The organism is Citrobacter tructae (genome assembly GCF_004684345.1).
GTDB lineage: Bacteria > Pseudomonadota > Gammaproteobacteria > Enterobacterales > Enterobacteriaceae > Citrobacter > Citrobacter tructae.
Window position 1 is genome coordinate 2,005,521 of sequence record NZ_CP038469.1, and the last position, 57,671, is coordinate 2,063,191.

The 57,671-nt window shown below is 52.3% G+C and carries 46 protein-coding genes and 1 pseudogene (2 of these 47 cut by a window edge); 21 read left to right on the top strand and 26 right to left on the bottom strand.

What is annotated here, in order from left to right; genetic code table 11:
* Window positions 1-359, bottom strand: the beginning of a protein-coding gene (ahpF, locus tag E4Z61_RS10550) for an alkyl hydroperoxide reductase subunit F (RefSeq protein ID WP_135322717.1). Its footprint begins 1,207 nt before the window's first position; only the first 359 of its 1,566 coding nucleotides appear in the window; it begins with the start codon at window positions 357-359; the stop codon falls past the left edge of the window.
* Between the two features lie 154 nt (window positions 360-513).
* The gene (gene ahpC / locus E4Z61_RS10555) at window positions 514-1,077 is read right to left on the bottom strand and encodes an alkyl hydroperoxide reductase subunit C (RefSeq protein WP_004859485.1); all 564 of its coding nucleotides are present in this window, start codon (window positions 1,075-1,077) and stop codon (window positions 514-516) included.
* A gap of 370 nt (window positions 1,078-1,447) precedes the next feature.
* Here ahpC and dsbG point away from each other — a divergent pair, with 370 nt between their 5' ends.
* The 4 genes from dsbG to E4Z61_RS10575 all read left to right on the top strand — a co-directional run bounded on the left by dsbG (window position 1,448) and on the right by E4Z61_RS10575 (window position 5,290).
* Complete coding sequence (gene dsbG / locus E4Z61_RS10560) at window positions 1,448-2,194, top strand: thiol:disulfide interchange protein DsbG (RefSeq protein ID WP_135322718.1); 747 nt, start codon at window positions 1,448-1,450, stop codon at window positions 2,192-2,194.
* Between the two features lie 204 nt (window positions 2,195-2,398).
* Window positions 2,399-3,301 carry a DNA-binding transcriptional repressor CitR gene (gene citR, locus E4Z61_RS10565; RefSeq protein WP_135322719.1) on the top strand — a complete coding sequence of 301 codons (903 nt, stop codon included), beginning with the start codon at window positions 2,399-2,401 and terminating at the stop codon, window positions 3,299-3,301.
* Window positions 3,302-3,464: 163 nt separating this feature from the next.
* Window positions 3,465-4,688 (top strand): phosphoadenosine phosphosulfate reductase, encoded by a 1,224-nt coding sequence (locus E4Z61_RS10570; protein WP_135322720.1) that lies wholly within the window; start codon window positions 3,465-3,467, stop codon window positions 4,686-4,688.
* Window positions 4,673-5,290 (top strand): IbrB-like domain-containing protein, encoded by a 618-nt coding sequence (locus E4Z61_RS10575; protein WP_135322721.1) that lies wholly within the window; start codon window positions 4,673-4,675, stop codon window positions 5,288-5,290. The genes E4Z61_RS10570 and E4Z61_RS10575 overlap by 16 nt, the downstream gene beginning before the upstream one ends.
* On the opposite strand, the gene E4Z61_RS10580 is transcribed toward E4Z61_RS10575, so the two are convergent.
* Window positions 5,291-6,451, bottom strand: a complete 1,161-nt coding sequence (locus E4Z61_RS10580) for a pyridoxal phosphate-dependent aminotransferase (protein ID WP_135322722.1) — start codon at window positions 6,449-6,451, stop codon at window positions 5,291-5,293.
* 132 nt (window positions 6,452-6,583) lie between these two features.
* On the opposite strand from E4Z61_RS10580, the gene E4Z61_RS10585 reads away from it, so the two are divergent.
* Window positions 6,584-7,672, top strand: coding sequence for an oxidoreductase (locus E4Z61_RS10585; RefSeq protein ID WP_135322723.1), 1,089 nt, complete (start codon window positions 6,584-6,586; stop codon window positions 7,670-7,672).
* Here E4Z61_RS10585 and E4Z61_RS10590 read toward each other — a convergent pair whose 3' ends face one another.
* From E4Z61_RS10590 to entC, 7 genes are all read right to left on the bottom strand, one after another.
* Window positions 7,673-7,870, bottom strand: coding sequence for a YbdD/YjiX family protein (locus tag E4Z61_RS10590; RefSeq protein WP_135322724.1), 198 nt, complete (start codon window positions 7,868-7,870; stop codon window positions 7,673-7,675).
* Window positions 7,871-7,933: 63 nt separating this feature from the next.
* On the bottom strand, window positions 7,934-10,039 hold the full coding sequence (cstA, locus tag E4Z61_RS10595; RefSeq protein WP_135322725.1) for a pyruvate/proton symporter CstA: 2,106 nt from the start codon (window positions 10,037-10,039) through the stop codon (window positions 7,934-7,936).
* 184 nt (window positions 10,040-10,223) lie between these two features.
* Window positions 10,224-10,637 carry a proofreading thioesterase EntH gene (gene entH, locus E4Z61_RS10600; RefSeq protein ID WP_135322726.1) on the bottom strand — a complete coding sequence of 138 codons (414 nt, stop codon included), beginning with the start codon at window positions 10,635-10,637 and terminating at the stop codon, window positions 10,224-10,226.
* Window positions 10,638-10,639: 2 nt separating this feature from the next.
* Entirely contained in the window at window positions 10,640-11,395 is a 756-nt protein-coding gene (gene entA / locus E4Z61_RS10605; RefSeq protein ID WP_135322727.1) for a 2,3-dihydro-2,3-dihydroxybenzoate dehydrogenase EntA, read from the bottom strand.
* On the bottom strand, window positions 11,395-12,252 hold the full coding sequence (locus E4Z61_RS10610; protein ID WP_135322728.1) for an isochorismatase: 858 nt from the start codon (window positions 12,250-12,252) through the stop codon (window positions 11,395-11,397). Before E4Z61_RS10610 ends, entA begins: the two co-directional genes overlap by 1 nt.
* 13 nt (window positions 12,253-12,265) lie before the next feature.
* Window positions 12,266-13,876 (bottom strand): (2,3-dihydroxybenzoyl)adenylate synthase EntE, encoded by a 1,611-nt coding sequence (gene entE, locus E4Z61_RS10615; protein ID WP_135322729.1) that lies wholly within the window; start codon window positions 13,874-13,876, stop codon window positions 12,266-12,268.
* A gap of 9 nt (window positions 13,877-13,885) precedes the next feature.
* Complete coding sequence (entC, locus tag E4Z61_RS10620) at window positions 13,886-15,061, bottom strand: isochorismate synthase EntC (RefSeq protein WP_135322730.1); 1,176 nt, start codon at window positions 15,059-15,061, stop codon at window positions 13,886-13,888.
* Between the two features lie 187 nt (window positions 15,062-15,248).
* Here entC and fepB point away from each other — a divergent pair, with 187 nt between their 5' ends.
* Window positions 15,249-16,205, top strand: a complete 957-nt coding sequence (gene fepB, locus E4Z61_RS10625) for a Fe2+-enterobactin ABC transporter substrate-binding protein (RefSeq protein WP_135322731.1) — start codon at window positions 15,249-15,251, stop codon at window positions 16,203-16,205.
* Window positions 16,206-16,249: 44 nt separating this feature from the next.
* Here the strand turns inward: fepB and entS are convergent, their stop codons facing one another.
* Window positions 16,250-17,488: an enterobactin transporter EntS gene (entS, locus tag E4Z61_RS10630; protein ID WP_135322732.1), complete on the bottom strand. Its 1,239-nt coding sequence runs from the start codon at window positions 17,486-17,488 to the stop codon at window positions 16,250-16,252.
* A 110-nt stretch (window positions 17,489-17,598) separates the two neighbouring features.
* On the opposite strand from entS, the gene fepD reads away from it, so the two are divergent.
* Genes fepD through fepC form a run of 3 tightly spaced genes read left to right on the top strand, consistent with a single transcriptional unit; the run spans window position 17,599 to window position 20,389 of the window.
* Window positions 17,599-18,606, top strand: a complete 1,008-nt coding sequence (fepD, locus tag E4Z61_RS10635; protein ID WP_135322733.1) for a Fe(3+)-siderophore ABC transporter permease — start codon at window positions 17,599-17,601, stop codon at window positions 18,604-18,606.
* A complete protein-coding gene (fepG, locus tag E4Z61_RS10640; protein WP_167817547.1) occupies window positions 18,603-19,595 on the top strand; it encodes an iron-enterobactin ABC transporter permease in 993 nt (330 codons plus the stop codon). Before fepD ends, fepG begins: the two co-directional genes overlap by 4 nt.
* Complete coding sequence (fepC, locus tag E4Z61_RS10645; protein WP_135322734.1) at window positions 19,592-20,389, top strand: iron-enterobactin ABC transporter ATP-binding protein; 798 nt, start codon at window positions 19,592-19,594, stop codon at window positions 20,387-20,389. The genes fepG and fepC overlap by 4 nt, the downstream gene beginning before the upstream one ends.
* 45 nt (window positions 20,390-20,434) lie before the next feature.
* Here the strand turns inward: fepC and wzz(fepE) are convergent, their stop codons facing one another.
* The 4 genes from wzz(fepE) to fes form a co-directional block, all read right to left on the bottom strand.
* Window positions 20,435-21,568 (bottom strand): LPS O-antigen length regulator Wzz(fepE), encoded by a 1,134-nt coding sequence (gene wzz(fepE), locus E4Z61_RS10650; protein ID WP_135322735.1) that lies wholly within the window; start codon window positions 21,566-21,568, stop codon window positions 20,435-20,437.
* Window positions 21,569-21,796: 228 nt separating this feature from the next.
* Window positions 21,797-25,687 carry an enterobactin non-ribosomal peptide synthetase EntF gene (gene entF / locus E4Z61_RS10655; protein ID WP_135322736.1) on the bottom strand — a complete coding sequence of 1,297 codons (3,891 nt, stop codon included), beginning with the start codon at window positions 25,685-25,687 and terminating at the stop codon, window positions 21,797-21,799.
* On the bottom strand, window positions 25,684-25,902 hold the full coding sequence (locus E4Z61_RS10660; RefSeq protein ID WP_135322737.1) for an MbtH family protein: 219 nt from the start codon (window positions 25,900-25,902) through the stop codon (window positions 25,684-25,686). Before E4Z61_RS10660 ends, entF begins: the two co-directional genes overlap by 4 nt.
* A gap of 30 nt (window positions 25,903-25,932) precedes the next feature.
* The gene (gene fes, locus E4Z61_RS10665) at window positions 25,933-27,144 is read right to left on the bottom strand and encodes an enterochelin esterase (RefSeq protein ID WP_167817548.1); all 1,212 of its coding nucleotides are present in this window, start codon (window positions 27,142-27,144) and stop codon (window positions 25,933-25,935) included.
* A 258-nt stretch (window positions 27,145-27,402) separates the two neighbouring features.
* Between fes and E4Z61_RS10670 the strand changes: the two genes are divergently transcribed.
* Window positions 27,403-29,676, top strand: coding sequence for a TonB-dependent siderophore receptor (locus E4Z61_RS10670; RefSeq protein WP_135322739.1), 2,274 nt, complete (start codon window positions 27,403-27,405; stop codon window positions 29,674-29,676).
* Window positions 29,677-29,725: 49 nt separating this feature from the next.
* Complete coding sequence (entD, locus tag E4Z61_RS10675) at window positions 29,726-30,379, top strand: enterobactin synthase subunit EntD (RefSeq protein ID WP_135322740.1); 654 nt, start codon at window positions 29,726-29,728, stop codon at window positions 30,377-30,379.
* On the opposite strand, the gene E4Z61_RS10680 is transcribed toward entD, so the two are convergent.
* Window positions 30,354-31,073: a GNAT family N-acetyltransferase gene (locus E4Z61_RS10680; RefSeq protein ID WP_135322741.1), complete on the bottom strand. Its 720-nt coding sequence runs from the start codon at window positions 31,071-31,073 to the stop codon at window positions 30,354-30,356. The two genes, entD and E4Z61_RS10680, sit on opposite strands and share 26 nt — an antisense overlap.
* Before the next feature lie 142 nt (window positions 31,074-31,215).
* Here E4Z61_RS10680 and E4Z61_RS10685 point away from each other — a divergent pair, with 142 nt between their 5' ends.
* Window positions 31,216-32,334, top strand: coding sequence for a YbdK family carboxylate-amine ligase (locus E4Z61_RS10685; protein ID WP_135322742.1), 1,119 nt, complete (start codon window positions 31,216-31,218; stop codon window positions 32,332-32,334).
* Window positions 32,335-32,401: 67 nt separating this feature from the next.
* A complete protein-coding gene (locus E4Z61_RS10690; protein WP_135322743.1) occupies window positions 32,402-32,650 on the top strand; it encodes a DUF1158 domain-containing protein in 249 nt (82 codons plus the stop codon).
* A gap of 21 nt (window positions 32,651-32,671) precedes the next feature.
* On the opposite strand, the gene E4Z61_RS10695 is transcribed toward E4Z61_RS10690, so the two are convergent.
* On the bottom strand, window positions 32,672-33,013 hold the full coding sequence (locus E4Z61_RS10695; protein WP_135322744.1) for a RamA family antibiotic efflux transcriptional regulator: 342 nt from the start codon (window positions 33,011-33,013) through the stop codon (window positions 32,672-32,674).
* A gap of 16 nt (window positions 33,014-33,029) precedes the next feature.
* Complete coding sequence (locus E4Z61_RS10700; RefSeq protein ID WP_135322745.1) at window positions 33,030-34,142, bottom strand: MBL fold metallo-hydrolase; 1,113 nt, start codon at window positions 34,140-34,142, stop codon at window positions 33,030-33,032.
* Window positions 34,143-34,332: 190 nt separating this feature from the next.
* Here E4Z61_RS10700 and E4Z61_RS10705 point away from each other — a divergent pair, with 190 nt between their 5' ends.
* The 3 genes from E4Z61_RS10705 to nfsB all read left to right on the top strand — a co-directional run bounded on the left by E4Z61_RS10705 (window position 34,333) and on the right by nfsB (window position 36,055).
* Complete coding sequence (locus E4Z61_RS10705) at window positions 34,333-34,914, top strand: TetR/AcrR family transcriptional regulator (protein ID WP_135322746.1); 582 nt, start codon at window positions 34,333-34,335, stop codon at window positions 34,912-34,914.
* The gene (locus E4Z61_RS10710) at window positions 34,914-35,282 is read left to right on the top strand and encodes an MmcQ/YjbR family DNA-binding protein (protein ID WP_135322747.1); all 369 of its coding nucleotides are present in this window, start codon (window positions 34,914-34,916) and stop codon (window positions 35,280-35,282) included. The genes E4Z61_RS10705 and E4Z61_RS10710 overlap by 1 nt, the downstream gene beginning before the upstream one ends.
* Window positions 35,283-35,401: 119 nt before the next feature.
* The gene (gene nfsB / locus E4Z61_RS10715) at window positions 35,402-36,055 is read left to right on the top strand and encodes an oxygen-insensitive NAD(P)H nitroreductase (RefSeq protein ID WP_135322748.1); all 654 of its coding nucleotides are present in this window, start codon (window positions 35,402-35,404) and stop codon (window positions 36,053-36,055) included.
* A gap of 40 nt (window positions 36,056-36,095) precedes the next feature.
* On the opposite strand, the gene E4Z61_RS10720 is transcribed toward nfsB, so the two are convergent.
* Complete coding sequence (locus E4Z61_RS10720; RefSeq protein ID WP_135322749.1) at window positions 36,096-36,962, bottom strand: helix-turn-helix transcriptional regulator; 867 nt, start codon at window positions 36,960-36,962, stop codon at window positions 36,096-36,098.
* Window positions 36,963-37,069: 107 nt separating this feature from the next.
* Here E4Z61_RS10720 and E4Z61_RS10725 point away from each other — a divergent pair, with 107 nt between their 5' ends.
* Together E4Z61_RS10725 and E4Z61_RS10730 are read left to right on the top strand one after the other, a co-directional pair.
* Window positions 37,070-38,506, top strand: coding sequence for an MFS transporter (locus E4Z61_RS10725; RefSeq protein WP_135322750.1), 1,437 nt, complete (start codon window positions 37,070-37,072; stop codon window positions 38,504-38,506).
* A 73-nt stretch (window positions 38,507-38,579) separates the two neighbouring features.
* A complete protein-coding gene (locus E4Z61_RS10730) occupies window positions 38,580-39,824 on the top strand; it encodes a mechanosensitive ion channel family protein (RefSeq protein ID WP_135322751.1) in 1,245 nt (414 codons plus the stop codon).
* Between the two features lie 52 nt (window positions 39,825-39,876).
* On the opposite strand, the gene pheP is transcribed toward E4Z61_RS10730, so the two are convergent.
* Together pheP and E4Z61_RS10740 are read right to left on the bottom strand one after the other, a co-directional pair.
* Window positions 39,877-41,271 (bottom strand): phenylalanine transporter, encoded by a 1,395-nt coding sequence (gene pheP, locus E4Z61_RS10735; protein ID WP_135322752.1) that lies wholly within the window; start codon window positions 41,269-41,271, stop codon window positions 39,877-39,879.
* A gap of 146 nt (window positions 41,272-41,417) precedes the next feature.
* Window positions 41,418-42,065: pseudogene (locus E4Z61_RS10740) on the bottom strand (YncE family protein); the annotation flags it as partial.
* A gap of 322 nt (window positions 42,066-42,387) precedes the next feature.
* On the opposite strand from E4Z61_RS10740, the gene E4Z61_RS10745 reads away from it, so the two are divergent.
* From E4Z61_RS10745 to E4Z61_RS10755, 3 genes are all read left to right on the top strand, one after another.
* Entirely contained in the window at window positions 42,388-43,563 is a 1,176-nt protein-coding gene (locus E4Z61_RS10745; RefSeq protein ID WP_135322753.1) for a coiled-coil domain-containing protein, read from the top strand.
* A gap of 614 nt (window positions 43,564-44,177) precedes the next feature.
* Complete coding sequence (locus E4Z61_RS10750; protein ID WP_135322754.1) at window positions 44,178-44,756, top strand: helix-turn-helix transcriptional regulator; 579 nt, start codon at window positions 44,178-44,180, stop codon at window positions 44,754-44,756.
* A gap of 196 nt (window positions 44,757-44,952) precedes the next feature.
* On the top strand, window positions 44,953-54,291 hold the full coding sequence (locus E4Z61_RS10755; protein ID WP_135322755.1) for an autotransporter outer membrane beta-barrel domain-containing protein: 9,339 nt from the start codon (window positions 44,953-44,955) through the stop codon (window positions 54,289-54,291).
* 109 nt (window positions 54,292-54,400) lie between these two features.
* Here E4Z61_RS10755 and E4Z61_RS10760 read toward each other — a convergent pair whose 3' ends face one another.
* From E4Z61_RS10760 to rclB, 5 genes are all read right to left on the bottom strand, one after another.
* A complete protein-coding gene (locus tag E4Z61_RS10760) occupies window positions 54,401-55,168 on the bottom strand; it encodes a putative bifunctional diguanylate cyclase/phosphodiesterase (RefSeq protein WP_135322756.1) in 768 nt (255 codons plus the stop codon).
* Between the two features lie 94 nt (window positions 55,169-55,262).
* The gene (locus tag E4Z61_RS10765) at window positions 55,263-55,844 is read right to left on the bottom strand and encodes a helix-turn-helix transcriptional regulator (RefSeq protein WP_205746890.1); all 582 of its coding nucleotides are present in this window, start codon (window positions 55,842-55,844) and stop codon (window positions 55,263-55,265) included.
* 21 nt (window positions 55,845-55,865) lie between these two features.
* Window positions 55,866-56,555 (bottom strand): PilZ domain-containing protein, encoded by a 690-nt coding sequence (locus E4Z61_RS10770; RefSeq protein ID WP_135322757.1) that lies wholly within the window; start codon window positions 56,553-56,555, stop codon window positions 55,866-55,868.
* 390 nt (window positions 56,556-56,945) lie between these two features.
* Window positions 56,946-57,506 carry a reactive chlorine resistance membrane protein RclC gene (rclC, locus tag E4Z61_RS10775; protein WP_135322758.1) on the bottom strand — a complete coding sequence of 187 codons (561 nt, stop codon included), beginning with the start codon at window positions 57,504-57,506 and terminating at the stop codon, window positions 56,946-56,948.
* Window positions 57,507-57,517: 11 nt separating this feature from the next.
* Window positions 57,518-57,671: the 3' portion of a reactive chlorine resistance periplasmic protein RclB gene (gene rclB / locus E4Z61_RS10780; protein ID WP_420808714.1), read on the bottom strand. It continues 83 nt past the right edge of the window; the window shows 154 of its 237 coding nt (coding positions 84-237); the start codon falls outside the window, past its right edge; its stop codon occupies window positions 57,518-57,520.

Sequence of the window (57,671 nt, forward strand, 5' to 3'; positions counted from 1 at the left end):
TCAAAATCACCGTCGAGATCGCGGATCTGCTCCAGTAACGCCTGCGCCTCTTTTGACGGATGACCGCCGGTCCACAGCAGCGCCAGCACCAAAGAGGTAAACTCGTGGCCCAGCGGGGAGCCTGCAAAACGCGGCCCCTGGTGAGAACCGGGGTTAGTAATCAGGAACGATGGCTTACGTACTGCCAGGGTGTTGTCTTCTTTAAAGGTCACTTTTTCTGACAGTTCAGCAATTTCAGTCAGCAGTTCCTTGATTTCTGCCGATTTAGCGCTGTTATCCAGCGTAGCAATCAGCTCAACAGGTTTGGTCAGTTTCTCAAGGTAAGCCCTGAGCTGGGTTTTCATATTTGTGTCGAGCATTGTTCTTCCCTCTCTGAAAACATCATCATGCAAGCCGACTTAGCTGGACTGCATTAATGCAACTTGCGTCATGGTGCTGGAATGAAACAGGCGCAAATTTGCGCCTGTGGAATGCCGGATGCAGTGCGTTTATCCGGCCTACAAATTATGCGACTTAAATCTTACCAACCAGGTCCAGAGATGGAGCTAATGTGGCTTCGCCTTCTTTCCATTTCGCCGGGCAAACTTCGCCTGGGTGAGAAGCAACGTACTGTGCAGCTTTAATTTTACGCAGCAGGTCAGATGCATCACGGCCGATACCTTCAGCGGTAACTTCGATTGCCTGGATGATACCCTGCGGGTCAACAACGAAGGTTGCGCGGTCAGCCAGACCTTCATCTTCACGCATGTTGTCGAAGTTACGGGTCAGGGCGCCAGTCGGGTCGCCGATCATCGCATATTTGATTTTCGCGATGGTGTCAGAGCTGCTGTGCCATGCTTTGTGCGTAAAGTGGGTATCGGTAGACACGGAATAAACGTCTACGCCCAGTTTCTGCAGTTCTTCGTAGTGGTCAGCCACATCGCCCAGTTCGGTCGGGCATACGAAAGTAAAGTCAGCCGGGTAGAAGAAGAACACGCTCCAGCGACCTTCAGTATCTTTCTCGGTGACTTCGATGAACTCACCGTTTTTGAACGCCTGGTTTTTGAAAGGTTTAATTTTGGTATTAATCAAAGACATCTGTACTTCCTCCGTGTTTTCGTTGAGGGATAAGTTAACGAAAATCGTTTATCAGGGCTAATCCGTTTCCTTTATCAAATCAATAAGCGTTAACTAACAACCGACTCAACAAATGGTGTTAAACCGTAGCCAAAAGTAAAAAGGCCCCCTTTGCAGGGAGCCCATTACCTGAGTTACCCGCGGATAACTTCAGTGCCAGCAGACTGGCTAAGTGTTGCGCTCTACATTACCTTAACAAAGGTTGTAACAGCGATTGGGATTACATCACCCAACTCAAGAAAGGGCAATCGACGGACTGTCGGTCTTACCTATGTCTGTGATAGGTTTTGCAATTCAGCCCCCTTTCCTTTTGATTTTATAAGGAAAATCAATGTTAAAGCGTACATTACTGTTAGCCCTGTTACCTGCGGCCGTACACGCCGAAGACCTCCCGGACGCCGTTAAAGCGATTGAGAAACAGGGCATTACTATCCTGAAGCCGTTTGACGCACCGGGTGGAATGAAAGGCTACCTGGGAAAATACCAGGATATGGGAGTGACTATCTATGTCACGCCTGACGGAAAGCATGCCATTTCCGGCTATATGTACAATGAGAAAGGCGAAAACCTCAGTAATGCGCTGATAGAAAAAGAAATCTATGCGCCTGCAGGGCGCGAGATGTGGCAACGCATGGAAAAAGCACCGTGGATTCTGGACGGTAAAAAAGACGCTCCCGTAATTGTCTACGTGTTTGCCGATCCCTTCTGCCCGTATTGCAAACAATTTTGGCAACAGGCGCGCCCCTGGGTTGATTCAGGCAAAGTACAGTTACGTACGCTATTGGTTGGCGTGATCAAACCTGAAAGTCCAGCAACTGCCGCGGCAATTCTCGCCGCAAAAGACCCGGCCAAAACCTGGCATGACTACGAGGCATCCGCTGGAAAATTAGCACTGCAAATGCCAACGACTCCCCCTGTTGAGCAACTAAAACAATTGAATATAAACCAAAAATTGATGGACGATTTAGGGGCCAACGTGACGCCTGCTATTTATTACATGAGCGAGGACAATACGCTGCAACAGGAAGTGGGATTGCCGGAGAAGGATAAACTAAACATTATCATGGGCAATAAATAAAGGTAATAAAATGAGTGATTGTTATCGTTCTCATTACAATCACTCATCATCATTTAATTTTATCGTAAAAATAACGCTGGATGTGCTACTTTAGTTTTAGTTAATTATTAATTAAGCACGTAAACATAAATTTTTAGAATGATTAACATTTAAAATATTGCTAAATCTAATTTTTCAAAACCTAACCATTACACGAAGGTATGTATGGCAAACCTCTATGATCTCAAAAAATTTGATCTCAACCTGCTGGTCATTTTTGAATGTATTTATCAACATTTGAGCATTAGCAAGGCAGCCGAAACGCTGTTCATTACGCCATCCGCGGTCAGCCAGTCGCTACAGAGATTACGCACTCAGTTTAATGATCCCCTGTTTATTCGTTCCGGCAAAGGAATTACCCCTACCGTGACAGGGATAAATCTTCATCACCATCTCGAAAACAATCTCAATAGTCTGGAGCAAACAATCAGCATAATGCACAGCTCTAACCTGAAGAAGAAATTTATCATTTACAGCCCGCAAATTATAATTGCAACAGGTGTGTTGGCCCTTATTCATTATCTCAGAGATGATTCCAATATCGAAATAGAGCACCATGACATATTAATGTCGGCACAAACTGCCGAAGATTTACTGGCATATCGTAAAGCTGATTTGATTATTACACTGTCGCCAATTAATAACCGGTCAGTTATATGCACACCTTTCAAATCCTGTGACAGCGTATTGGTTTGCAGTAGCACGCATCCCAGAATCAATGAATCCAGCTCTCTTGAACAAATACTGGAAGAGCAGTTCACATATTATCTCTCTGAAGATCCTGGAATTAAAGCATTCCAGTCAAAAGCGAATTCTTTCCTGACCAATCGTCGCATTGGGTTCTATAGCGACTCGCTGGTATCTATTGCCAATATTATTGCCAATACGGATATTATTGGTCTGATCCCAGTAGATGTTTATCACTTTTACTCTCCCCTCCTTAAGCTTAAAAAAATAAATATTGATGTTAATTTACCATCAATACAGCTTTTCTTAATGTATAACCGGGCTTCTCTCAGCAATAATGGATTCGCTGAATTCATCGAAAAAATCACACGTAGTGATTAATAAATTCATGACATGACATATCACTAATTAATTTTTAGTATATAAAGCAAAAAATAATAATTTAAATGAATGCATATTGCATGCTAAGCATGCTGTAAGCTAGCGTATTTTATTACAACCATTTATTATGACTTTAAATAATGAATTTTAATATGGATTTGATATGTCTGTTTATAAGATCCCTCTGAATCAAAATGTTCTGGAAGCCGCACAGGAACGTATCACCTGGACGCTTGAGACGCTACCTCGTGTGTGTGTCTCCTTCTCAGGCGGTAAAGATTCAGGGCTAATGCTGCATCTGACGGCCACGATAGCCCGCCAGCTACATAAAAAAATTCACGTTTTATTTATAGACTGGGAAGCTCAATTTTCCTGCACTATCGACTATGTACAGGCATTACGAAATGATTATTCCGATGTCATTGAGCAGTTTTATTGGGTTGCATTACCTCTCACTACGCAAAATTCACTCTCACAATTTCAACCTGAATGGCAATGCTGGGAACCGAATACACAATGGGTTCGCCAACCACCAGAGGATGCGATTACCGACCCCGATTTTTTTCATTTCTATCAACCAGGAATGACCTTCGAACAATTCGTTCGCGAGTTCGCTGATTGGTTTTCAGAAAAACGCCCCGCCGCGATGTTGGTCGGGATCCGCGCCGATGAGTCATATAATCGTTTTGTGGCTATTGCCAACTCGCATAAGCAACGCTTTTCCGATGATAAACCCTGGACTACCGCCGCGCCCGGAGGACACACCTGGTATATTTATCCAATATACGACTGGAAAACAGCCGATATATGGACATGGTTCGCTAAAACAAAAATGCAGTGCAACCCCTTGTATAATCTGATGTATCAGGCAGGTGTCCCAACACGGTATATGCGCATTTGCGAACCTTTCGGCCCAGAACAGCGCCAGGGTCTCTGGCTGTACCACGTTATTGAGCCGCAGCGATGGGCGGCAATGTGTGCCCGCGCGAGCGGCGTTAAAAGCGGAGGGATTTATGCCGGTCATGACAACCATTTTTATGGTCATCGGAAAATATTAAAACCTGAACATTTGAGCTGGCAAGATTATTCCATGTTGCTATTAAACAGCATGCCAGAACAGACCGCAGAGCACTATCGCAACAAAATCGCCGTCTATATACAGTGGTATAAGAAAAAAGGAATGGTTGACATTCCACAAAATCAGGAGGGTGATATTGGGTCCAAAGATATTCCCTCATGGCGGCGGATCTGCAAAGTACTGCTAAATAATGATTACTGGTGTCGGGCACTTTCATTCAGCCCAACAAAATCGACAAATTACCAACGTTATAACGAGCGCATGAAAACAAAACGCCAGGAATGGGGAATCTTATGCAACAGCGACTAACTCAGGAACTCACCGGTTTTCTTTCTGGTCTCTCAGAAGAAGAACGAATTGAAGCTATCAATGAATTTAGGATTGCAATACACAGTGTCAGCCCTTTTCGTGAAGAACCAGTAGATTGTGTTTTATGGGTCAAAAATGAGCATATCTCACCGAATGATTACAACCCTAATAACGTCGCCCCTCCAGAAAAAAAGCTGTTGCTAAAGTCTATCGAAGCGGATGGATTCACACAGCCTATTGTTGTGGTTCATTCAACAGAAGAACAGTATGAAATCATTGATGGTTTTCACCGACATGAATTAGGCAAAAGTAAATCCTCGCTGAAATCGCGGCTTAAAGGTTATCTGCCTATCACCTGTTTACAGCGCGAACGCCACGAACGCATGGCCGCGACAATTCGTCACAACCGTGCTCGCGGGCGTCATCAAATCCGCGCGATGTCTGAAATCGTCCGCGAACTGTCACAATTAGGCTGGAGCGATGAAAAAATAGGTAAAGATCTCGGGATGGATAGCGACGAGGTTTTACGTTTGAAGCAAATCAACGGCCTGCAAGAATTGTTTGCCGACCGTCGATTTTCCAAAGCCTGGACAGTGAAATAGCTACAGTGCAGCCAGACGCTCTGCCGCTGCCAACAGCGTCGATTCTTGCTTGGCAAAACACAGGCGAATCAGTTTGTGTGGGAAAGGATCGGCGCAAAAAACAGACAGTGGGATCGCCGCAACGCCGACCGCTTTGGTCAGCCACTGACAAAATGCCACATCGTCAAGATGGGATACTGCGCTGTAATCGATCAACAGAAAATACGTCCCTTCGCAGGGCAGGATTTCCAGCCGACTATCGCGTAGTGCGTTCACCAGCACGTCTCGCTTTTTCTGATAAAACGCGGGCAGGTCGCGGTAGTGCGTCGGGTCAGCCCGCAGCATATCCGCCAGTGCCAGTTGTGCCGGCGTATTGACCGAGAAAGTCAAATACTGATGCACTTTGCGTAACTCTGCGCTAATGGATTTTGGCGCAACACAGTACCCCACCTTCCAGCCAGTCATATGGTAAGTCTTACCGAACGATGAGACGGCAACCGCACGCTCCCGCAATTGAGGATGCGCCAGTACGCTGGCATGTCCGTGGGCGGCAAAGCAAATATGCTCATAGACTTCATCGCTAACGACAAAGATTTCTCGTGTTTTAATGGCCTGCCACAGCGCAGCAAAATCCGCTTTTTGCCAGACAGTGGCAGAGGGATTGTGCGGTGTGTTGAGGATCACCAGTCGGGTACGCTCACTCAGCAACGCGGTAAATTCCTGCCAGTCCACGCGAAAAGACGGCGGTTGCAACGCAATACGTTTCACGATACCGCCAGATAGCGCCACCGCGGGTGCATAACTGTCGTAGCTCGGGTCAAAACAGATAACCTCATCGCCGGGGCGCACTAAGGCCGTAATAGCCGCGTACAGCGCTTCTGTCGCCCCCGCTGTCACTGTAATGTCACTATCAGCGTCCGGTTTGTAGCCGTATAACTCGGCGGTTTTGTCAGCGATAGCTTCACGCAGCGACTGCACGCCCGTCATTGGCGCATATTGGTTCGCGCCTTGCGCCACATGATACGCCAGGCGCTCTTGCAGATAGTGTGGGCCGTCAAAATCAGGAAATCCCTGAGACAGGTTAATCGCCTGATGTTCCTGCGCAAGGGCACTCATTTGCGAGAATATTGTGGTACCCAAATTGGGGAGTTTGCTCTGCACAATCAGCGAGTTATTACTCATTATTGTTATCCTGACGTGTGATGTTGTGGTTGAAGCCACTATAACACGATGTTAGTATTTGGCAATCAAGACGTTCAGACGTCTATATAAAAATAACCTGCGTGGACAGGACAGCCAAAAGGACAACACAACATGAGTCATAGCGAAATTCGCGTCGTCACAGGCCCGGCCAACTATTTTTCCTACACCGGTAGCCTGTCCAGAGTGCATGATTTTTTCACCCCCGACCAGCTGTCGCGCGCCGTCTGGGTGTATGGCGAGCGCGCCATCGTCGCAGCACGACCTTTTCTGCCGGATGCATTTAATCTTGCCGGAGCGACACATCTGCTGTTTACCGGTCATTGCAGCGAAACTGACGTTCGCCAACTGGCCAACGATGCCGGAGATAACCGCAGCATGGTGATTGGCGTGGGCGGCGGCGCATTGCTCGATACCGCCAAAGCGCTGGCCCGTCGTCTCGGTTTACCTTTCGTGGCGATCCCAACCATTGCCGCAACCTGCGCGGCCTGGACGCCGCTCTCCGTGTGGTACAACGATGCGGGTCAGGCACTGCACTTCGACATTTTCGATGATGCTAACTTTCTGGTGCTGGTGGATCCGCAGATAATACTCAATGCACCGGAGGAATATTTACTGGCAGGGATCGGCGACACACTGGCGAAGTGGTACGAAGCGGTCGTTCTGGCACCACAGCCCGAAACGTTGCCGCTGACCGTACGTCTGGGGATCAACGGCGCGCTGGCAATCCGCGACGTGCTGCTCAGCAGCAGCGAACAAGCGCTGGACGATAAAAAACAGGGGAAACTCACTCAGGCTTTTTGCGATGTGGTGGATGCGATTATTGCTGGAGGCGGCATGGTCGGCGGTCTGGGCGAGCGTTACACTCGCGTGGCGGCGGCGCATTCGGTGCATAACGGCCTGACGGTACTTCCGCAGACCGAGAAATTTTTACACGGCACCAAAGTGGCCTACGGCATCCTGGTGCAAAGCGCGCTGCTGGGGCAAGATGATGTGCTGGCTCAGCTCACGTCGGCTTACCAACGTTTCAATCTCCCCACCCGTCTGGCCCAGTTAGACGTGGATATTGATAATCGCGCTGAGATCGATAAGGTCATCGCGCATACCCTGCGCCCAGTAGAATCTATTCACGCGCTGTCGGTGGCGTTAACGCCGGAAACGCTGCGCAAGGCTTTTGAGAAGGTAGAGGCATTTACGCTTTAATCAACAGCACTTCGCGCCGCCTTTGCCCCCATAGCGTGCATCTTGTCGCTCACGGAAGAATTCTTCGTAAGTCATTGGCGTCTGGTCCGGGTGTGTGATGCGCATATGCTCAACATAGTTGTCATAATCTGGCACGCCAATCATCAGGCGGGCGGTTTGGCCTAAATATTTCCCGGCTTTTGCGAGTGTTTCAAACATAGTCATTCCCTGCAATACAAACGCCCTCCCCATTCAGGAGAGGGCTTGTGGATTAAGAGAATATTAGTGCGCGCCTTTCGCCTGCGCCACAATCTCTTCAACATTCTCTGGCATTGGCTCGTACGGCGTTTCTTTCGAGGTCGGTTTGTCCTCTTTCAGCGCCGCCAGCGCCGTTTTAATAGAGAACAGACCCAGTACCACCACGACAACCATGAAGAAGACAGTCAGCCCGGCGTCAAGACGGTTGTTAAATACCAGTTGCGTGAGCTGTGACTGAGTATATTGCGCCGGAATGTTACCGCTGTCGATCATCGCCTGGAACTTGTTAGCGATAGCCAGGAAGCCGATTTTTGTATCCGGGCTAAACGCTTTTTGCCAGCCGGCGGTCAGGGTACAAATCAGCAGCCAGGACGTTGGAACCAGCGCCACCCATGCGTAGCGCTGACGTTTCATCTTGAACAACACCACCGCACACAGCATCAGCGCCATACCGGCCAGCATCTGATTGGCAATACCAAACAGCGGCCACAGAGTGTTGATACCGCCTAATGGGTCAACCACGCCCTGATGCAGGAAGTAGCCCCAGGCCAGCACACACAGCGCCGTCGCCAGCAGGTTAGCCGGCAGCGAGTCGGTTCGTTTAAGCCCTGGGCTGATAACGCCCAGCAGGTCCTGCAGCATAAAGCGCGCAGCACGCGTACCGGCATCGACCGCAGTCAGAATAAACAGTGCTTCGAACAGAATGGCGAAGTGATACCAGAACGAGACATCCATCATGCCGCCCAGCGCACCGTGCAGAATGTAGGCCATCCCCACCGCCAACGTAGGCGCACCGCCCGCACGGGAAATGATAGATTGCTCACCCACTTCATTGGCGATTTGATGCAGAGTATCCGGGGTAATTGCAAAGCCCCAGCTACTGACCACCTGCGCCGCAGAAGCTACCACATCAACCGTACCCGCAGGTGCCAGCACCGCCATCGGGCTGTTCATCGCGAAGTACACGCCCGGATCGATGATACACGCGGAGACCAGCGCCATAATGGCAACAAAGGACTCCATCAGCATCCCGCCGTAGCCGATAAAACAAGCCTGTCCTTCATTCGCCAGCATCTTCGGCGTGGTGCCGGAAGCAATCAGCGCATGGAAGCCAGAAACCGCCCCGCAGGCAATGGTAATAAACAGGAACGGGAACAGGTTACCCGTCCAAACCGGACCGGTACCGTCAACGAACTTGGTTAACGCAGGCATGGTCAGCGTTGGGCGCATGATCAGAATACCCACTGCCAGACCAACAATAGTCCCAATTTTCAGGAAGGTAGAGAGGTAGTCGCGCGGTGCCAGCAGCAGCCATACCGGCAGCACCGCAGCCACAAAACCATAACCCACCAGCATCCAGGTTAGCTGTACGCCAGTAAAGTCAAAATACGGTGCCCAAGTTGGGCTCTCAGCCACCCAGCCGCCGGAAATAATGGCAAACACCAGGAACACCAGGCCGATAATCGACACTTCGCCAATACGACCCGGGCGCAGATAGCGCAGATAAACGCCCATAAAGATCGCCAGCGGGATGGTAAACGCCACGGTGTAGGTTCCCCACGGGCTGTGAGTCAGCGCTTTCACGACGATCATCGCCAGCACCGCCAGGATAATCACCATAATCATAAAGCAGGCCACCAGCGCAATCACGCCCGCCGTTGGACCCATCTCTTCTTTCACCAGTTCGCCAAGGGAACGACCATCGCGACGGGTGGATACAAATAGCACCATAAAGTCCTGCACTGCACCCGCCAGCACCACCCCAGCCAGCAGCCAGATCATGCCCGGCAGGTAGCCCATTTGCGCTGCCAGCACCGGCCCGACTAACGGCCCCGCCCCTGCGATCGCCGCAAAATGGTGGCCAAACAAGACTTTTTTATCGGTAGGAACGTAATCCAGACCGTCGTTATGCCGCACCGCTGGCGTCATACGCGTTGGGTCCAGCGCCAGCACATTTTTCGCGATGTACAGGCCATAAAAACGGTAGGCAATAAGATAGACACAGACCGACGCCACCACAATCCACAGCGCGTTGATCTGTTCACCACGGTTTAACGCAATATATCCCAGGGCAAATGCTCCGATAACGGAGAGCAATGTCCAGAGGAGGTATTTCCCTGAATTATTCATAGTTGTTGTCCGTTTGCGTGATCCAGAAAGATGTTACATTTTGTTTCTATAACACCTTTTCTGAATTTAACAACCTGACAACCACATAAACCCGAGACACCACTGACTATTTACATTGCAGTGTTAACTAGATCACTTCATTTACCTGTTAACCCTGCAATTTCATTTTACGTTGTCGACAATGTCACCCCATCACCGCCGTGCCTAAACGGCAGGTACAGCAGCGACGTCCCTGCTCATCAAAGATGACGATTTCCCAGCTCTGATTCTGACGTCCGAGATGCAGCGGCTGACACACTCCGCGCACTTTTCCCTGCGATACCGCACGATGGTGCGTGGCATTGAGTTCCGTACCGACCACACATTGTCCGTCGCGGGTCATCAGGTAGCCCGCCATCGATCCCAGCGTTTCAGCCAGCGCCGCCGACGCGCCGCCGTGCAGCAGGCCAAACGGCTGATGGGTGCGGCTGTCCACCGGCATTTCGGCTTCCAGCACGTCATCGCCCAGACGGGTATAGACAATAGCCAAATGCGCCACCAGCGTGTTCTGGCTGGTCGCATTGAGTTCATCGAGCGTGAGGTGTCGTTTCCAGATCATCGTTACGCTCCCAGCGTCGAGCCGCCGTCCACCACGATATCCTGCAAGGTGATATGGCTGGCCAGATCGGAGGCGAGGAATAAAATAGTGTTGGCGATTTCCTGCGGACGGGCGATTTTTCCCAGCGGAATGCCGAGCTTAAATTGCTCGCCAAACCCGCGAATACGCTGCTGTTCCGCATCGTCATTGACCCACAGCGTGCGCTGCATATCGGTGTCGGTCGAGCCCGGCGAAACCACATTACAGCGCACACCGCTAGCCGACAGCTCCAGACCGACGGTCAATGCCAGGCTTTTCAGTGCGGCTTTTGACGCGCCATAAGCGCTCATGCCGATGCGTGGCGTATGTGCCGCATCCGATGCAACGGTGACAATCGCCCCACCCTGCTGACGGCGAAACTGTGCCATGGTGTGCTGAAACAGGTTGAACGCGCCGCCAACGTTGACGGCGAAGGTTTGCTGCCAGTCCTCAACGCTGAGTGCATCGGTTGGTCCCATACGCAGGATCCCTGCGGCATTGACCAACACATCCAGCCGCTCGGTGTTCGCCATCAGACGCCCACACACCTGTGCCACCTGCTGCGCGTTCGCGACGTCCATCACCTCAGTGGCAAACGGGTATTCGACTGAAGAGAACTCACGATCAAACCCGATCACCCGCGCGCCCGCGTCAACAAACGCCAGCGCCGTGGTGTAGCCAATGCCTTTACCCGCACCGGTGACCCAGACGGTTTTACCGACAAAATCGAATCCAGCCATTACTTCACCTCGCGGGAAAGCAGTTTCCACCAGGCATCAATGGTCGGATTTTTCGCCAGCATGACGAAGTCGATATCGCCATGCACTTTGCGCCAGCGAGCAGCCAACGCCATCATACGTACCGAATCCAGACCGTAGTCGATCAGGTTTTCGTCATCCAACGGCTCGTCGGACTCATCCAGCAACGGCAGAATAACGCTGCGTAGCGCCTCTTTGCTGGCGGGCACCGGCGTCGGCAATAAATCCTGCGTCATCACCACCCGACCAGAACGTCCTGCCACATATTTCAGCGACATCAGGTGTTCGTCGCGACTAAAGTCTGCCAGCGCATCGGCCACCATAAACGGCTTGATGTCGCGCATGAACGCGTCGGTTGCCGTGGTCATACAGCCAATATGCGCGTAGACGCCGGTAATAATCAGCTGATTACGCCCGGTCTCTTTCAGCATCACTTCCAGCGGGGAGCGATGAAACGCGCTGTAGCGCCACTTCACCAGGAGGGTATCCGCTTCATCCGGTGCCAGTGCCGCAACGATTTTCTGCTGTTCAGGTGAGCGCGTCAGTCCCGGTCCCCACATATCGTTCAGCAGTGCGCGGTCTTCATCGCTCTGTTCCTTTGGCTGGGCGGTGTAATAGACCGGAATGTTATGCGCTTTGCAGTACTGGCGTAGAGCGGCGATATTGGCTACCACCTGCTCCATCATCGGGCAGTTATCGCCCCAAAAACGGATAAAGTAGTCCTGCATGTCATGGATTAGCAGTGCAGCGCGCTCAGGTTCAAATGCCCAGTCAACTTTGTTGGCTGGAATATCAAGCGCCGTGGGCAGCACATAAGCCTGCAGTTTAGGAATTGCCATCTCTTTTTCTCCTTCAGGCCAGCGAACGTGATGCCAGCCACTGACGTAATTGTTTTTTATCCACCTTTCCGACCGGGGTAAGCGGCAGCGACGCCACGCACTCGACGCGGTCCGGTAATTTGAACTCCGCCACGCCCTGCTCGCGCAGGAAACGGCGCACCTGTACCGCGCGCAGCGGCTCTTTCACCACCAGACAGGCGCAGCTTTTCTCGCCCATCAGTTCATCGTCCATGCTGACCAGCGCCGCATGAACTACCGCTGGATGGCGCAGTAACAGGTTTTCAATCTCTTCGGCGGCGATCTTCTCCCCGCCCCGGTTGATCTGATCTTTCTCGCGGCCCTGTACGGTGATGTAGCCATCCCGATCGATAGCAATCAGATCGCCTGAGCAGTAAAATCCGTTGGCATCAAAGGCGCTGGCATTGTGTTCAGGGCTATTGAAATAGCCACGAAAGGTGTACGGACCACGGGTCATCAGGCGTCCGGTTTCGCCCTGTGGCAAAGGATTACCGTCAGCGTCTGCCACCCAGACCTCGTCATCCGGACACATAGGACGACCCTGGGTATTGATGATGCGCTCAGGGCTGTCGTCCAGGCGGGTGTAGTTCACCAGCCCTTCCGCCATACCGAATACCTGCTGCAACTGGCAGCCTATTTCCGCCGGAATGCGGGCGGCAAGCGTCGCGGATAAGCGCGCCCCGCCAACCTGTAGCAATTTCAGCGATGCCAACTGCGCATTGCTGCCCCACTCCGCAATCACCTGCAACCACAGGCTCACGGCGGGCGGTACCAGCGCTGTGACGTTTACCTGATGCTGTTCAATCAACGGGAAACACAGCGTGGCACTTGGATCGGCCGCCAGAACCACGGTTCCACCCGCAAGGAACACGCCCAGCGCGCCCGGTGAACTCATGGCGTAGTTATGCGCTGCCGGAATTGCGCACAGATAGCGAGTTTCCCCTGTGAAATGGCAAATCTCGTTGCTGCGACGCACACTGTAGTAATAATCGTTATGGGTACGCGGGATCAGCTTTGGCGTCCCGGTAGTGCCGCCGGAAAGCTGGAAATACGCCACTTCATCGGCAGGTGATGGCGTGGCGGTAAAGTCATTCGCAGGCTGACTTATCGCGTTTTGCAGGTTGTGTTCACCCTCGTCATTGAGCAACAGAACCACGCGTACCGAGCTGTGCTCGGCAACAAATGTGTTCAAAAAATCATCTTCGGTAAACAGCGTATGCGCTCGGTCAGCTATCAGCAGTGCCGGTTTAATTTGTGTCGCGTAGGCGTTGAGCTCGGTGCGTTGATGGCTGTACAGCCCAAAAACAGGCGCAACCCCCAGCTTGAGCAGCGCGAAGAAGGTGACATACAGTTCAGCCACATTGCCCAACTGCACCAGCGCGGTTTCACCGGATTTGATGCCCTGGCGACGCAAGCTGCTGGCGAGATTGTCTGCCGCCTGGTTAAGCTGGCGGTAGCTCAGATGGCGTTCTCCATCAATCACCGCCGTCTGGTCGCTATCGGCGTGGCGGGTCAGAATGTCGGTCAGCGGCAAATCCTGCCAGTAGCCTTTTTCACGGTAGCGGCGGGCAAACTCTTCCGGCCAACGGGTGAAAGGAATACTCATTATCGCTCCTTAATGCAGTCCAAAAACATTCAACATCGTGGAAAGCTTGGTGCCCGTTTCGCGCCACTCCGCAACCGGGGATGAGGCAGGCACAATGCCGGCACCGGCGAAGAAACGTACCTGACTGCGCAGCAGCTTCGCGCAGCGGATCGTCACCACCCACTCGCCATTGCCTTGCGCATCACACCAACCGACGATGCCGCCGAACAGTTCGCGATCAAACGGCTCCAGCTCGGCAATCAGCTTGCGCGCAACCTGATGCGGAAAACCGCTCAACGCAGGCGTTGGATGCAGTAGGCACGCCAACGTCAGGGCATTTTCCTGGGCGTTCGCTTTACCCTCGAACGGCGTACCGAGATGCCAAAGCGTAGGCGTAGTGACCAGTTGAGGAGAAGACGGCAGTTGCAGTTCACGACAGCGATCGCGCAGTACGGTTTTCATGGCCTGCGTCACCAGCTCGTGTTCATGGCGATCTTTCTCGGAGGCCAACAGGCGAATACCCGCTTCCCTGTCCAGCACATCATCCGGCTGACGCCGCGCAGAGCCCGCCAGCGGCAGTGAGCTAAAGTGGTCACCGTCTTTACGCAACAGCAGTTCCGGGCTGGCGCCGATCAATACACCGCCGTCTTCGATGGGTACATGGAAGTTGTAACTCGCCGGATTTTGCGCCACCAGACGCTCCAGCAGCGCACCGCTGTCAATGTTGACGTCGGCGGTAACATCAATCAGGCGTGAAAGCACCACTTTGTCAACTTCCGGGGTCGCCGTCCGTGCCGCGGCCTGAGCGACCATTTGTTCAAAAAATTCCTGCTCGGGGATCGATTTACGTTCTACGACGTTCAGCGACTGATGAGCGGTAAAATAGCGCGATGATCGTTGCTTTGCCGTGCGGGAGAAGCTCTGCCAGGACTGAGGAATAAACAGCGACGACGGCTGGCGGGTATCAAAGGGAATGGCCCCTACCATGATGGGATTGGCGATACCCTGCGATTTGGCATCAGCAAACAGGGCGTGCATTTTCTGCTGGAACGGGCTGTCCAGTGAATCCCCATTAATTGCCGGTTCCGCGTAGCGGGAAAAGCATCCTGACGTCGTAAAGCTACGGTACGGCGACATAAAGAAAAAACTGTCGGGAGCAAGTGTTGCCATAGTCTGCGGTATTTCCTCGGCCAGTGACGTATCCATATCATCCTCCAAAAATGATAAAGGTTTTAATAATGATTATCATTTATATTTTCGGTCGCTAACCTAAAAGCAAAGCGCCGGTATGTCAACTCTTGCGGTAACACAATGTGCGACTTAGGCTTGCATCCCCGCCCACTAACAATGAAAATGAGAAGCATTAACTATATTGATAACAGGAAGCTTATTCGTGCGACTCCCCGCGTTTTACCGAACCACGCTCTTACTGGTTGGACTGTCTATTTCAGGAATTTCTTTAAGCCAGGCCGCTGACTGGCCGCGTCAGGTCACCGACAGTCGTGGAACCCACACGCTGGAACATAAGCCGCAGCGCATTGTCTCCACCAGCGTGACGCTGACCGGTTCGCTGCTGGCGATTGATGCCCCCGTTATCGCCAGCGGAGCCACTACGCCGAACAACCGTATCGGCGATGCTCAGGGTTTTTTACGTCAGTGGAGCGAGGTGGCAAAAGCCCGTAAGCTGAGCCGTTTATATATTGGCGAACCAAGCGCCGAAGCCGTTGCCGCACAAATGCCGGATCTGATTCTGGTAAGCGCCACCGGCGGTGATTCTGCCCTCGCGCTGTACGAGCAACTGTCCACCATTGCGCCCACGCTTATCATTAATTACGACGACAAAAGCTGGCAATCGCTGCTGACGCAGTTAGGTGACATCACCGGGCATGAACAACAGGCGGCGGCACGTATTGCCGAGTTTGATAAGCAACTGCAGGCGGTTAAACAACGCATTACCCTGCCGCCACAGCCGGTAAACGCACTGGTGTACACCGCCGCCGCGCACAGTGCCAACCTGTGGACGCCGGAATCTGCGCAGGGCAAGTTAATGGAGCAGTTAGGTTTCACATTAGCGCCGCTGCCAGCCGGGCTGCACACCAGCCAGAGTCAGGGCAAGCGCCACGATATCGTTCAACTTGGCGGTGAGAACCTGGCGACCGGGCTGAATGGCGAAGCGCTGTTCCTGTTCGCGGGCGACAACAAAGATGCCGACGCTATTTACGCGAATCCGCTGCTGGCACACCTGCCTGCCGTGCAGAATAAACGCGTCTACGCGCTGGGCACAGAGACCTTCCGTCTGGACTACTACAGCGCCACACTGCTGCTGCAACGCTTCTCCTCACTGTTTTAATGGCTCGTGCCGGATGCGGTTTACGCCCCATCCGGCCTGATGCCTCACGCCAGTTCTGGCGGCGTCTGACGGAAACGACGTAGCTCATTGAGCAACAGCAACAGCAGCAGACCTGCGATCGCCAGGCCAAATCCACTGACGCTTGCCGAAGCGACCGGCGTCATCATCGCGCCCAGACCACCCAACAACGCAGCGCCGATGGCATCACCAGTGACGTTCTGCGCGGTCCACAAACCGTTAATACGACCGAGCATCACTTCTGGCGTCTGTGTCTGTAACAAGGTGTATTGCAACAAAGAACTCACCGCGCTCAGCCAGCCAAACAGCGCCAGGCAGACCACGCCTAATTCCCAGACCGGCATCAGCCCAAACAGGCCAATCACGAGGAAAGATGCCACGGTTGAGGCCAGCATAATCAAGCCGGGACGCACGCTGTGAGCGAGTTGTCCACTGGTTAATGCGCCGACAGCAGCCCCCAGCGGGATCGCCGCATACAGCAGACCAATCTGGGCGCTCGACATCTGCCAGTTAATCGCCAACGCCGGATAAAGCACGCGCACGGCGCTGGCCATGGTCAGCAATCCACCAAGCAGCGCAATGCCGCCAATCAGCGGGCTGGCAAGCAAAAAACGAAACGCCGCCAGCAGGGATTTCAACGGGTGTTCACGCGGCTGCGGCGGCGGTGGCAACGCAGGAAGGCTCAGCAATGGTAGTAAGGTAATAAAGGTACCTGCGGCTGCCAGACCGTAGTTCCACGCCACGCCGCCGGTGGCGAGCAGCACCCCACCTATCATCGGTGATATCACCGATCCCAGGCGCACCGTCAGCATGGTGATAGCCCCCGCCTGCATCAGGTTTTCACGCCCAACCAGCGCGGGGGTCGCCGCCAGCAGCGCCGTCACACCCAGCGAGGCAAAAAAACCATCCCATAAGCCCAGGATATAAATCGCCAACAGCGACGGTTCCGGGAGCAGCGCGTTCAGACACAGGCCAATAAAGCCGATACCGCAGGTTCCACGTGCCAACAGGATCACTTTTTTGCGCTCGTAGCGATCGGCCAGTACCCCGCCAATCATCAGGCCAATAAACATCGCGCTGCCGGTAAGCGTCACCGACAAGCCGACCTGCCAGGTCGACTGAGTCATCATCTGGATCTGTACCGGCACCGCCACGCCGAGTAGCCCCAGAGAGACGATGGAAATAAAACGGGCAAGGAAAACGGCGCGAAATGCAGGGTGGGTCTTTAACAGGCTGAGATTAAGCAGCCAGGATTGTCGATTCATTACAGAGCCTTACCAGGTACTTTTTCAATATCCATTCAATGGCTGCACATGCTAACATACCTAAATAAGATCGATAACGATAATTACTATCATTATCAAGGATAGTTGATATGTCATGCTCTGTTTCCGCGACGCGCGCCTTCGCCGTGTCCGGACTGTTGTTATTACTTGTTGTCACCACGGCATTAAGTCTGGTTATTGGCGCGAAGTCGCTCCCTGCCTCCGTGGTGCTGGATGCACTCACCGGCAGTTGTCAAAGCGCCAATTGCACCATCGTGCTGGACGCGCGACTCCCACGCACCCTAGCAGGACTGCTCGCTGGCAGTGCGCTGGGCCTAGCTGGCGCATTAATGCAAACGCTCACCCGTAATCCGCTGGCAGACCCCGGTATTCTTGGCGTCAACTCCGGGGCCAGCTTCGCCATTGTGCTGGGCGCCTCGCTATTCGGCTTTTCCTCCCCGCAGGAGCAACTGTTGATGGCCTTTTCTGGGGCGCTGGCCGCGTCGCTGATTGTGGCATTTACCGGCAGTCAGGGCGGCGGACAGCTCAGTCCGGTACGCCTGACGCTGGCAGGCGTTGCGCTAGGGGCGGTACTGGAGGGGTTATCCAGCGGCATCGCCCTGCTCAACCCGGATGTTTACGATCAGCTGCGTTTCTGGCAGGCCGGTTCGCTGGATATTCGCAGTCTGCAAACCCTGAAGGTGGTCCTGATCCCGGTCGTTATTGCCGGTGCCGTTGCCCTGTTCCTCAGCCGTGGTCTGAACAGCCTGAGTCTGGGCACGGATACCGCCACCGCGCTGGGCAGCAAAGTGGCCCGAACGCAGTTTATCGGTCTGTTGGCAATCACCGTACTGTGCGGAAGCGCTACCGCGATTGTCGGCCCTATCGCCTTTATCGGCCTGATGATGCCGCATATGGCGCGTTGGCTGGTGGGGGCCGATCACCGCTGGTCGCTACCCGTCACCTTACTGGCAACCCCTTCCCTGCTTTTAATTGCCGATATCATTGGTCGCCTAATTGTTCCCGGTGAACTACGCGTGTCGGTGGTCAGTGCGTTTATCGGCGCGCCAGTGCTTATTTTTCTGGTACGCCGTAAGCCGCGCGGGGGTGGCTCATGATGCACCTTTCTCGTCGACTGATTATCAGTTGCCTGCTACTGGTTGTGGGCTGCATCGCCATCGGATTGTGGAGCCTGCGTAGCGGCGTCGTGACGCTGGAAACGCAGCAGATAATTGCCGCCCTGCTGGGCGATGCGCCGCGCAGCATCACGCTGGTGGTGACCGAATGGCGTTTACCGCGCGTGCTGATGGCCCTGCTGATTGGCGCGGCGCTGGGTGTAAGCGGCGCGATATTCCAGTCACTGATGCGCAACCCGCTTGGCAGCCCAGACGTGATGGGCTTCAATACCGGAGCCTGGAGCGGTGTACTGGTGGCGATGGTGCTGTTTGGTCAACATCTTACCGCCATTGCGCTGGCCGCCATGCTCGGCGGGGTTCTGACTTCACTGGTGGTGTGGGCGCTGGCCTGGCGCAACGGAATAGAAACATTTCGGCTGATTATCATTGGCATCGGCATACGCGCCATGCTGGTGGCGTTTAACACCTGGCTGCTGTTGAAGGCCTCCTTAGAAACCGCGCTGACGGCTGGGCTGTGGAACGCCGGATCGCTCAACGGCCTGACCTGGGCGAAAACCTGGCCGTCTGCACCACTGATTATTGTGATGCTGGTATGCGCCACGCTGCTGGTGCGCCGGCTGCGCTTGCTGGAAATGGGCGATGACAGCGCCTGTGCTCTGGGCGTCAGCGTCGAACGCTCGCGTTTGATGATGATGCTGGTAGCCGTCGTGCTGACCGCCGCAGCCACTGCGCTGGCGGGTCCTATTTCGTTTATTGCACTTGTCGCACCGCACATCGCTCGTCGTCTTAGCGGCACCGCGCGCTGGGGATTAACCCAGTCGGCGCTGTGCGGCGCACTGTTATTGCTGATGGCCGATTTATGCGCTCAGCAGTTATTTTTGCCTTATCAGCTTCCGGTTGGTGTTGTTACCGTAAGTCTCGGCGGTATTTACCTTATCGTCTTGTTAATTCAGGAGTCCCGCAAAAAATGACCGAATCAGTAGCCCGTTTGCGTGGCGACCAGTTAACGCTGGGTTATGGCAAATTTACCGTGGCGGAAAACCTCGACGTCTCGATCCCCAACGGCCACTTCACCGCGATAATTGGGCCCAACGGCTGTGGAAAATCGACGCTGCTGCGCACATTGAGTCGCCTGATGACGCCCGCGCACGGCAAAGTCTGGCTGGATGGGGAACATATTCAACATTACGCCAGTAAAGAAGTCGCACGCAGAATTGGTTTGCTGGCGCAAAATGCCACCACGCCGGGCGATATTACCGTGCAGGAGCTGGTTGCTCGCGGACGTTATCCCCATCAGCCATTATTTACCCGCTGGCGTAAAGAGGATGAGGACGCGGTTGTGAACGCCATGAAAGCCACCGGAATCACCCACCTGGCGGCGCAAAGTGTGGATACCCTTTCCGGCGGACAGCGCCAACGAGCCTGGATAGCCATGGTACTGGCGCAGGAAACGTCGATTATGCTGCTCGATGAACCCACCACCTGGCTGGATATCAGTCACCAAATTGATCTGCTGGAACTGCTCAGTGAGTTAAACCGCGAGAAGGGCTATACACTGGCCGCCGTTTTGCACGATCTGAACCAGGCTTGCCGTTATGCCACACATTTGATAGCGCTTCGGGAAGGGAAGATTATTGCCGAGGGTGCGCCGAAGGAGATTGTCACGCCGCAGCTTATCGAAAATATCTACGGCCTACGCTGCATGATAATCGACGATCCGGTTGCCGGTACGCCACTGGTGGTGCCGCTTGGACGCCAAAAATAACAGGATGAATCGTATGGCGGCTATCTCGCCGCCATACGCAATAACTTACACTAACTGATCGCCCAAAAAGGCAGCATGTTGTTTACGCGACATCACGGCATAATTCAGTAGAACCCCACCGCACGCCACCATACCACCGAGTAAAGCCGCCAGAATAACGATCATTGATTTGGCTGGACCATCTTTTTTCACCGGTAGCGAAGGGGAAAGTTGATATTTAAACGGCGTAAAGTTGACATCCTTCACATTCATCGCTAACAGCTGTTCAACATGATATTGGCGATTGCGTAATTCACCGTTGATCTCTGCAACATCTGTTACCGATTTTTCAATTTCTAATTTCCGCGCGATACCATCAGCCCCTAGCGAAATAGAGAAATCAGGGTCATCTTTTACCGCCTGACCGTTGCTGTAAACTGGTTTTTTAATCCCTGCAGCATTAGCAATTTCCAGCGAGTAGTTGAGACGCTGAATATTTGCGGCCAGTTGGTTTTTAAGCCTTTCGCGATCCATTTCCAGTCTTTCTTTCTCAAAACTGGTTTTAGTTGTCAACTTATTGCGAATATCTTCCAACGTTTCTTTCACAACAATATTAGAAACATACTGGATATAGCCCGCCAGTACCTCCTGCGCTTCTTGTGCCATTGGCGCGGTAAAGCTCAGCGTCCATGCGGTGTAGAGCGAAGTTTCATTCTTCTTACTCACGTTGCTGTCAACTGCGGTCATTTTTTCACTGAGTCTGACAATCGCCCGATGCAGGTCCATTTCGTCGATTTCGGCACCTTTCAATTGTTCTATCACATAAGGCGAAGAACGCAGATACGCTTCCAAAAGCGATGGCGACTGAAATTTCTTGATAAACATGTTAAATACATCATCACGGCTAACGTTAATGTCCATGTCCAGCACGCGCAATTTGGTCAACGTATTCTCGAGTTTCTGCCACTGCACGGCTTCAGCTGGGGTAACAATCGCCTGACTGGTCCATTTTTGCGGCAGCAAGAAAGAGACCAAAATCCCCACGCAGGCAAAAGCGAAAACAGTTGCAACAATTTTTGTCCTGGCTCGCCATAAAATCTCAAGCAGGTTTATTAAATCAATTTCATTACTGTTTACCGTCGTCTGCGGATAAGCAGTAAATTCCGAATCATTGTCTTGCTTGATATTGAGTGATGACATGTTGTGTAACCTGAAATCTTTGCCTGTAGAAAAACATTCTTGTAGTCGAATTCTACCAGCTAGTCAGAATTATCCGAAACACTCTTTGCCCAAAAAACCTACCAAATATAATATTCGGAATTTATTAAGCATTATGAATAAACCAAATAAAAACAAAAAAGAAACAACTCCACAACATTTGTTACCGTTATGGAGTTATCCAGAGAATGCGATAGCCAATAATCTTTGCTATGCGAGGTGATTAACAAGCCTATTTATTACAGGCCCTATCCTCTCAAACGCGGTGGGAGAAATGATATCGACGTGCGCGCAGTCCTGACGATAGATATCCAGACTGGATATCCACGGCGACCAGCTGCGCTCCGGACTGACGCCCTGAGGCAGCGTACGTTCGGCTACAAACAGCGTGGCATTACCGTCAAAAGGCACGCTGTGCGCGGTGGCTAACAGACGAACCGCATCGGCGTAATTGCCTTCTATCGCGCTAAACAGCGCGTCAGAAGCGTTCCCCTGCTGCGCAGCCAGAAACGCCTCGCGCTCACGATCGATTTCTGCCAGCACTGCTGGATCCAGCCCATTGGCCTCTTTTTCCTGCCAATTTTGTGTTTCCGGCGGCCAGGTATCCAGCAGTCCCAGAAACGCAACCCTTTCCCCCCGCGCCTGCAAGCGTGCAGCAATGCCCTGCGCCAGCGTACCGCCCAGAGAATACCCCAGTAAATAGTAGGGGCCATGAGACTGCTGCTCCAGCAACGTTTTAAGATGATACTCGCAGACCTCATCAAGATTTGCCGCCGTCTGCATCGGTCCATGTGGTCGTGGCGACTGGATGCCAATAATTGACCATTCAGGGCTCAAATAGCGCGACAACACGCTAAACTGCCAGGCAAAACCCGACGCCGGATGGAAGCAAAACAGCGTTGGACCGTGGCTTGTACGTAGCGGCAGCAGCGCTTCAAACCCCAGACGCTGCGACTGTTCATCATCAGTGCTCTCCAGCAGTGCGCTCAATTGTTCAACAGTAGAGGCGACCATTATCTGCCCGGGTGTCACCTGACGCTCAAAAACCCGGCTCAACTGCGCTGCCAGCTTCATTGCCAGCAGCGAATGTCCGCCCAGCGCAAAGAAGTCAGCCTCCACATCATTGACCTCGCAACCCAGTAGTGCAGAAAAGGCTCCAGCAATTGTGGATTCGATGCCCGCACGTGGCACGCGTCCTGCCACGCGCGGCGTCAGTTGCGGCATCGGCAAGGTTTTACGATCCAGTTTACCATTGGCACTGAGCGGTAATTCCGCCAACTGTAACAGCACCGTCGGCACCATATGCGCAGGCAGTTTTTCACGCAGACTTTCCCGCAACGCAGACGTATCCAACGGTAAACCCGATTGCGACACCAAATACCCCACCAGTTGGCGTGCATCGCCACCAGTCTCCACCGCCTGGTTGAATACGCAGGCATGGGCAACAGCATGCTCGACATCAGGTAGCATCTGCATCACCCGATCAATCTCGCCCAGCTCAATACGCTGCCCGCGAATTTTAAGCTGGTCATCGCTGCGCCCGAGGTATTCCACCGCGCCATTTTCCAGCCAGCGCGCCACATCCCCGGTACGATACATACGTTCACCGGCGTTAAACGGATCGGCAATAAAGCGGCTTGCTGTCAGGTCCGGTCGCCCCAGATATCCCTGCGCCAGTTGGATCCCGGTCAGGTACAGATCGCCCGCCACGCCAACAGGTACCGGGCGCATCATGGCATCCAGGATGCGTAAACCGGTATTCCACACCGGATAGCCAATCGGCACGCTGTTGCCAGTTACAGCGGCAAGCGTGTCTCCGCATGCCGGATACCAGCTGACATCCACCGCCGCTTCGGTCGGACCGTACAAATTGTGCAACGGTGCCTGGGTCAATTGTTCCCACTCACGGCACAACTCTGCTGGCAGGGCTTCGCCGCTGCAGAACACCTGTTTCAGCGTGGCGCAGCTTTCCCGCGCCGTTTCCGGCGTTAGTGATGCAACAAACGCCGCCAGCATCGACGGCACAAAGTGCGTGGTCGTCACCCCATACAAAGCGAAGAACTGCTGCATCTCCAACGGGTCGCGATGCGCCTCGGGCTCTGCCATTACCAGTTTTGCCCCGGCAATAAACGGCCAGAAAAACTCCCACACCGAGACATCAAAACTGCACGGTGTTTTTTGCGCCACCACATCATCGGCGGTCAGCGGATAGTGATTTTGCATCCACAGCAGGCGGTTAACGATGGCGATTTGCCCCACCATCACCCCTTTGGGTCTGCCGGTCGATCCCGAGGTAAAGATGATGTAGGCGGTATGTTCTGGGCGCGATAATGCGCACGGCGAAGTATCACCGCCCGGCAGCGGCGCGTTATAGCACATGCTGTCCAGCCCCGGAATATCGCGAAAGCGGGATAGTTGTTCATCGGTGGTTATCAACAGCGTGGGGCGTGCGTCTTCCAGCATCATCCGCAGACGATCGTCCGGATAGCCGGTATCCAGCGGCAGCCAGGCGGCACCGGCTTCAACAATACCGTGCAGCGCCAGCGTCAGAAAAACAGAGCGCGGTAGTGCCACAGCAACGCTGTCCCCCGGCCGCACGCCGCGCTCACGCAGCACTTTTGCCAGTGCCACAACCTGTTCACGCATCTCGCGATAGCTGAACTGATAATGGGCATCAGCCAACGCTGGCGCATCCGGTGTTTTAGCGGTCTGATCCGCCACCAGCGCACTGAGCGTGGTGAATGGAATATCAACGGCCGTATCGTTTATTTGTGCCAGCTGTTCCTGTTCTACCGGCAACAGCATGTCGGCATCACCACAGCGCAGCGCCGGATTTTCGGCGAACTGCCCCATCAGCGCGGTTAACCGCTGCGCGTGTTGGGCCAGCGTCGCTTCATCGTAGCGCTGTTTATTGGCGAGGATTTCAACACTCAGACCGCCGTTTTCATCCGGGAACAGCGCCAGTTCGAGATCGTTAACCGGCCCCGTCGCCAGCGTATGGGTTTGCGCCTGTAGGCCGGGAATATCCAACTGATAGTCAAAGATTTTCACGTTCAGTACCGGACCAAACAGCGCTTCTTCACCGCCTGCGCGACCACCGTCGCGCACAATTTGCTCCGCATCATAACGCTGATGACGACGCATTTTCTTCAGCTGTCCCGCCAGTCGTTGTGCAAGCGCAGGCAAGCTTTCTGCCGCATCCAGCTTCACGCCAAATGGCAGAACATTTAATACCGGCCCGGTTGCCGTTAACGCTGCCGACCCCATACGACGCATGAAAATAAACCCGGCAGCATAATCCATCCGGCTGCATAAACGCCCCAGCCATAACGCCACCAGCGCCAGCGCTAAATCCGCACGCTGAACGTCTGGCATACGCGCGGCAAGCTGGCGAAATGCACCGTCGGGCGCGGTCAACTGCATACGAATAATGTCCGCGCTGGCAGACCTTCCCGGTAGCGGTTTACTCGATAGCGAAGCGGGTGGTGGCAGTTGTCCCCGCTGCTCGGCCCAGAATGCGCCATCACGGTGATACGCCTCGCTGTGGCGATACTGTTGATACTCTTCCACTACCTCGGCAAAGGGTGTAAAAGGCGATGCTGGCGTGGGTTCGCCACGCTGCCATGCCCGGTAAATTGCCGCTATCTGTCGGGTAATAGCCGGAAAACTGAAGCCATCCACCAGTAAGTGATGATAACGCTGATACCAGTACCAGCGGTTATCCTCCACCTGAATAAGCTGATGGCAGACCAGCGGTTTTGTGCCATCGGCACGTATGTCTTGCTGCAGATCGGCCTGCATTAACGCACGAGCGGCTTCGTGTGGACTGCTATTTGTACGCAGATCAATAATGTCAGGTTCAGCAAAAACAATGGCAGGATCAACCCACTGCCAGACCTCGCCGTTGTCTTCGCTAAACCGCATCCGCAGGGTATCAGCCTGATCCAAACCGGCGACGACCGCTTTCGCCAGCAACGGCGCGTTCAGTGCACCGGTTAATTCCACGTAGTGCGCGACGCTCCACGGTGAAGGCAAAGTGGAGAGTTTTTCTGCCATCCAGATCCCAGGCTGGGCCGCGACTAACGGTAAGTGCTGAGTCATTTTGCCTCCTGTACATCGGCATATTGTGCCGGCGTCAGCGTGGTCCAGTTCGCCGCCAGCCACTGCTGGCAGGCTTCCTGAGATTGCGGTTCGCACGCGATATTCCAGCCAGCAGGAAGTGAGCACTGCTGTGGCCAAAGGCTAAACTGACGTTGGGGATTTTGCAGAATGTAAAACTGTCCCTGCGGGTTATCGAAGGGGTTACTGAATTCCATACTCAACTCCTGTCGTGGAACATCGTCCGGTTAAATCGTGTCGGTGAGTGGCTGCCAGAGCGTCATCAAACCCTGCATTAAGCCGCCACGCCAGCAAAGTGCATCGTGTCCACCCTCAACCTGACGCCAGAAAATAGACTGTGGTACACAAGGTAACTGCGCGTAGAGCGCCTGATTGGCGCGAAAAATTATCGGTTCGCGAATACCGGCTTCCAGAACAATACGCAGACCCTGAACGCTTACCTTTCCGCTTTTCAGTTGTTCAATGAGCACCCCATCCTGATGACCACCGCGATGCGGCCACCAGTAAGATCCAGACTGACTGAGTACACAGCCAAAGCGTTCCGGCCAGTGCAGCCCGGCATACAGAGATGACAAGCCGCCAAAGCTTTGCCCGGCTACGATCGTGCGCTGTGGATCGTCGCTGAACGCGGTGGTCGCTTTCACCAGCGGCAGTAACTCCTGCTGCACCGCTAGCCAGAAATCAGCATTGCACGGCAGCTCGCGGCTGCGATGAGGCGTATCGATGGCATCAATCAGGAGATAAACGGCGGGAGGAAGCTGATGTCGTTGGGTAAGCGAGGTCAGTGCGGGCCAGACGGGCATACTTTGCGCCCAAAACTGTCCGTCCAACAGAATAGCCAGCGGACGCGTTTCAGGATTTGCCTCGCCGGTAGTAAAAACCCACACGCGGCGCGTATTGCCGAGCCGGGCACTGTGCCATTGCAGGCAAACTGCGAGGGAATCGGGTTTTTCAGGATGATCCCAGCCTGGCTGTACAGGAGCGTCCGGCATTTCCAACGCAGACACCGCATGTCCACGCCCGCCTTGCCAGCTTTGCGGATTGAGGGGATCGGCAATGGCCTGCGGCAACAACTGTCGCCAGCCTTCTCGCAGTAGCGCTCTGTCCGGAGTTTCGCCCGCATTCAGCCCGGCAAAAATATCGTCGCGTGCAGAAGGAATGAAGCAATAGCTCCCGCGCCAGTGGGCGTCCAGGGTAATACACCAGCACCAAACATCGGTGCCATCAATACGTCGCAGCGACTGGGGAACGGAATTTTGATGGTGGTCGGTCACACCGGTAATGTAGATCCACACGCGACGGGTAGTGGAGTGTTTTTCCGTGCCCTGCGGGTCACGCCACCAAAAGGTGACGCGGTAATCACCGTTATCTTCACGCACCCATTCCGGGCCATTTTTTGACTGCCACCACGCATCGCTTCCTATCATTAACGCCGTCACCGTCATAACCCCATGTTTATTGTGCAATTTTATAGATAAGCGTGAAATATATTGATAATATTATTGATAACTATTTGCATTTGCAATAGCGTATTGTCGCGCTGTGGGAAGCGCGTACAGTTTTTCACCACTTATAAACCGACCTGACGCTGCGAACTTTTTCTGGAACGGATGGTTTTCGCAGGAGCGGGCGACATCAGGCCAAATGCCCCACAACGGCATATTGGTTCACGTGGCTAAAAGAAAGCAGGACACACAATGAACAACAAGATTCATTCACTGGCCTTATTGGTCAATTTAGGGATTTACGGAGTAGCGCTGCCAGCGATGGCAGAAGATAAAACCGATAGCACCGCCGTCTCGCATGAAGATACCATCGTCGTTACCGCCGCCCAGCAGAACCTGCAGGCGCCAGGCGTTTCCACTATCACTGCTGATGAAATCCGTAAGAATCCTCCCGCGCGCGATGTGGCGGAAATCATTCGTACTATGCCAGGCGTGAACCTGACCGGTAACTCAACCAGCGGCCAACGCGGCAACAACCGTCAGATCGATATTCGTGGCATGGGTCCGGAAAACACCCTGATTCTGATCGACGGCAAACCGGTCACCAGCCGTAACTCTGTGCGTCAGGGCTGGCGTGGCGAACGTGATACCCGTGGTGATACCGCCTGGGTGCCGCCGGAAATGATCGAGCGTATTGAAGTGCTGCGCGGTCCTGCCGCAGCACGCTACGGTAACGGTGCTGCGGGTGGCGTGGTGAATATCATCACCAAAAAAGGCAGCAACGAATGGCACGGCTCCTGGGATACCTATTTCAACGCCCCGGAACACAAAGATGAAGGTTCGACCAAACGCACCAACTTTAGCCTGAACGGCCCAATGGGCGGGGATTTCAGCTTCCGTCTGTACGGTAATCTCGATAAAACCCAGGCCGACGCATGGGACATCAACCAGGGTCATCAGTCAGAACGTACCGGCACCTACGCCAACACCTTGCCAGCGGGTCGTGAAGGGGTCATCAACAAAGACATTAACGGCGTGGTTCGCTGGGATTTCGCCCCGCTCCAGTCTCTCGAACTGGAAGCCGGTTACAGCCGTCAGGGCAACCTGTATGCTGGCGACACGCAAAACACCAACACCAACCAGTTGGTGAAAGATAACTACGGTGACGAGACCAACCGCCTTTATCGCCAGAACTACTCCCTGACCTGGAACGGCGGCTGGGATAACGGCGTCACCACCAGCAACTGGGTGCAGTATGAACACACCCGTAACTCCCGAACGCCGGAAGGCCTGGCGGGTGGTACGGAGGGGATCTTCGACCCGAATGCGTCACAAAAATATGTCGATGCCGACCTGAGTGACGTCATGCTGCACAGTGAAGTCAGCATTCCGTTGGATCTGCTGGTTAACCAAAACCTGACGCTCGGTACCGAGTGGAACCAGCAGCGTATGAAAGACATGCTGTCCAACTCACAGACCTTTATGGGCGGTGATATTCCAGGCTCCAGCAGCACCAACCGTAGCCCGTATTCCGATGCAGAGATCTTCTCTCTGTTTGCTGAAAACAACATGGAACTGACCGACAGCACCATGCTGACCCCGGGTCTGCGTTTCGACCACCACAGCATCGTCGGCGACAACTGGAGCCCGTCTCTGAACCTGTCACAAGGTCTGGGCGATGACTTCACCCTGAAGATGGGTATTGCGCGCGCCTATAAAGCGCCAAGCCTGTACCAGCTTAACCCGAACTATATTCTGTACAGTAAGGGCCAGGGTTGCTATGCCACCGGCTCCGCGACCGGCATTGGTTGCTACATGATGGGTAACGATGATCTGAAGGCCGAAACCAGTATCAACAAAGAGATTGGCCTTGAGTTCAAGCGTGACGGCTGGCTGGCTGGGGTCACCTGGTTCCGCAACGATTATCGCAACAAGATTGAAGCAGGCACGGTACCGTTCGACAGAACATCTATCACCAATAAAGGGAAGACGACCTACACCGACATCTATCAGTGGGAAAACATTCCTAAAGCGGTGGTTGAGGGCCTGGAAGGTACGTTGAACGTGCCAGTTAGCGAAACCGTCAACTGGACCAACAACATTACCTACATGCTGCAAAGTAAGAATAAAGAGACCGGCGAGCGCCTGTCGATTATTCCTGAATACACGCTGAACTCGACCCTGAGCTGGCAGGCACGCGAAGATTTGTCATTGCAGTCAACCTTCACCTGGTACGGCAAACAACAGCCGAAAAAATACGATTACCAGGGTAAACCGGTTACCGGCAGCTCGGCAAGTGAAGTGAGTCCGTACAGCATCGTCGGCCTGAGCGCGACCTGGGACGTGACGAAAAACGTCAGCCTGACCGGTGGCGTGGATAACGTCTTTGACAAACGTCTGTGGCGCGAAGGTAATGCCCAGACCACTGGCGATATCGTGACCGGAAACTATATGGCGGGCGCAGGCGCGCACACCTATAACGAACCGGGTCGTACATGGTTCATGAGCGTGAACACGCACTTCTGATAACGTTTTTCCCTCTCCTCGCTGCGGGGAGAGGGAAACGTCAGATACCATGCGCACAACACACACTTCACTCTCCTTGGCAGGCCATACGCTGCACATTGTCGGGTTTGATCCTGACAGTTTCCATGAGCACGATTTGCTCTGGCTCCCCCACCATGCACAGATAATGTCCTGCGGACGTAAGCGTAAAACAGAGCACTTAGCGGGGCGCATAGCCGCCGTCCATGCGCTAGGTGAATATGGCAACAAAGCCGTACCCGGCATCGGCGAGCGTCGTCAACCACTTTGGCCAGAAGGTCTGTTTGGCAGCATCAGCCATGGCGCCACGACCGCGCTAGCGGTTGTCTCACCACACCCCGTAGGGCTGGACATTGAAGCTATTTTTACGCCCCACACCGCAACCGACCTGGCTGACAGCATTATCGACTGTCATGAACAACAGATTTTACAAATCAGCCCTGTGCCCTTTCCGCTCGCCTTAACCCTGGCGTTCTCCGCCAAAGAGAGCGTATATAAAGCGTTCAGTACACAGGCTATCGAGCTGCCGGGTTTTGCCAGTGCCCAAATTACCGCAATCACTGCCACGCAATTAACCTTGCAAATCATGCCGTCATTTTCACCCAGCCTCGCCGGACAGGACGTCAATGTTCGCTGGTTTCAGCGCAATGAAAACATCATTACACTTTGTGAAGCGACCTTGTAGCAAACTCCGCCAGCGATCGGCGTTGCTGCCCATTTTCATCAAAGTTGTCAGCAGCTAGCCAGCGTTGTAAAACGGCGTCGCACTGTGGCCATTCGCCGTCAATTATCGAAAGCCAGTCACTGTCACGATTACGCCCCTTACGCACAATTTTCTGGCGAAAGCGCCCTTCATAGACAAACCCTAAGCGCTCCGCAGCCCGACGAGACGCAACGTTCAGCGAGTCGCATTTCCACTCTACGCGGCGATATCCGAGGGCAAATGCCTGACGCAGCAGCAGCCAGACGGTTTCCGTACCCAACACCGTATTTTTCATGCGTGGCGACCAGGTCACATGGCCAATTTCAACCGAGCCATTCTCACGGTCTATCGCCATAAAACACACCAGCCCGACGGCGCGCCCAGAGCGTAAATCGATAACCGCGTAGGGAACCAGCGCGGCATCCGTGGATTTTCCCGCTACCCAGAGGGACGCTGCCGCAACGCTCGTCGGCCGCTTGCTGGCAAGCCAGGTCCAGTCCCGCTCATCAGGCGCTTGTGCATAGGCGTCAAACAGATCGGCGGCATGGCTGTCGGCATCCAGCACGTCAAGACGGCAATAGCGTCCTTCCAGTACTCCTCGCGGCAGCACTGATGCCCCGCGCCAGTCCGGCAGCGCATCGCCTACCGTCTGTCCATAATCATTTAATTCCGGCACGGTTCCCCCCTGTTACGAAAGCAAAAAATAGTTATAGCACCTGTCATTTTGCGTTCAAAGCGCGGGATGTCGATTTCCCCTGTCGTACGGGAAATCCACATCCCTTCTATACTGATTAAAAATCAATGCTAAAGGGGACGCTATGTCACTACCCGACTTTCATGTCTCTGAACGTTTTACACTGGGTATCGAGCTGGAAATGCAGGTGGTTAACCCGCCAGGATATGACCTGAGTCAGGACTCATCTCAGCTGATTGATGCCGTAAAACCACAGCTCACTGCCGGGGAAGTGAAGCACGATATCACCGAAAGCATGCTGGAGATGGCGACCGGGGTTTGTCGCAATATCGACCAGGCGAGTGCTGAATTATCCACCATGCAGCAGGTAATCTCGCGGGTTGCTGCGAAGCAGCACCTCGCCATCTGTGGCGGTGGTACGCATCCATTTCAAAAATGGCAACGTCAGGAAGTCTGCGATGACGAACGCTATCGACGCAACCTGGAAAATTTTGGCTATCTTATCCAGCAGGCGACGGTATTCGGCCAGCATGTCCACGTTGGCTGTGAAAACGGTGATGACGCCATTTACCTGCTGCATGGCCTGTCGCGCTTTGTTCCGCATTTTATTGCGCTCTCTGCCGCCTCACCTTATATGCAGACGTCCGACACGCGGTTTGCCTGCGCGCGACTGAATATATTCTCCGGATTTCCCGATAATGGCCCGATGCCATGGGTGAATAACTGGCAGGAATTCAAGGGGCTATTTCGTCGACTGGCTTACACCAGCATGATTGATAGCATTAAAGATTTACACTGGGATATCCGTCCCAGCCCGCACTTTGGCACGGTAGAGGTTCGCGTCATGGACACTCCGCTGACCCTTGAACATGCGGTCAATATGGCTGGACTTATTCAGGCTGCCGCCCACTGGTTACTCACTAAACGGCCTTTCAAACACCAGGAACGAGATTACTTGCTGTATCAATTTAACCGTTTTCAGGCCTGTCGCTTTGGTCTGGAGGGAATAGTCACCGACGTGCATACCGGCGATCATCATCGCCTGGCGGATGACACGCTCCGGCTATTGGAACTTGTCACCCGCTCAGCAGATAAAGTGGGGGCCACCAGCGCGATTGATGCCTTGCGCCAGCAGGTAAAAAATGGACACAACGAAGCCCAACGCATGCGTGATTTCGTCGCCGAAGGCGGGTCGTTGAGTGGTCTGGTGAAAAAACATTGTGAGATTTGGGCGGGGTTGTAAGCGTGGGAATTTGCGTTGCCCGCAGAGATCCCGGACAATGGTCTTTTAACTCAACTTTAACAATGTTATGAAACACCCGCTTGAATCACTGATGACCGCCGCCGGGATCCTGCTATTGGCTTTTTTATCCTGCCTGCTGCTGCCCGCGCCTTCGCTCGGCCTGGTGCTAGCGCAAAAGTTAGTCGCTACCTTTCATTTGATGGATCTTAACCAATTCTATACTTTGCTGTTTTGCCTGTGGTTCTTACTACTTGGGGTGATTGAGTATTCTATTCTGCGTTTCATCTGGCGGCGCTGGTTCTCGCTGGCAGATTAGCCTCGCGAGAACCGTGTGCCATCAATGCGTACGGCTGTGATTTTCTTTGCGATAAGCACCCGGCGGCTGGCTGAACGTGCGGGTGAAGATACGTGTAAAAGTCTGCTGCGAATCAAAACCGTACTTCAGGCAGATATCGTAGACTTTCTGGTCGGTATCACGTAAATCACGTGCCGCCAGCAACAGCTTACGCTCACGAATGTAGCGCCCGAGGCTCTCACCTTTGTACTGCATAAACAGACGCTGCAGATGCCATTTCGAATATCCCGCGTGGCGGGCAATATCATCAATGCGCAAGGGTTGATTCAAATTATCATCAATCCATTCGACAATCGTCTCGATAACTTGTGCAGAAAGCGTCATCGCTATTTCCCTTTATTCATTGGGCCGCTGGCTGCCACCAGGCCGTAAACAGTTGGTCCGGATCGGACAGTGCTACCGGCTCACCCAACATCGGCGTCAGCAGACGGTAATCTTTGAAACGGCTGGCGAGCGCCAGACGCTTATAGGGATCGTCCCAGGTATGTTTCGCCAGTACGAAGCGACCAGCATGGCCTGGCAAAACGGCTTTTGCATGGAGATCGACCGCCGCCTGCGCGGTCTCTTCCGGCATCATATGGATGAACTTCCAGTCCAGGTCATATTGACCATTTTCCATGATCGCCACATCGACCGTGCCGAATTGTTCGCCAATCGCTTTAAAATGCGGTCCGTAGCCGGAGTCTCCACTGTAATAAACATTTTGCTCCGGTGTTTCAAACATGAAGCTTGCCCACAGCGTCTGATTCCGCTTGATGCCTCGGCCAGAAAAATGCCGAGCCGGCAGTACATGTACAATCAGTGAATCCGTCACTCTGACGGACTGATTCCAGTCCAGCTCCTCGATAATCTCGCTGTTCATCCCCCAGTACCGCAAATGCGACCCGACGCCAAGCGGCGTAATCACTCGCTTAATCTTTGGCATTAACGCCTTAATAGTCGCGAGATCCAGGTGGTCATAGTGGTCGTGCGAGATGATCAGCAGGTCGATTTCCGGCATGTTTTGTGCCGTCCACGGATACTCTCCGGCAAAGGCTTTATTCAGAAATGAAACCGGTGCCGCGTAGTTGCTCAACACCGGATCGATCAGAATACGTTTACCCGACAGCTGCAAATACCACGAGGAGTGGCCGAGCCAAACAAGGGTGTCCTGCTGCGGTGATAAACCGGCAAGTTCGGTCGCCACCAGCGGTAACGGCTGAGCCGGGCGGGCATTTTCCCGCTTCGCGACCAGAAATTCCCACCATGCAGCCAGCATACTTTTATTACCGGTATAGCCCGGCGTTGGCACCTGATTATGAAACTGCCCGTCACGATAGTGTGGTGACTGTTCAACCTGGCTCAGCTGTGCCCCTTGCGGTGCTTGACCAAATCCGGCATTGAATACAAACGGTAAACTTGCTGCAGCGGCAATGAGCATAATAACAACCACATAAACTGTGAGACGCTTCATATCCTGACCTTAAACGCGCCCCCTTTCCGCTGGTTTGCGCGACTGACCCTTGATTATGAGTGAGTAAGCACTCATTATAGAAATGGAACGTTCGTCGTCAAGATGATTTTCAATCTTTGACATTCGCCGTTGCGGTACTGCGAAGGCCGTGATTCAATCGTGTTTTTAACAGACTTAAGGGTAAAGTGTAGTGGCTCGTCCGAAGAGTGAAGACAAAAAACTGGCATTACTGGAAGCAGCAACCACAGCATTTGCGCAGTCCGGCATTGCGGCCTCTACCGCCGTTATTGCCCGCAATGCAGGCGTTGCAGAGGGAACGTTGTTTCGCTATTTCGCGACAAAAGATGACCTCATCAACGAACTTTACCTCCATTTAAAACACGATATGTGCCAGTCAATGATGGCTAATCTGGACCGTTCAGTAACCGATGCCAAAACCATGATTCACTTTATCTGGAATAGCTACATTAGCTGGGGCCTGCATAACACCGCCGGGCATCGCGCCATCCGTCAGCTTGCCGTCAGCGAGAAAATCACCAAAGAAACCGAGCAACGAGCTGAAGATATGTTCCCGGAACTACGCGATCTTTGTCATCGCTCCGTGCGGCCCGAGTTCATGTCTGACGAGTATCGCGCCTTCGGTGACGGGCTTTTTCTGTCGCTGGCGGAAACAACAATGGAATTCGCCGCCCGCGATCCTGCCCGTGCAAATGAATACATTGCTATGGGATTTGAAGCTATGTGGCGTGCGCTCACCCGCGAGGAAAAATAATGGATGGTCAGACATTACACGCTTGTGCGAAACGTGTTGCGCTTGAACTCCCTTTTACCGAGCTCTGCTGGCCATTCGGCCCTGAGTTTGACGTCTTTAAGGTCGGCGGCAAGATTTTTATGATTGTCTCCGAGCAACGCGGACGCCCTCTGGTCAACCTGAAGTCTGAACCGCAAAAATCGCTGTTAAATCAGCAGATTTACCGCAGCATCGAGCCAGGCTATCACATGAATAAAAAGCACTGGATCTCGGTCTATCCTGGTGACGATATTACCGAATCCTTACTGACAGAGCTGGTGAATGACTCCTGGCACCGGGTGGTGGACGGCCTGCCGAAGCGGGATCAAAAACGTCTGCGTCCTGGCTGATTTATCGTTAACCCCGATAAGTGTTTCTGCCTTTTTCTGTCTTATCTTTTTCCTGCTAACCCTGTACCCTGCTGTAACAAAACGCACCCGCAGGGTAAGAAAAACGACCAGGAGTTGTTATGGATATTGTTTCTGTCGCCTTAAAACGTTACTCCACTAAGGCATTCGATCCGACCAAAAAACTGACCGCTGAGCAGGCAGAAAAATTAAAAACGCTGCTGCAGTTCAGTCCGTCCAGTACCAATTCGCAGCCGTGGCATTTTATCGTTGCCAGCACTGAAGAAGGCAAAGCGCGCGTAGCAAAATCCGCCGCCGGTGGCTTTGTGTTCAACGAACGTAAAATGCTCGATGCGTCCCACGTCGTGGTGTTCTGCGCCAAAACGGCTATGGACGATGCGTGGCTGGAGCGCGTGGTGGATCAAGAAGAAGTCGATGGTCGTTTTGCCACCCCAGAAGCCAAAGCCGCCAACCACAAAGGTCGTACTTTCTTTGCCGATATGCACCGCAAAGATCTCAAGGATGACGCTCACTGGATGGCAAAACAAGTGTACCTGAACATTGGTAACTTCCTGTTGGGCGTTGCGGCGATGGGCCTGGATGCCGTGCCGATCGAAGGTTTTGATGCCGCTGTTCTCGACGCAGAGTTTGGCCTGAAAGAAAAAGGCTATACCAGCGTGGTTATCGTCCCGGTGGGTCACCACAGCGTAGAGGACTTCAACGCCGCACTGCCAAAATCACGTCTGCCGCAGGAAACGACGCTGACGGAAGTCTGATTTCCCCATACAGCCCGGGAGGCTTACGCCATCGGGCTTTTTACTGCTTATCCAGCCACGCTAATGCTTGCTCCCCGGCTGCATCCATCGGTAAATAAACCAGCAGTCGTGAACCGTTACGAGGTGCTGAATACCAGTACATCTGCTGCAAACTAAAACGCCCCAACTGCGGATGGTGAAAGTTTTTCACCTGATTTTCCACGCCCCGAACCTCATAACGCTGATGCCACAACGCTTCGAACTCAGAAGACGCGGCAAAAAAACGCGCCAATTTATTCTCCCAGATCGGATCGCCCCGATGCTCCGCCATTGCTGCACGAAAGTACGAGACAAACGTCGGTAATACATCGCAATTTTCGATACGGCTTCGCCAGGTTTCATTGGTGAGATAGAGGTAAATACAGTTGCGGTCTTCGTCCGGAAGCGTAGCAAAATCAATCCCCATTAAGCGGCAAAAACTGTCATTCCACGCCACAATGTCAAAACTGGGTTTCTGGATGCTGGCAGGCTGCGGCATCAGACTGTCTAGCATCCGCCGGGTGCCTGGACTGATGCCTTCACACACCGTAGCCGCCGTCGATTCCGGCGGTGTCAATCCTGCCAGCACAAACAAGTGACGGGTTTCCAGAGGGCTGCATTGCAGAGCATTCGCCACGCTCAGCAGTACCGTTTGCGACGGGTTCACCTCGCGCCCCTGCTCCAGCCAGGTGTACCAGGTTACACCAACATTAGCCAGCATCGCGACCTCTTCGCGGCGCAGGCCGGGTGTTCGCCGCCGCCCGATTCTCGGTAGCCCCAGTCGTTGCGGGTCAAGGCTTTCTCGTCGCGCACGCAAAAACGCACCGAGCTGTTTGCGGCTGTCATCAGGAAGGATAGCCACAGATTCAGGTTGCGCTATTACCGCCATATACACTCCAGCATGGTAGTACCAATACCCGTATAACCAGGAACTGGTACCCGTTTAATTATTCAGTGATGCTACGTCCATCTGCTGAATGACGCAATGGAGTTACAATGAATACCTCAGTTGTTTCACCCGGTCGCGTAGGGTTACTGCTGTTACTCACAGGCCAAATGCTGCCACTTATTGATACATCAATTACCAATGTCGCGTTGGATTCCATTACGCAGTCGCTACAGGCTACCACGACCCAGCTTGAGTTGATTGTTGCCTTGTACGGTGTGACCTTCGCCGTCTGTCTGGCGTTAGGAAGCAAACTCGGCGATAACTACGGTCGCCGCCGCCTGTTTATGTGGGGCGTCGTCGTGTTTGGGTTAGCATCCCTGTTTTGCGGGTTGGCAAACTCCATAGACATGTTACTGAGTGCCCGTGTTTTACAAGGTGCGGGGGCTGCGCTAATCGTACCGCAGATTCTCGCCACCCTTCACGTCACGTTGAAAGGTACAGCACATGCGCGAGCCATCAGTTTGTACGGGGGTATTGGCGGTATCGCTTTTATCGTAGGCCAGATGGGTGGGGGATGGTTAGTTTCAGCAGATATTGCCGGGCTGGGCTGGCGCAACGCGTTTTTTATTAATGTCTCGATCTGCCTGTTGGTGCTGATTTTCAGCCGCCGTTATATCCCCGAAACTACCCGAGAAACCCGGGCCGATATTGACTGGCTGGGGACCACCTGTCTGGCAGCTATCCTCTGTTGCCTCCTTTTTCCGATGGCATTAGGCCCGGAAACCGGCTGGCCATGGCAGACACAGGTAGCACTTGTCGCGATCCTGCCGTTGGGGTGGTGGATGCGGAGCAATGCATTACGCCAGGAACAACGTCAGCAACAGCCTCTTTTGCCACCACGCCTGTTGAGGCTCACCAGCATCCGGTTCGGTGTCCTGATTGCATTACTGTTTTTTAGCGCCTGGTCAGGTTTTATGTTCTGTATGGCTCTGACCCTGCAAGCAGGTATTGGTATGGCACCGTGGGAATCCGGCAACAGCTTTATTGCCCTCGGCGCGGCCTATTTTATCTCAGCGTGTTATGCGCCGCAATTGATTGCCCGCTATAGCACAGGGCGTATTCTGTTAACCGGCCTTGCCATTCAAATTACAGGATTAACAGGGCTCATGCTGACCTTCTGGCATTCGGGCCTGCAAACTTCAGTGTTCACGCTGATCCCGGCGACAGCGCTTATCGGTTACGGCCAGGCGCTGATTGTGAACAGTTTTTATCGCATCGGTATGCGCGATATCACCACACATGATGCAGGTGCCGGAACGACCATTTTGAGTACGCTACAGCAGGCTACACTCGGGCTCGGCCCCGCCGTGTTAGGCGCGTTGTTTTTGCATCTGCAGCAGCATAACCACGGTGATTACACGCGGTCGGTTATCGGTTTTTTGGCCGTCGAAACCGCAATGATGATTGTTCTGCTTCTGGCAACGTTATTTTTCCGTCGCACGCTGAATGTCGTACAAACCCGTGCCTGTGTCGCCTCAAAATAGAGAGTGAGGAGTACGCATTTGCATAACCTCTGCACAGCGGTCATCATAGACCGCTGTTTATTAAGGAGACGTTATGCAGGAATTGATATCTCAGGTAGAAGACCTCGGCATTGAAATGAATCACACCACATCGCTGGTGATGATTTTTGGCATTATTTTTATCACCGCCATTATTGTTCACGTTATTTTGCACTGGGTGGTATTACGCGCATTTGAAAAACGCGCCAACGCCAGCTCCCGTCTGTGGCTGCAAATTATCACGCAAAACAAGTTATTTCACCGCCTGGCGTTTACACTGCAAGGTATCATCATCAATATACAGGCAGCGCTCTGGCTACAAAAAGGCAGCGAAGCCGCAGAAATATTAGTCACCTGCGCCCAGCTGTGGATCATGATGTACGCCCTGCTGTCAGTATTTTCCCTGCTCGACGTTATTCTCAATCTATCGCAAAAACTTCCCGCCGCATCGCAGTTACCGCTGAAAGGCATATTTCAGGGCATCAAGTTAATCGGCGCGATTATCGTCGGTATTCTGATGATTTCCCTGCTGATTGGTCAGTCACCGGCCATCCTGATAAGCGGTCTGGGCGCTATGGCGGCGGTCTTAATGCTGGTCTTTAAAGATCCGATCCTCGGTCTGGTGGCGGGAATACAGCTTTCAGCCAACGATATGCTCAAACTGGGCGACTGGCTGGAAATGCCGAAATACGGCGCAGATGGCGCTGTGATCGATATTGGTTTAACCACCGTCAAAGTACGCAACTGGGATAATACCATCACCACCATTCCTACCTGGTCATTGGTATCGGACTCGTTTAAAAACTGGAGCGGCATGTCTGCGTCCGGTGGTCGGAGAATTAAGCGTAGCATCAGCATTGATGCCACCAGCATCCATTTTCTCGATGAAGATGAACGACAGCGGTTGCATAAAGCGCACCTGCTGAAGCCATATTTAACCACGCGACATCAAGAAATTAACGAGTGGAACCAGCAGTTAGATGCGCCTGAATCCGTATTGAATCATCGCCAGATGACCAATATCGGGACGTTTCGCGCCTACCTGAACGAATATTTACGCCACCATCCGCGCATCCGCAAAGATATGACGTTAATGGTTCGCCAACTGGCGCCGGACGATCACGGTTTGCCGATTGAGATTTATGCGTTTACCAATACGGTGGTGTGGCTGGAATATGAAAGTATTCAGGCTGACATCTTCGACCATATTTTTGCCGTGGTCGAAGAGTTCGGTTTACGCATTCACCAATCCCCTACCGGGAATGACATTCGCGCGTTGTCAGGTGTATTTCAACGTTAAGACGTATTGTGAAGAATGGCCGATCTCATCGCAGGATGAGATCGGTTAGCAATTAGCGGGCTTTACGGCGAAGAAGTTTGAAAGCGACAAACAGGAACAAGATCCACGCAGGCAGCAGCATCGCTGATAAACGCATCTCATCCATGGTGCACATCAGCACCAGGATCATGCAGAGGAACGCAATACACAGATAGTTTCCCGCCGGATACAGCAGCGCTTTAAACTGAGTGTCACGTCCCTTGCGACGCATTGCTGCACGAAAACGCAGGTGTGCCAGGCAAATCATAATCCAGTTCAGCAACAGCGTAGCGACCACCAACGCCATCAGCAGGCTAAAGGCTTTTTGCGGCAACACGTAGTTTATCAACACCACCAGCGAGGTGATAGCGCCGGAAAGAACCAATGAGTTAACCGGCACGCCGCGACGGCTGACGCGGGTCAAGAACTTCGGTGCATTGCCCTGCACGGAGAGACCAAACAGCATGCGACTGTTGGAGTATACACCGCTGTTATACACCGACAGCGAAGCCACCAAAATAACGAAATTCAGTGCAGAAGCTACCACGTTGCTGTCTAGATTATGGAAAATCATCACAAATGGGCTACTGTTCGATTTCACTTCAACCCACGGGTACAGCGCCAACAGCACGACCAGTGAACCAATGTAAAACAGCAGGATACGATACACCACCTGGTTTACCGCTTTCGGGATGCTTTTTTGCGGATCCTGCGCTTCTGCCGCAGTAATACCGATAAGCTCCAGTCCACCAAAGGAGAACATAATCACTGCCAGCGACAGGATCAGGCCATTCCAGCCGGTGGCAAAAAAGCCGTTATAGCGCCAGAGGTTATCGATGCTCGCATGTTCACCGCCGTTGCCGGAAAACAGCATCCATACACCAAAACCAATCATGCCGATAATCGCCAGCACTTTAATCAGTGCGAACCAGAATTCCGTTTCACCATACAGACGAACGTTGACCAGATTGACGGCATTGATAATAACAAAGAAAGCGGCAGCCCAAATCCAGGTCGGGACATCGGGCAGCCAGTACTGCATGTAGATCCCGGCTGCGGTAAGCTCCGCCATGCCGACCAGTACAAACATCACCCAGTAGTTCCAGCCAGACAGAAAACCGGCAAACGGTCCCCAGTATTTATAGGCAAAGTGGGCAAACGATCCGGAAACGGGTTCTTCAACCACCATTTCGCCCAGTTGGCGCATGATCAGAAACGCAATGATCCCAGCCACGCCATAGCCCAGCAACACCGCCGGTCCCGCCATTTGAATCGCCGGGCCGATCCCCAGAAACAGGCCCGTACCAATTGCGCCACCCAGCGCAATTAACTGAATATGGCGGTTTTGCAACCCCCGCTGAAGCGTCGGTTCATTCGTTGACGCGGCATCGGACACGCTGGTGTCAGATGCAGTTGACGCGTTTTTCACGCCCTACCCCTGTGTCGTTTTTATTGAAGGGGCTTCTTTTAACATTTCAACCTGGTTGTCGCAAGGCGCAATCGTTTGGATACGCCGGGCATCCTTGCCCAACGTACCGAGGCTCGGGAGAAAAATAATAAAAAGAAGTCATACTATTATTGTTTATTCAATTCAATACGCGCCACGTTATCAGGCGCATCCGTGGAGTGGTCTTTATTGAATTGTTGCTTCACGGTGACAAACAGCGTTTGCCCATCCGCAGAGAGCAACAGGCTGTTCGGATTCGGCGGCAGATCCCAGCTTTTCTTCACGCTGTAATCTGTTGCATTCAGGCTGAGTAATTTCCCGGCATCGCGTTGGGTAATATAGATTTCGTTGCGTTTTGCGTTGAATTTAACCGCTAACGAATCGCCAACATCCAGTTTTTTGATCAATTTCCCCGTGTGGATATCCAGCACCAGGGTGGTTTTCGCTTGCGAGTTATCGGTGACAAACAAACGACCCGTTTGCACGTCTTCCGCCATGTTCAGCAACAACGCCGGTTTCTCTCCCAGCGGCTTCCAGCGTTTCTCAACACGCTGGTTACGCGGGTTGATCACCAGGATTTCGCCGCCGCCATTGGCGGCATAAATACGCTGCGTGGCGTCAGAATAATGCAGTCCGGTCATCCATTTTCCGGTATTTTTAATGCGGGTTTTCAGCTTCAGGGTCTCGGCGTCCACCACCCAAATTACCGCCGGGTCAGCAACCGCGCCAATATAGAGCAGGCCATTATGCAGCAACACCTGACGCGCGCCATACGGGACCCTTCGGCATTACGCTCCGGCAATCAGCAATGCCAGGACGGATGTTGTTATTTTCATTGTGGGAGATCCTTACCAGAGGACGCATATCCTTGTTCAATCAAGAATAATTAACCGCTGAATAAAAAAGATGAAACGTGGGTTCGAAGAATGCAACTGGTGCGCGCTGTCTCTGCTTTCTTATAATTAACGTGAATTATTCTGGACGAAAAGGCATCGCAGGCCACAGAATGCACCTTACTGTTTTTTCAACATTTTCAAACGGGTGAACCAGGCCAGGTTCCTGTCATCCGTTTTTAAGCCACGCCAGGCAGCGACCGTCATGAATAAGATCATTAAACGCCTTGAGATCGTCAAAAGCGCCATCGAACTGGAAGACGAGGAGATCATTTTCCAGCAACTGGTGCATTTGAAAAATGACGCGTTGACGGACGTACCGAAGACGATCATTCAGGCGCTTGAAGCGCGGCGTTTCAGCGATGCCCTGCATGAAATCACCTGCTGGTTGCAATCGCAGCGGGCGGTATCAACGTGGCAAGATCCCGGCATCGCCGCCAGCAAACTCGAGCTGAAAGCACTCGAAGCGCAGCTGCGCGACTTAATCGATAAGCGCAATACACGCATTCAAATTCTTGATGATTTCAACGATTTGTACCATCTGCGTCTCGGGCCGTTGATGAGCCGTATTCTCGAATTGCGTAAACACCTGGCCGCCAGCGCGCAGCGTAAGCAGGAAGCCGAGCGCAAACGTCGGGAAAAAGATTATCAGTCCTGTCAGCACTTTATTTCTCAGGCGGTCGACCAACTGGCCCAACTCAAACAACTCTGGATGAACCAGCGTTCAGACTCACGCGAATCGGTGGAAACCCGGCAGCGCATTCAACAACAAACAGAGCTTATCACCGCCCTGCTGGCGGAGATTCGTGGACTAGAAAACGATTTTTCCCGCCAGGATGACAGCGCCACCCGCCAGGCGCAGGAAGAAGCCCGTCATGAGTATGATGAATATCAGGAGCAACAGCAGGACGCTCAGCATCGCTATAATCGCGACCAGAAGCTTTCTCACGACGAACGTAATGAACTAAAACGCCTGTGGCGTCAGGCAAGTCGCCTTTGCCATCCGGACGTGGTAGCGGATGACCTGAAAGAGAAAGCGCACCAGATGATGGTGCAGTTGAATCAGGCACGACAAAATGCCGATCTGGCAGCCGTTCGCACACTGCTTACCCAACTACAAAACGGTCTCGAACCGATGATGGCAAGCGACCGACTCAACGATCTGCAACATTTACGCCGCAAGATACAGCAGCTCAGGGAGCAAATTAATAGCCTGCTCAACGAGATTACCGAACTGGAGGCCGAGAATGCGTGGCGTCTCGCCGCTTCTGTGACGGACAAAGAGGCCTATTTTGCCGATCAGCAACGGGCGCTTACGGAGATCCGTAACTCGCTGGAACAACAGGTGCACCAGGTCGAGCAGGAGTTGTTAGCGGGCTAAACGCTAACGGCGATGCAAGCAGACAAAATGACATCTGCAAGTCAGATGTTAAGATTAGGCACAAAAAGATAAATAAAGAACAAAACACCATTAAACAATCGAGTGGCGGAAGCATTATCTAAAATAATCACGCTTTTAGCCGATAAGTATAAATTTTGCGATATTTTCATCCTCCGAACCCAATCCTCTCTCACTGTCCTGGCATAACGTAAGAATTCTCCTATCTCATATAAGTCTTGTGTGAAAAAAATAATATCCAACTGAATTAAAGCGTTTTTTTCTTCAACACTCCCCCCTAATGATAAGAATCCCCTGTGTTTGCAGGGCTATCAATCGAAGCAACACCTCTATCCATAAGCGAAATCTATCAATCATCTACTCAGAGGTGATATAAACGATTTATCTTAAATTTTAACAAAGCGTAATATCTACATTAAGAATAGTTAAAGTTATTAATAAATACAGAAAGTATCTGTTGATATCCGACATAAATAAGGACGCGTTCAAAGTAAAGAACGGAGCACGATATTTAATTAACATATCACGCATCGCGAGAAACTCTTTTTAATAAAAAAAGAGGCGATTGCCTGCACCAAAATTTCAAGGAGTTCGTTATGTCTAAAGCTGTCTTTTTGGGTGACTCACTTTACCCATGGCTAGGCATGCGAGAAATCCTACGTGGCTCAGCATTATTTACGGATATCACGCACCACTCCTCTCAGACGCTTTCTGCCGTCAAAATATTTTTTCATGAAATGGATTGCATCATTATTAATCCTGGTAATTCAGATTTTTTAAAATATGCAAGAATTATCCGTAACATGGCATTGCGCCCTGCAACGACGGTAATCGTTCTGGCTGATGAAGCCACTTTTTCACTTTTTCAAACCGTTTGTGGGATGAACATGCAGTTTCTGGATCAAGACGCCAGCCTTGATCAGTTGCTACATAAAGTCACGTCTATTGTAAAAAACAAAAAAATACGCAGTTTCAAAGAAGTACATAACAAAATAACCGCTAACGAATTCAACGTCATGATGATGCTGGCCCGCGGTTGGTCACTGACACAAATCGCCGGGGCATCACAAAAAAGTGAAAAAACCATCGGGGCGTACAAAAGCAACATAGCCAGAAAACTCGGCAAGAATAACACCCGGCTCAAGTACACCATTTCCCACTATAGCCAGCCGTAACTGACTTATTTAAGGACAATTATCACGGTTATTATTTAAAAGCTTTCCTTTCAGCTCATTTTTTAATTCCGCATCGCACGGAAGGAAACTCTATTTTTCAAAATCGACATACCGGGTAGCACATCCGCGTGCCAACCATAGCCAACAACTCAACGTATTAACACGTACATAACAGGAATGTAGACGAGGGTTATATATGAATAAGGTTTACAGCATTATTTGGAACGCGGCACTCGGTACCTGGGTTGTCGTTTCCGAATTAACAAAAGGGAAGAAAAAAAGCAGTTCACGTAAAACTGTTGCCGTATTAACAGCAACAGCATTAATCAGCGCATCGCCACTCGTGGCGGCGGATGACATCGGCGATCATGATATTTCTGTCGATTATAATAATATTGTCATTCAACCTGGTACAAATGACGACGTTCACAATGATGGCTTCCTCTACCAGAACACCACTAACGGTGCGGTGTTAAACGTCACTGGCGCATTGCCGAAGATAGAGCAAGGCCAAACCGGCATTGTTGAGTCGGCGACTATTGAGCAGTTGCTACAACAACAAAAAATCACCCTCACGGCGACCATTGGGGGCGTTACCACCCCGATTACAACCGTTGAAGAACTGGCAAAGTATTTTTACAACCAGCCAACGACGACGCCTTCGCAAGATGACAAAATCACCGTCATTGACCCTGCATTACAAACCCCGGCAGATATGCAGGTCTACAACACCGATGAACTGGTTCACTATCTGACCGAAACCCCGTTAGATGGCATAACGTTAAACACCTATGACGCTACCCTGTCTAAAATCTATAACAACTTTGGCATTGCGCAGGCCAGCAACGGTTCGACGGCCAATCTGAACATTGGCAACGATCAGAAGAATGCCCGCGATGCTGAAAATACCATCAAGCTTCTTGCCAAAAACAGCTCTTTGCTTGAAGCCAGCGGTACAGGTAGCCAGGTTAACTGGATTTCCGACAACTACATCGCCTTTGGTGCCGCCCCCGTCGTCCCGAACGAAACCTTTAACGGTTCTCAGACAATGGACCAGTTCGGCAAAGTGTTGACTATCGATACCTACGGATACGATAGCAACGGTAATGCGGTGAAAACCGGTACCCAGGAGTTCGATATCACCAATACCGAAGAGCTTGGCGACCTTAATGACTGGCTGCTGGGCGAAAGTGATACAACGGTCTTAAATGCACAAGGGAAAAAGGTAAGCCAGCTGCAACTGATGCTGGACGCCAATCGCGCCACCATGTCACTCAAGGACGTCGAAGACTGGTATGCGAAGCTGATTAGCAGTGTTTTGCAATCTGATACGGTAACCGGCTCGGTTGACTGGAAATACCAGGTCTGGAAGGATGGCCAAAGCCATACCAATAACGCCACGATCGGTAATACCGAGCTGCATGCCGTTTACGCGCATGGCGCGGGCGCAACCGGCACCGTGACAAAAGACTCTGTGCTGGCGGTAGACGGCAGCATTAATGGTGTGATGAAAGGCACAGATGGCGCCGTCATTACGAACCAGGGTTCTCTCAACGCACTGCGTACTTCCACAGGCCACAGCCTGGCGATTGGTATGCTGGCGGAAAACGCCACGGCCACCAACACCGGTACCATCAACTCCGGCTTGTTCATCGATAAAGATGGGCGACAGGCTCTGAATAGCTATGGTGCTATCGGTATGCAAGGCAAAGGAACCAGTACCGTAACTAACGATGGCACCATTAACCAGGCTATCACAACGGGTAACTATGGTACCGCCTCAGCGGCCAACCCATGGGATACCGACACCACGGTAACAAAGCCAATTACTCTGGCCATCGGGATGCAGTTATCGGGGGACTCTACCGGGGTTAACAACAAAACAATCAATGTGGTAGACGGTAATTCCGACGGTGCTTCTTTCGGGAAAGGTACAGCCTACGGCGTTGAAGTGGCTGATAATGCCACTTTCACGAACAGTGCTGACGCCACGATTTATCTTGGCCGTGATGGTTCCAACCCCGCCCAGGATGTCGAATTGACTGGCGGCTCCAACCTCAGCGCCGGTATCCATGCGCGCGGTACAGGGGCTGTGACTAACGCAGGGAATATTACTCTGGGTACTGGCGTACGTAACGCAGCAGGCATACTGGTTGCTGGCGCGACCGGAGATGTCATCAACTCCGGCGTGATTTCGGTTAATGGTAAGACCTCTGGGCTGCAAAACTACGGGATGTCGGTGCATAACAGCGGTGCAAATGCCGGTCAGACTATCCGTAATGACGGCCAGATTGATGTTAACGGCAAGAATAATATCGGTATTCATGTTCGTGCAGACAGCACAGATGCCAAAGTCACCACCAGCCAGGCCGGTCAAATTACGGTGGATGGTGAAGGTGGAACCAACGAACGTAACTATGCCATTTGGGTCGAAGGCTCCTCTGGCAAGCAAGCTGTTGCTGATATCTCTTCCGGTATTACGCTGAACGGTACCGGGGACATTGGGGTACACGTTCGCGGCAGTGCAACCGCGAATATCAATAACGACAGCAGCCCTGTATTTAACAGCACCAACCAGATAGGTTATTTCTTATACGGTGCCAATGCAGTTGCCAATATTGGTAAGACGGAGATGAATGATAATGGACAGACCAATACCACTATCTTCCGTATTGCTGAGGGCGCTAAATTTGCCGGTAACAGCAACGATCCGATAACCGGCACGGCTTCTGATCTTAAACTGACACTCAGCGGTGATAACTCTGTGGGTGTGCTGGGTACCGGGAATAATACCGTCGTTCAAACAGGTGAAGCGACCTTCAACGTCGGGGGTAAAGGCGCATCTGCCATTGTGATTGAAGGCGGCGCAAGCGGTAATATCAGCGATAAAACCACCATCCATTTGACCGGTGAAGAGACCACCGCCGGGATTGTTGACGGCCAGGCGCATAATTTAAACGGCTCCACCCTGGGTAACCCTGTCGAAACGACCCTTATCTCTGACGCCAGCATTACCTCTGATGCCAACGGGAACAAGGTTATCGCGTATGTAGCGAAAAATCTGGGGAATATTATTCTCGATGCAAAAGCGCTTATAGATCTCGACAGTGTCAACAGCATCGGTGTCGATGTGCAACAGGGCGGACGTTTAACCAATAATTCATCCAGCGATTTGCATGTCAGTAACGGTATTGGCGTACGCGCCTCTGGCTCCGATGCACAGATCAAAAGGCTGGGGAAAATCAAGGTCGACGATGGTACAGCAGGCGTTCTGCTGACAAACGGCGCCGATCTGGACATTACCGCCACAGCCGGTGATTCCATCATCACCAATGGCACTGCCGACGGTATTCGCCTCGATTCGGGTGCCGGTTCACTGAAGGCCAGAGGGGTTAGCATCAGCGCATTAGGTAATGGTGCAGGGATCCAGAACGACGCCAATAGCACCAACATTACGCTTAATGATGTCACTATCAATGCCAACGACGGCTCAGGTATCCGTACCAGCGTTGCGCTGAATGTAAAAGATGGCGCAAACAATACGTTGAATGTGACAGGCAACGGAACCGGTTTCGCTTTTGAGCAACGCGACGGTAGCGCCGTGAATGGCGATCTGAATATTGGTACCGGCTATACCGTGCTTGTGCATAACGCGGCGGGTAATGCGACAGGCAGCGGGATCCGTGCCAATACTGACGGTAATGTCACTACCAGCGCCGATATTACCGTGCAGGACAGCACGGGTGATTCAGCCGTTATCGCGACAAATGTTAAATCGCTGACTAACAACGGGAAAATCATCTCTAACAGCATCAATGGACCGGTAATTGATGCCAGCGGTGCGAGCAATAAAACCATTACCAATACCGGAACGATCCGTGCCGCCAGCGACACTGCCGTGGCCATTCAGTCCGGTGACGGCAATGACACCATCAATATCAACGGCATCGAAACGGTCGGCGTCATCAACACGGGTGCCGGCACAGATATCGTGAACTGGTCGAAGGGTACCTTTGCTGGCGAAATGAATTTCGCGGGAACCAGCGGAAACAATAAAGCCAATATTGGTAATGTAGATCTGAGCAATACCCGCCATATCATCACCGCAGCAGGCGCGGGTAACGCCCTCACCTTTACAGATACGCATGGCACGGGTGCCAAAATCGGCAGCCTGAGTAGCGATAACCTCAGCACTGGCACCAACATTGGTGCAGGCTGGGATTCACTCACACTTTCAGGCTCCCAGGCCGATATGCGCATCGTTGATCGCCTGACGCTGGCAAGCAAAACCATCGCTGTCGACAACGGTGCAACACTGCGTACTGGCGACCATGGTGAGTCCAGCAGCAATGCCGCCACCATTGGCGATTACAACATCACCACTAACAACGCAGCCAGCAAAGTCATCTTTGATACAACAGGCGACAATAATCAGGCTCAAATCTATAACGGCACCATCAGCGGCAGCGGGAAATTTGAACGTGCAGCGGGCGGCACGACTGTCTTCACCGCCAACAACACCTATACCGGATCCACTACCATTGATCAAAGCGGCACGCTGCAGCTAGGTTCGGGCGGAGATACCGGTGAAGTCAGTGCGGTGTCGAATATTATCGATAACGGCGTACTCACCATTAATCGCGCCAATAACGTACTGCTCAACGGCATTATTTCCGGTATCGGCGCATTACAGCAAATCGGCGGCGGGACCACGCGTCTGGGCGGGAACAATACCTATACAGGTGATACTACCGTCACGAGCGGCGCACTGTTGGTCAATGGGAACCAGAGCGCGGCAACGGGTATCACCACTGTCAGCAACGCTGCCACACTGGGTGGTAACGGCGTGATCGGCGGTCACGTTCTGATGAACGATGCCTCGACAATCAGCGCCGGCGACGGTGGTGCAGGTACGTTATCCATTAACGGCAGTTTGCAGCTCGGCAGCAAAACGACCTCTGCCTTCGAGCTGGGTCAGGCCTATACGCCAGGCGGCAAGCAGAACGACCTGGTTAACGTCGCGGGCGATCTGCAACTCGACGGTACGCTGGATGTCACCACCTCACAGGGCGGCAATTTCGGGCCGGGCGTATACCGTATTTATAACTACGGCGGCACGCTGGATAACCAGGGGCTGGATCTGGGCACGATCCCGGACAGTCAGGATAAGAGCAACATTTTTGTTCAGACCTCCATCGATAAGCAGGTTAACCTGGTCAACGCCAATGGTGTCACCCTGCAATTCTGGGACGGTGCGACCGTGAGCCAGAGCCACGGCGCAACGGGTATTGAAGGTGACAGCAATATTGATGGCGGCGATGGTAAATGGATGGCGATTGGCAGCCAGGGCGATAACAACTGGACGACGGCAACCGGCGACGGCAACGCGCCGTGGGCACAGAAATCGTTCGCCGTCTTTACTGGCAACGCCGGTACTGTGACCGTCGATAATGCGGTGGGTGAAGTCAACTTCTCCGGGGCGCAGTTTGACGCCGATGGCTATGTCGTTAAAGGTGACGCACTCAACGCATATGCCACCACAGAAAATGCGACGCATGCAGGTCAAACACCGGGTACCGGTGAACTGCTGCTGCGCGTAGGGGCCGGTGGCGCGGGGCAAAACTATACCGCCACCATCGAATCCATCATCCGTGAAGCCAGTACGAGCGATAAGCTGACGCTGGTGAAAACAGACCTCGGTCGTCTGATCCTGAGCGGTGATAATGAGTATCGTGGTGGCACCCGAATTGATGGCGGTACGCTGCAAATTTCTTCTGACAAAAACCTCGGTCAAAGCGGCACGGGTCTGGAGATTAACAACGCCTCGACCTTGCAGCTGGGTGCTGATTTAAGCACCGATCGCACCATCACGCTGGGCGCAAATGCCGATGCAGAAGTGTTCGACCTGAACTCACATCACTTCACACCAACCGGCGATATCACCGGTGACGGCAAACTGAAAGTCACCAGCAGCTCAAGCGATGCGGGCAGTACCTTAACGCTCGACCGCGCCAACAGCTACAAAGGTGAAACAGAAATTGCCGGCACCGGCAATGCCAACAATGTGACGGTCAATGTCAGCAAAACCGGCGCCTTTGGTAGCAATGCGAGCAGCACCGTTACCGTTAATAAAGGTGCGACAGTTAACGTTAGCGGGGCTGATACCAGCCTGCAATCGCTCACCATGAACATTACCGACAGCCTGTTAACGCTGGCAGATACCGTGACTGCCGCCAGCGCCAAACTGAATCTCACCGGTACAGCGAAAGCGGTGTTAACTCAGGATTCCACAGCAGGTGACGCAACGGTTAACGTCGGGAAAGACAGCACGCTGGCGCTGGAAGACAATGCCAGCGGCGGTAATGCCGATGTTACCAACAGCGGATTGATGACCTTTGCTGACCTGGCAATGGCAGAAAACGCCGTTGTCAAAAACCAGGCTGGCGGGATGGTCGACATCAGCGCGGTGAACAGCGCAACATCCATTGGTTCACTGTCTGGCGCAGGTAACGTTGAGCTGGGTAATAAATCCTTGTCTCTGGGTAACCTGAACTTTGATGACACCATCAGCGGTGTCATCAGCGGCAATGATGGCAGCCTGGTGAAAATCGGCACCGGCACGTTGACGTTGGAAGGCGACAACACCTATACCGGCTCCACGGATGTCGACGAAGGTGTACTGCTGGTGAACGGTAATCAGTCCGCCGCTACCGGCCAGGTCACGGTGAAATCCGGGGCTACGCTCGGCGGCAACGGCATTATCGGCGGCGCGGTTGATGTTCTTGACGACGGTCATATTACCGCCGGTGCTGCCATCAACAGCGTGGGCAAACTGACCACCGGTTCTCTGACGCTGAGCGATAACGCACAACTGGACTACCAGTTCGGTCAAGCTTATACCCCAGGCGGTGCCTTCAATGACCTGATTGATGTGAATGGCGACCTGACGCTCGACGGTAAACTCAATATTGAAACCTCACCGGGCGGTAGCTTTGACGTTGGCGTTTATCGCGTCATCAACTACACCGGCACATTAACCAACAACGTGATGGATATTGCCAACGCGCCGGAAGCCGCCGACAGCCTGTACGTGCAAACCTCGGTTAAAAACCAGGTTAACCTGGTCAACCATGCCGGACTGACGCTGCGCTTCTGGGACGGCACCGGCGGTGAAAATGGCGAACTGAAAAACAACGGCGTCATCAACGGCGGCGACGGTATCTGGCAATCCAGCCAGGGGAACGACAACTGGACCACGGATGAATCAACGCCAGAAGGCGCGTTGAACGCACCGTTTACCGATGCCGCGTTCGCCGTCTTCCAGGGTGAAGCAGGCAACGTAACCGTCGATAACAGCAAAGGCGATGTCATCATCAGCGGCGCGCAGTTCGCCACCGATGGTTATCACGTCGGCGGTGAGGCCATCACTACCAATACGGCCAATACGCTGATTCGCGTCGGCGATGGTACCGTAGACGGCATCAACTACACTGCCACTATCGACAGCGTGATCCGCGGCACCGGTGGTTTGAATAAAGGCGACCTCGGCACACTGATCCTCACCGGTGACAACACCTACAGCGGTGGGACCACGATTACGTCAGGTACGTTACAAGTGGCAGGCGATACCAACCTCGGGGCAGCAGATACCGGGATCACTTTCAACGGTGGTACGCTGAAATATGGCGACGCATTTGATACCGCGCGTCAGGTCACTCTGGAATCAGGCGGCGGGACATTCGACACTAACGGGTATGATGTTTCCCTGCTGACGGAAGTCGAAGGTAATGGTCAATTGACCAAAACCGGTAAAGGCATACTGACACTGACGCTGGATAATACTTACACCGGTGGTACGACGATTAACCAGGGCGTATTACAACTGGGCAACGGCGGCAATATCGGCAGCGTACAGGGTGATATCGTTGATAACGGTATTCTCAATATCGATCGTGCCGACACGCTGGAATTAACCAGTAATATCAGCGGTGAAGGTCAACTGTATCAAACGGGTAGCGGCACCACCGTTCTGCAAGGTTCCAATACCTACAGCGGCGCAACGTTAGTTGCCAACGGTGTCCTCGAGGCCGGTAATAACGATACGCTGAGCTCAGCATCACATCACTATGTTGCAACAAACACGACGCTGAATACACAGGGTTATGACCAGACGGTAGCGGGACTCGACAACGGTGGCGACGTGTCGCTCATCGGCCAGCAAATTGGCACAACCTTAACCGTCAAAGGGGATTACACCGGCGAAAAAGGCACCATCAACATGGCGGCTATCCAGAATGGTAGCGGCGCAGGTATTGCCGACCGACTGATTATCGATGGCGGTCAGGCCAGCGGAAGTACCCTGCTGGATGTTGACGGTTCAGGTCTGGGTGCCCCGACGGTCGGCGACGGTATTGAAGTGGTTACGGCGCTCAATGGTGCAACGACCACGGCGCAAACCTCACGGGATGCCTTCCATCTTGCCACCGCGCGCATGGCTGCAGGTGCCTTTGAGTACCAGTTGCAGGCAGGGAACGCGCAAGGCCAGGGTGAAAACTGGTATCTGAGAAGCGAATACCGTCCGGAAACCATGATCTACTCCGGTCTCGCCAGCGTTGTTCGTCAAGGCGACATCAGCCTGTTGGGCAACATGCACCAGCGTATGGGGGATGAGGTTAAACCGGGTATTGATGAAGACAACCGCGCATGGGCCAGAATGATTGGTTACTCCGGCAAAACCAAGCTGGATGATGCAACGGGTACGCAAACCAGTTCACATACCACAGGCATCCAGGTCGGCGTCGATATGTATGCCAATGAAAGCTGGAAAGCCGGGGTGTATACCAGCGTGCTCGACATCGACAGTAACGTTCAAGGTTCGAAAACGGGGAGCAACGGTAAGGGCGGAAACATTGACGACAACGCATTCTACGTCGGCGGTTATGCCACCTGGTTCTCGGGTGACGGCATGTATGTTGATAACGTCCTGCAGTACGGTAACCATAAATCCCGTCTGTCAGCATCCGGTAATAACGGCTCGTACACGGTGAAAGGCAATACGCTAACCGCCTCGACGGAAATCGGTAAAGCATTCCGTTTAGGAGCCAGCGCCTGGAGTCTTGAACCACAGGCCCAGCTAATCTACCAGTACAGCGATTTCGATAACAGTACGCTGGATGGCGAAACGAAAACGAAGGTGAATCTGGATACCGCGGATTCGTTTACCGCGCGTCTGGGCGTGCGTCTGGTTGCGGACTATGATACCAACCATGGCAAATTCCAGCCTTACGGCAGGGTCAACGTCTGGCAGGGTCTGGGTTCAAAAGACAAAACGCACTTTAGCAATGCGGTCGCCACCACCACGCTGGAATCGTCACAACAGTACTCCAGCACCGAAGTGGCAGCCGGTCTGTCATGGTCTATCGACAGAAACCTGCAGGTCTATGGTGAACTGGGTACGCAATTCAGCAACGGCAGCAATAAGTCGCAAGTTGAAGCGCCAGTTAATGCGTCCATTGGCTTTAAGAAATCGTTTTAATCTGACGTGAACGGAACCAGCCCCCTGCTTAGCAGGGGGCTTTTTTTTGCGTATGAGTTTGTAGCCCGGAGTCATCCGGCAAAACAATTGTCGCGTAGGGATATCTTGATTAACGGTTGTAGTGCGTTAACAATGCGGGAATGTCTTCGGCCATCACCGGAGGAGAGATTAAAAAACCCTGAATTTTATCGCAGCCAATCAGCTTCAAACGTTCTAACTGGGTCTGGGTTTCCACCCCTTCAGCCAGCACTTCAATGCCAAAATTGTGCGCTAATGAAATAATGCCCTCAACGATCTTCGCCGAGCGAGTATCGGGTTCAATGCCCGCAACAAATTCTTTATCAATTTTTAAGGTATCGAATGGATACCTTAACAGGTAATTAAGATTAGCATGCCCGGTACCAAAATCATCAAGCGCTAACTTCACCCCTATCGCCTTCAGTTCTGTCATATTTTTAGCGGCTATCTGGCTGTCGCACAGTGGCGACGTTTCTGTCACCTCTATTTGGCATCGATGGGCTGGAAGTCCGCTGGTGGCGAGATTTTGTCTGACACGTTGTGGGAGCTGTGGATCGCAGAATTCGAGTGCGGAAATATTGATGGAGAGTGAAAGGGGGTCCGGCCAGGTTGCGGCAAATCCCCACGGAGGATTGCTCACCATCTCTTCTATTGAAAATATATTGCCGCTATTTTCCAGTAACGTAATGAAAATATCAGGAGAGATCATGCCCATCTGTGGGCTATTCCAGCGCATCAATGCTTCAAACCCACTAATGGTGTGGGTATGTAAATTAAAGATGGGTTGATAAACCATATAAAGTTGACTGGTATTCAATGCTTTTTCAAGCGCAGTTAGTACATCACTGGAATCTAACACTCCGCCTCTCCCATCACCTCAACAAAAACCAGTCTATATCACTCCAAAGTTGTATCTACTTTTACGTGTTCTACATCAGAAAAACATGTTCAGATCAGGGCAAAAAAGACAAACTATGGGTAAATCTAATAATTAATTTATTCAAATCAGAGGTATTAGCCAGTCCCAGTTTTGTGACCACCCGCATTTTATGCGCTTGAATCGTTTTATAATTTAGGCCCACTAATTCAGAAATTTCTTTAGCTGTATAACCGCTTACCAATAGGCTCAGGATCTGCTGTTCTCTTTCCGTTAACCTTTTCTGCGAACGGTACAGCCGGGGATTCCATTTCCCGACTGCCAACGTTGCTAATTGCCCAAAATCACGCAGTGATGATTTTTCCGTCAGGACAATGGTTTTTTCAACATATAATAACTCAACACATAATTTCGCTACCAAACTGTCAGCAACAATGACGATAACGTTATTATAAAATTTAAATCGGTTTTTATTCAAAAACTGCACTATTGCAGAACACGGCTGTTCGTTGTTAATGATATTAAAAACCATTGTTTGATGTTGGCACAAGGATGATTGATTCAACATGTCATCAAACGGGAATGTTTTGATCGGCACATGTTTGCTTGTCAGATAGGCGAACATACCATTACCTACAAAATTATCAGTACCGCACATCAACATCCTGTTCACCGTTCCTTATAAACTTCTAATCTTATTGCTCATTAAAAATTTGATGATTATTTTCTCTACTTCTGCCTCTTCACGACGGTTCTTAAAATCAAACCCACATGATATCTGGTAGCAGGAGTACAGCTGATTATCTTCATCAAACTCATTAATCATGACGACATCAATCACTTTTAAATCAAGAACTAAACTACCGAACACATCAAAATCCAGCGAGGCACCTTTTATAATCGCATCTTTATAAAGGAATCGCGCATTCACATCCTTCACAATTAACGCACAGCCACCCTGAGAAATATTCTTGATCTTAAGGGAGTAGTTTTCGCCGTTTTTGTAACGACCCGTGCAGAAAAAATCGTAGCCTTTCAAGAAGGAGAAGCGCTGATTTTGCCGCTGTTGAGCAAAGAAAATCATATCCGGGATATGGTAGGACAACCCTGCCTCCGCGTCTGATGATGGCTCGTATCTGGCGCTAAACTTAACAATCCCGCTATCGCTGTGCAGGATAAAGTATTGGACCTTTTCAGGAACGATGTCTTTGTGCGGGGGGAGCACAAAGCGTTCGAAATCGATCTTTTCTAACTGCGTGATAACGCTACTGTCACCACATAAGACTTCCAGTTTCGTCTTCTTGTGCAGCTCTTCACGCAGGATCGCGATGATTTCAAACTTGTTGTCCTTTGCTAATCCAAAGCTCATTCTAAAATCCTTATTTCCATATTTAAGATATGTCCCGGTCTTGTTGGTAGACAAAAACGCGAGATCAGCATCCACCCCTGGTGCTTAATTACCATAGTGGATTCCATGTCATACAGTTGATGCAAATTTAAGTTTTTAACTATCTTTAATGTTTTATTGATATGTAAAAACGTTCGATGTGAATTAATTCTAGCTGAAGTAATGCCTAAAACCATACGAAGTTGCGCATCAAGCATAACAAAAAGGAATAAAAAGACAAATAAAGAGGGATTTTGGAGATAACAAGTATTTAGCTTAAGGCAAAAAAAAAGCCAGCATCTGCTGGCCTCGGTAATTACCGTATTAAACTATAGTGGCATACTGTCTTACAGAGGGTACAACGTGAGAAAATTAGTACTGCTGCTTAAGGATTGTCCGAGCTGAATCAGCAATAATCATTACCGCTCCCGCCAGCATTAGCGTATCTTTTAGTACCAGCCGCCCAGCCCCCGATAAATACGGAAATCCATGGTGGAGATCGCCCAGCGGCATAACCCATGCTTCGGGAGTAGTAATTAAAAAAGACAGGGTGACAATCGGTGTTGCAAATGCCAACAGGCCGCCCATTAATCCTAACCAGCGGTTAACAGGATTCGCTAACACCAGCAGTGCGATAATAATCTCAACGACGCCAAGTCCATTCGAGAAACTATAAGTATTATTGGCAGTTTGCCATTCTCGCTCCTGCGGTTTAAATTCACCTTCGTGCGTCAAATGCTGTTTGTATTCTTCGGGATGCTCATAAAAGAATGACATTACCGGACTGTTAGCGACAAATGGCGTAATACTATCAGCCTCGTAAGGTACAAATTTTAATAAACCAATCCAGATAAAAACAATCGCGATACTCAGACGAATCAATGTTAATCCAATGCGATCCCCCTGCCCCAGCAGGCGAAGATATTTTTCCATTGCAACACTCCTCACTTGTACAAAATCGCCGTAGCGTAAGTGCTTCCATCCATTCTCATTGAGGTAATTTTCCACGATGAAGCCTGTTTTTCCTGCGCCAGTTTCGCAATCGCATCTTCAACCCCAGAAGGTGCAGCTGCGATCGCCGATATGCTAACGCGGGCA

Bases quoted from the DNA above. Each gene is read 5' to 3' on its own strand.
- E4Z61_RS10695 (WP_135322744.1), bottom strand. From the start codon at position 33,013: ATGACGCTTTCTGCACAAGTTATCGAGACGATTGTCGAATGGATTGAT.
- E4Z61_RS10730 (WP_135322751.1), top strand. From the start codon at position 38,580: ATGCAGGAATTGATATCTCAGGTAGAAGACCTCGGCATTGAAATGAAT.
- E4Z61_RS10610 (WP_135322728.1), bottom strand. From the start codon at position 12,252: ATGGCAATTCCTAAACTGCAGGCTTATGTGCTGCCCACGGCGCTTGAT.
- ahpC (WP_004859485.1), bottom strand. From the start codon at position 1,077: ATGTCTTTGATTAATACCAAAATTAAACCTTTCAAAAACCAGGCGTTC.
- rclC (WP_135322758.1), bottom strand. From the start codon at position 57,506: ATGGAAAAATATCTTCGCCTGCTGGGGCAGGGGGATCGCATTGGATTA.
- E4Z61_RS10710 (WP_135322747.1), top strand. From the start codon at position 34,914: ATGGATGGTCAGACATTACACGCTTGTGCGAAACGTGTTGCGCTTGAA.
- dsbG (WP_135322718.1), top strand. From the start codon at position 1,448: ATGTTAAAGCGTACATTACTGTTAGCCCTGTTACCTGCGGCCGTACAC.
- fepG (WP_167817547.1), top strand. From the start codon at position 18,603: ATGATGCACCTTTCTCGTCGACTGATTATCAGTTGCCTGCTACTGGTT.
- E4Z61_RS10685 (WP_135322742.1), top strand. From the start codon at position 31,216: ATGTCACTACCCGACTTTCATGTCTCTGAACGTTTTACACTGGGTATC.
- cstA (WP_135322725.1), bottom strand. From the start codon at position 10,039: ATGAATAATTCAGGGAAATACCTCCTCTGGACATTGCTCTCCGTTATC.
- entS (WP_135322732.1), bottom strand. From the start codon at position 17,488: ATGAATCGACAATCCTGGCTGCTTAATCTCAGCCTGTTAAAGACCCAC.
- E4Z61_RS10580 (WP_135322722.1), bottom strand. From the start codon at position 6,451: ATGAGTAATAACTCGCTGATTGTGCAGAGCAAACTCCCCAATTTGGGT.
- E4Z61_RS10575 (WP_135322721.1), top strand. From the start codon at position 4,673: ATGCAACAGCGACTAACTCAGGAACTCACCGGTTTTCTTTCTGGTCTC.
- E4Z61_RS10690 (WP_135322743.1), top strand. From the start codon at position 32,402: ATGAAACACCCGCTTGAATCACTGATGACCGCCGCCGGGATCCTGCTA.
- E4Z61_RS10590 (WP_135322724.1), bottom strand. From the start codon at position 7,870: ATGTTTGAAACACTCGCAAAAGCCGGGAAATATTTAGGCCAAACCGCC.
- entE (WP_135322729.1), bottom strand. From the start codon at position 13,876: ATGAGTATTCCTTTCACCCGTTGGCCGGAAGAGTTTGCCCGCCGCTAC.
- fepC (WP_135322734.1), top strand. From the start codon at position 19,592: ATGACCGAATCAGTAGCCCGTTTGCGTGGCGACCAGTTAACGCTGGGT.
- E4Z61_RS10700 (WP_135322745.1), bottom strand. From the start codon at position 34,142: ATGAAGCGTCTCACAGTTTATGTGGTTGTTATTATGCTCATTGCCGCT.
- fepD (WP_135322733.1), top strand. From the start codon at position 17,599: ATGTCATGCTCTGTTTCCGCGACGCGCGCCTTCGCCGTGTCCGGACTG.
- entC (WP_135322730.1), bottom strand. From the start codon at position 15,061: ATGGATACGTCACTGGCCGAGGAAATACCGCAGACTATGGCAACACTT.
- E4Z61_RS10765 (WP_205746890.1), bottom strand. From the start codon at position 55,844: ATGTGCGGTACTGATAATTTTGTAGGTAATGGTATGTTCGCCTATCTG.
- E4Z61_RS10660 (WP_135322737.1), bottom strand. From the start codon at position 25,902: ATGGAATTCAGTAACCCCTTCGATAACCCGCAGGGACAGTTTTACATT.
- entF (WP_135322736.1), bottom strand. From the start codon at position 25,687: ATGACTCAGCACTTACCGTTAGTCGCGGCCCAGCCTGGGATCTGGATG.
- E4Z61_RS10670 (WP_135322739.1), top strand. From the start codon at position 27,403: ATGAACAACAAGATTCATTCACTGGCCTTATTGGTCAATTTAGGGATT.
- nfsB (WP_135322748.1), top strand. From the start codon at position 35,402: ATGGATATTGTTTCTGTCGCCTTAAAACGTTACTCCACTAAGGCATTC.
- entD (WP_135322740.1), top strand. From the start codon at position 29,726: ATGCGCACAACACACACTTCACTCTCCTTGGCAGGCCATACGCTGCAC.
- E4Z61_RS10570 (WP_135322720.1), top strand. From the start codon at position 3,465: ATGTCTGTTTATAAGATCCCTCTGAATCAAAATGTTCTGGAAGCCGCA.
- entH (WP_135322726.1), bottom strand. From the start codon at position 10,637: ATGATCTGGAAACGACACCTCACGCTCGATGAACTCAATGCGACCAGC.
- entA (WP_135322727.1), bottom strand. From the start codon at position 11,395: ATGGCTGGATTCGATTTTGTCGGTAAAACCGTCTGGGTCACCGGTGCG.
- E4Z61_RS10770 (WP_135322757.1), bottom strand. From the start codon at position 56,555: ATGAGCTTTGGATTAGCAAAGGACAACAAGTTTGAAATCATCGCGATC.
- E4Z61_RS10725 (WP_135322750.1), top strand. From the start codon at position 37,070: ATGAATACCTCAGTTGTTTCACCCGGTCGCGTAGGGTTACTGCTGTTA.
- E4Z61_RS10720 (WP_135322749.1), bottom strand. From the start codon at position 36,962: ATGGCGGTAATAGCGCAACCTGAATCTGTGGCTATCCTTCCTGATGAC.
- E4Z61_RS10585 (WP_135322723.1), top strand. From the start codon at position 6,584: ATGAGTCATAGCGAAATTCGCGTCGTCACAGGCCCGGCCAACTATTTT.
- citR (WP_135322719.1), top strand. From the start codon at position 2,399: ATGGCAAACCTCTATGATCTCAAAAAATTTGATCTCAACCTGCTGGTC.
- E4Z61_RS10755 (WP_135322755.1), top strand. From the start codon at position 44,953: ATGAATAAGGTTTACAGCATTATTTGGAACGCGGCACTCGGTACCTGG.
- E4Z61_RS10745 (WP_135322753.1), top strand. From the start codon at position 42,388: ATGAATAAGATCATTAAACGCCTTGAGATCGTCAAAAGCGCCATCGAA.
- E4Z61_RS10750 (WP_135322754.1), top strand. From the start codon at position 44,178: ATGTCTAAAGCTGTCTTTTTGGGTGACTCACTTTACCCATGGCTAGGC.